The sequence below is a fragment of the Pseudomonas sp. Colony2 genome (assembly GCF_019382755.1).
Classification (GTDB): domain Bacteria; phylum Pseudomonadota; class Gammaproteobacteria; order Pseudomonadales; family Pseudomonadaceae; genus Aquipseudomonas.
In genome coordinates, this window is record NZ_CP080030.1 from 3,634,449 (window position 1) to 3,679,973 (window position 45,525).

The 45,525-nt window shown below is 61.6% G+C and carries 33 protein-coding genes; 9 read left to right on the plus strand and 24 right to left on the minus strand.

What is annotated here, in order from left to right; translation table 11 throughout:
• Both JV201_RS14425 and JV201_RS14430 read right to left on the minus strand, forming a co-directional pair.
• Window positions 1–1,160, minus strand: a 1,160-nt coding sequence (locus tag JV201_RS14425) for a multidrug effflux MFS transporter (RefSeq protein ID WP_219405563.1), incomplete at its 3' end; no start/stop codon positions are given.
• A gap of 198 nt (window positions 1,161–1,358) precedes the next feature.
• Complete coding sequence (locus JV201_RS14430; RefSeq protein ID WP_134326628.1) at window positions 1,359–1,718, minus strand: helix-turn-helix domain-containing protein; 360 nt, start codon at window positions 1,716–1,718, stop codon at window positions 1,359–1,361.
• A gap of 99 nt (window positions 1,719–1,817) precedes the next feature.
• On the opposite strand from JV201_RS14430, the gene JV201_RS14435 reads away from it, so the two are divergent.
• Window positions 1,818–2,567, plus strand: coding sequence for an SDR family NAD(P)-dependent oxidoreductase (locus tag JV201_RS14435; RefSeq protein WP_087692989.1), 750 nt, complete (start codon window positions 1,818–1,820; stop codon window positions 2,565–2,567).
• 490 nt (window positions 2,568–3,057) lie between these two features.
• Here the strand turns inward: JV201_RS14435 and JV201_RS14440 are convergent, their stop codons facing one another.
• The 10 genes from JV201_RS14440 to valS form a co-directional block, all read right to left on the minus strand.
• Window positions 3,058–4,638: an ABC transporter ATP-binding protein gene (locus tag JV201_RS14440; protein WP_008433389.1), complete on the minus strand. Its 1,581-nt coding sequence runs from the start codon at window positions 4,636–4,638 to the stop codon at window positions 3,058–3,060.
• A 15-nt stretch (window positions 4,639–4,653) separates the two neighbouring features.
• The gene (locus tag JV201_RS14445) at window positions 4,654–5,676 is read right to left on the minus strand and encodes an ABC transporter permease (protein WP_219405566.1); all 1,023 of its coding nucleotides are present in this window, start codon (window positions 5,674–5,676) and stop codon (window positions 4,654–4,656) included.
• Window positions 5,676–6,740: a microcin C ABC transporter permease YejB gene (locus JV201_RS14450; protein ID WP_003217676.1), complete on the minus strand. Its 1,065-nt coding sequence runs from the start codon at window positions 6,738–6,740 to the stop codon at window positions 5,676–5,678. Before JV201_RS14450 ends, JV201_RS14445 begins: the two co-directional genes overlap by 1 nt.
• The gene (locus JV201_RS14455) at window positions 6,727–8,565 is read right to left on the minus strand and encodes an extracellular solute-binding protein (protein ID WP_177042147.1); all 1,839 of its coding nucleotides are present in this window, start codon (window positions 8,563–8,565) and stop codon (window positions 6,727–6,729) included. Before JV201_RS14455 ends, JV201_RS14450 begins: the two co-directional genes overlap by 14 nt.
• Before the next feature lie 129 nt (window positions 8,566–8,694).
• Entirely contained in the window at window positions 8,695–11,634 is a 2,940-nt protein-coding gene (locus JV201_RS14460) for a TonB-dependent receptor (RefSeq protein WP_219405569.1), read from the minus strand.
• A gap of 191 nt (window positions 11,635–11,825) precedes the next feature.
• Window positions 11,826–12,779, minus strand: a complete 954-nt coding sequence (locus JV201_RS14465) for a FecR domain-containing protein (RefSeq protein WP_003217682.1) — start codon at window positions 12,777–12,779, stop codon at window positions 11,826–11,828.
• Window positions 12,776–13,288 carry a sigma-70 family RNA polymerase sigma factor gene (locus JV201_RS14470; protein WP_003217684.1) on the minus strand — a complete coding sequence of 171 codons (513 nt, stop codon included), beginning with the start codon at window positions 13,286–13,288 and terminating at the stop codon, window positions 12,776–12,778. The genes JV201_RS14465 and JV201_RS14470 overlap by 4 nt, the downstream gene beginning before the upstream one ends.
• A 181-nt stretch (window positions 13,289–13,469) precedes the next feature.
• On the minus strand, window positions 13,470–14,408 hold the full coding sequence (locus tag JV201_RS14475) for an AraC family transcriptional regulator (protein ID WP_003217685.1): 939 nt from the start codon (window positions 14,406–14,408) through the stop codon (window positions 13,470–13,472).
• A gap of 17 nt (window positions 14,409–14,425) precedes the next feature.
• Entirely contained in the window at window positions 14,426–15,268 is an 843-nt protein-coding gene (locus tag JV201_RS14480; protein WP_219405570.1) for an oxidoreductase, read from the minus strand.
• Window positions 15,269–15,470: 202 nt separating this feature from the next.
• Window positions 15,471–18,038, minus strand: a complete 2,568-nt coding sequence (gene valS / locus JV201_RS14485; protein WP_219405571.1) for a valine--tRNA ligase — start codon at window positions 18,036–18,038, stop codon at window positions 15,471–15,473.
• A 140-nt stretch (window positions 18,039–18,178) separates the two neighbouring features.
• Between valS and JV201_RS14490 the strand changes: the two genes are divergently transcribed.
• Window positions 18,179–19,306, plus strand: a complete 1,128-nt coding sequence (locus JV201_RS14490; protein ID WP_219405572.1) for an NAD(P)/FAD-dependent oxidoreductase — start codon at window positions 18,179–18,181, stop codon at window positions 19,304–19,306.
• A gap of 32 nt (window positions 19,307–19,338) precedes the next feature.
• On the opposite strand, the gene JV201_RS14495 is transcribed toward JV201_RS14490, so the two are convergent.
• From JV201_RS14495 to JV201_RS14510, 4 genes are all read right to left on the minus strand, one after another.
• Window positions 19,339–19,941 carry a dTMP kinase gene (locus JV201_RS14495; RefSeq protein ID WP_177042145.1) on the minus strand — a complete coding sequence of 201 codons (603 nt, stop codon included), beginning with the start codon at window positions 19,939–19,941 and terminating at the stop codon, window positions 19,339–19,341.
• 32 nt (window positions 19,942–19,973) lie between these two features.
• Complete coding sequence (locus JV201_RS14500) at window positions 19,974–21,920, minus strand: PAS domain-containing sensor histidine kinase (protein ID WP_219405574.1); 1,947 nt, start codon at window positions 21,918–21,920, stop codon at window positions 19,974–19,976.
• A 95-nt stretch (window positions 21,921–22,015) separates the two neighbouring features.
• The gene (locus JV201_RS14505; RefSeq protein ID WP_219405575.1) at window positions 22,016–23,350 is read right to left on the minus strand and encodes an LLM class flavin-dependent oxidoreductase; all 1,335 of its coding nucleotides are present in this window, start codon (window positions 23,348–23,350) and stop codon (window positions 22,016–22,018) included.
• A gap of 23 nt (window positions 23,351–23,373) precedes the next feature.
• The gene (locus JV201_RS14510; protein ID WP_219405576.1) at window positions 23,374–24,330 is read right to left on the minus strand and encodes an ABC transporter substrate-binding protein; all 957 of its coding nucleotides are present in this window, start codon (window positions 24,328–24,330) and stop codon (window positions 23,374–23,376) included.
• A gap of 409 nt (window positions 24,331–24,739) precedes the next feature.
• Here JV201_RS14510 and JV201_RS14515 point away from each other — a divergent pair, with 409 nt between their 5' ends.
• The 3 genes from JV201_RS14515 (at window position 24,740) to JV201_RS14525 (ending at window position 30,549) form a co-directional block, all read left to right on the plus strand.
• On the plus strand, window positions 24,740–26,275 hold the full coding sequence (locus JV201_RS14515) for an efflux transporter outer membrane subunit (RefSeq protein WP_257903222.1): 1,536 nt from the start codon (window positions 24,740–24,742) through the stop codon (window positions 26,273–26,275).
• Between the two features lie 104 nt (window positions 26,276–26,379).
• Complete coding sequence (locus JV201_RS14520) at window positions 26,380–27,492, plus strand: efflux RND transporter periplasmic adaptor subunit (protein WP_219407178.1); 1,113 nt, start codon at window positions 26,380–26,382, stop codon at window positions 27,490–27,492.
• A gap of 9 nt (window positions 27,493–27,501) precedes the next feature.
• Complete coding sequence (locus JV201_RS14525) at window positions 27,502–30,549, plus strand: efflux RND transporter permease subunit (RefSeq protein ID WP_219405578.1); 3,048 nt, start codon at window positions 27,502–27,504, stop codon at window positions 30,547–30,549.
• A gap of 36 nt (window positions 30,550–30,585) precedes the next feature.
• Here the strand turns inward: JV201_RS14525 and treS are convergent, their stop codons facing one another.
• Window positions 30,586–32,637, minus strand: coding sequence for a maltose alpha-D-glucosyltransferase (treS, locus tag JV201_RS14530; protein ID WP_219405579.1), 2,052 nt, complete (start codon window positions 32,635–32,637; stop codon window positions 30,586–30,588).
• Between the two features lie 122 nt (window positions 32,638–32,759).
• Window positions 32,760–33,542 (minus strand): SDR family NAD(P)-dependent oxidoreductase, encoded by a 783-nt coding sequence (locus tag JV201_RS14535; RefSeq protein ID WP_219405580.1) that lies wholly within the window; start codon window positions 33,540–33,542, stop codon window positions 32,760–32,762.
• A gap of 128 nt (window positions 33,543–33,670) precedes the next feature.
• On the opposite strand from JV201_RS14535, the gene JV201_RS14540 reads away from it, so the two are divergent.
• On the plus strand, window positions 33,671–34,819 hold the full coding sequence (locus tag JV201_RS14540) for an aldose epimerase family protein (RefSeq protein WP_219405582.1): 1,149 nt from the start codon (window positions 33,671–33,673) through the stop codon (window positions 34,817–34,819).
• Window positions 34,820–34,973: 154 nt separating this feature from the next.
• Here the strand turns inward: JV201_RS14540 and JV201_RS14545 are convergent, their stop codons facing one another.
• The 5 genes from JV201_RS14545 to JV201_RS14565 are packed head-to-tail and all read right to left on the minus strand — an operon-like array spanning window position 34,974 to window position 40,870.
• The gene (locus JV201_RS14545) at window positions 34,974–35,978 is read right to left on the minus strand and encodes a substrate-binding domain-containing protein (protein ID WP_219405584.1); all 1,005 of its coding nucleotides are present in this window, start codon (window positions 35,976–35,978) and stop codon (window positions 34,974–34,976) included.
• 48 nt (window positions 35,979–36,026) lie between these two features.
• A complete protein-coding gene (locus JV201_RS14550; protein WP_008433346.1) occupies window positions 36,027–36,902 on the minus strand; it encodes an SMP-30/gluconolactonase/LRE family protein in 876 nt (291 codons plus the stop codon).
• A 39-nt stretch (window positions 36,903–36,941) separates the two neighbouring features.
• Window positions 36,942–38,522 (minus strand): aldehyde dehydrogenase (NADP(+)), encoded by a 1,581-nt coding sequence (locus tag JV201_RS14555; RefSeq protein ID WP_177069324.1) that lies wholly within the window; start codon window positions 38,520–38,522, stop codon window positions 36,942–36,944.
• 11 nt (window positions 38,523–38,533) lie between these two features.
• The gene (gene araD1, locus JV201_RS14560) at window positions 38,534–39,526 is read right to left on the minus strand and encodes an AraD1 family protein (protein ID WP_102369088.1); all 993 of its coding nucleotides are present in this window, start codon (window positions 39,524–39,526) and stop codon (window positions 38,534–38,536) included.
• A gap of 21 nt (window positions 39,527–39,547) precedes the next feature.
• Window positions 39,548–40,870, minus strand: a complete 1,323-nt coding sequence (locus JV201_RS14565; RefSeq protein ID WP_219405585.1) for an MFS transporter — start codon at window positions 40,868–40,870, stop codon at window positions 39,548–39,550.
• 192 nt (window positions 40,871–41,062) lie between these two features.
• Here JV201_RS14565 and JV201_RS14570 point away from each other — a divergent pair, with 192 nt between their 5' ends.
• From JV201_RS14570 to JV201_RS14580, 3 genes are read left to right on the plus strand one after another with little or no spacing between them, the layout of a single operon-like run.
• The gene (locus JV201_RS14570; protein WP_008433338.1) at window positions 41,063–42,799 is read left to right on the plus strand and encodes an IlvD/Edd family dehydratase; all 1,737 of its coding nucleotides are present in this window, start codon (window positions 41,063–41,065) and stop codon (window positions 42,797–42,799) included.
• Between the two features lie 56 nt (window positions 42,800–42,855).
• Window positions 42,856–43,578, plus strand: coding sequence for a FadR/GntR family transcriptional regulator (locus tag JV201_RS14575; RefSeq protein ID WP_003217775.1), 723 nt, complete (start codon window positions 42,856–42,858; stop codon window positions 43,576–43,578).
• 34 nt (window positions 43,579–43,612) lie between these two features.
• Window positions 43,613–44,518 carry a LysR family transcriptional regulator gene (locus tag JV201_RS14580; RefSeq protein WP_219405586.1) on the plus strand — a complete coding sequence of 302 codons (906 nt, stop codon included), beginning with the start codon at window positions 43,613–43,615 and terminating at the stop codon, window positions 44,516–44,518.
• Here the strand turns inward: JV201_RS14580 and JV201_RS14585 are convergent.
• Window positions 44,511–45,452, minus strand: a complete 942-nt coding sequence (locus JV201_RS14585) for a cupin (RefSeq protein ID WP_008433330.1) — start codon at window positions 45,450–45,452, stop codon at window positions 44,511–44,513. The genes JV201_RS14580 and JV201_RS14585 overlap by 8 nt on opposite strands.
• Window positions 45,453–45,525 lie beyond the last annotated feature (73 nt).

The following is a 45,525-nucleotide window of genomic DNA, read 5'->3' on the forward strand; positions in this document are numbered from 1 at the left end:
GTCCACCACGCAGTCAGCATCGCCGCCACCGCGCTCAGGGCGATGCCGATCAACATCGGTGCCGGGGTGTGGTCGGCAAACAGGCCGGCCAGGGACATGGCTACGGCGGCGGTGATCATCTGGATCGCGCCCAGCAACGCTGATGCAGAACCGGCCACTGCGCCATGGTCTTCCAGGGACAATACCCCGGCCGCCGGCAACAGCAGCCCGAGAAAACCGAAGCCGATAAACAGCAGCGCCATCATCAACGGCAGGCTATTGACCCACAGCGTGGTGAGCGCCAGCAAGGCCATGACCGTTGCCACGCCCGCCACCGACCAGCGAATCAACGGCGCGAGGCCGAAGCGTGCACTCAAGCGCGCGGTCAACTGGCTCAGGGCAAAAAACGACGCCGCGTTGAGGGCAAAGCACAGGCTGAATTGCGTTGGCGTGAGCCCGTAGTACTCGATGTAAACGAATGGCGCGCTGCCGATGAACACGAAGAACGTCGCAAGGCCAAAACCGCCCACTACCGACAACCCGGTAAACACCGGATCACGCAGCAACGCGCCGTAGCTGCCGAACGCATTGCCCAGGGTCTTGCCCAGGCGGCGTTCGGCGGGGTGGGTTTCCGGCAATTGCACGGCGGTCATGATCAGGCACAGCACTGCGGCCACACTCAGCACCCAAAACACTTCGCGCCAGCTCCACACGGCAATGATCACGCTGCCGGCCAGCGGTGCGAGAATCGGTGAAATGCTCACCACCAGCATCAGCAACGCCATCAGGCGCGCGGCTTCATGGCCGGTGTACAAGTCACGCACAATCGCCCGCGGAATCACCATCCCGGCGCAGGCGCCAAAGGCCTGCAACGCCCGGAAGCCGATCAGCACCTCGATGGAGGGGGCGAGGGCGCAACCAATGCTGGCCACGATGAAAATCGCCAGGCCGGCATAGATCGGCGGCTTACGCCCGAACACATCGCTGATCGGGCCGTAGAACAGCTGGCACACACCGATGATCATGAAGAACACCGTCAGGCTCATCTGCACCGCGGCAGGCGAGGCATGCAGGCTGGCGCCGAGTGTCGGCAACGCCGGCAGGTAGCTGTCGATGGCAAACGGGCCGACGGCGGTGATCAACCCCAGCAGCAGGGCGAGGTGGGCGATACTTCGAGACATGGTGGTTCCGGGCGGCGGTAAAAAAGAGGGGCCAGCTTAGTGATCGCCCTCGGCGCATACAAGCCGGTGTTTACAGACTCGCTACATAGTCACCAACGGCAGGGTGTCGTGAATAGGCAATGGATACGGGAGATAGACGTAAGGTATTGATTTAACTCAACTAAATATCCATTTAGTCGAGTTGGATATTTCGCGAATTTAAGGCTGGGCGAGGGCGGTCGTTCGGCGCTCACTGATGCGTTCAACCGCCAGCATATGGTCGGTGCCCCATTGGCAAAGCGGCCCCAATGCCTGGGCCAGCGAGCGTCCGAAGGGAGTCAGGGAGTATTCGACCTTTGGCGGTATCTCCTTGTAGTCAATACGCTTGATGATCTCATCGCGTTCCAGCTCCTTCAATTGCTGGATCAGCACCTTGTCCGTCACGCCGCCAACGGCGCGCCGCAGTTCGCCATAACGGTGAACTTCATGGGCCAGGTGATACAGGACCAACGGTTTCCATTTCCCGCCAATCACCGCCAGGGCGGCGTCGAGCCCGCAGTTAAAGGTGCTGTTTGACATGTTTTTGCCCTCAGGCTGAGGTACTTACCAAAAGGTGCATACTATTCAAAACAATAGCGCAGATCTACGCTTGGGCCTCAACATTTGAGGGAAACACTCATGAACAGGCTCAACGGGAAAATCGCCGTCGTCACCGGTGGCAACAGCGGGATCGGCTTGGCCAGCGCCATACGCTTTGCGGCCGAAGGTGCACAGGTCGTTATCGTGGGACGCCGCCAGGATGAACTGGACAAAGCCTTGGTCCTGATCGGGCATGACGCGATCGCGATCCAGGGCGACATTTCAAACCTGCGTGATCTTGAGCGGGTATTCGCACAGATCAAGGCTGACAAAGGTCGTGTTGATGTGTTGTTCGCCAATGCGGGCCTTGGGGATCTGGAGCCCATTGGTGCGATCACGGAGGAATCGTTTGATCGCACCTTTGGCGTGAACGTGAAAGGCACGTTGTTCACCGTACAGAACGCGTTGCCATTGATGAGCGCCGGTGGCTCGATTGTGCTGACAGGTTCGACGACGGCCTCGATGGGCACCGCAGCGTTCAGCGTCTACAGCGCGTCGAAAGGCGCACTGCGAAACTTCGCAAGAAGCTGGGCGCTGGATCTGCAAGGCACAGGTATTCGCGTGAACGTGCTTTCACCTGGGCCGACAACGACACCGGGTTTGGACAGAGCGCTATCAGGTACCGGCCAGAAGGATGCGATTGTCGATTCGATGGTTACGCGTGTACCGCTGGGTCGTATGGGGCAGCCAGATGAAGTGGCGAATGCGGCATTGTTCCTGGCATCGGATGAGAGCAGCTTCATGACGGGCAGCGAGATGTTCGTGGATGGCGGTTTCGCTCAGGTGTGATCCAGGCTCATCGACCAAATCGAGACAGGCTGGGTTTGGTCGATGAGGAGCGTGGTGCACTGGTTGAAATCTGGCTGGCACTGACCCTGATAACGGATCATATGATTACGCATAATGTATATTATGTTAAATGACGTATAGCGACCGGGATTTGCTTGAGCAGGAAATGCGCTCGAGTGGCTAACGCACCTTGCCCTTTCAGATCAAACCGACCGGCCATGTACTTGGGGACAGTCAGTGCCAGCGCGACGACAGCCAACACCAGCGGTAAAAGCGAAACCCACAGCACTGTATTCCAGCCATAAGCCGACAGCAGCCCACCCGACGAAAAAGACCCGACCGCCATTACGCCGAACACTCGGAGCTGGCCTACTACGTCATTTATCGGCCTGAGAGCGCCAGCCTGCCCAAACTGACGACGTTCCGGGACTGGTTGTTGGCAGAAGCACAGCAGACGGTAAAGCGTGAGATCAGCGCCCACTAGGCTGTACTACTCGCGATTCCTCAACGACGACGCTACCAGCAAATCCCGCGTATAGGCATGCTCCGGTGCGTCGAACAATTGCTCGGTACTCCCCGCCTCCACGACCACGCCATCCTTCACCACGATCAAGTCGTGAGCCAACGCCCTTACCACCGCCAGGTCGTGGCTGATAAACAAGTAGGTCAGCCCGTGCTCCTCCTGCAACCTGCGCAGCAAGCTCACCACCTGCTTTTGCACGGTGCGGTCGAGGGCTGAGGTGGGTTCGTCGAGCAATATCAAATCCGGCTTGATCACCAGTGCGCGGGCGATCGCGATGCGTTGGCGCTGGCCGCCGGAGAATTCGTGGGGGAAGCGATGGCGCGTATCGGGGTCGAGTCCGACGTCGCGCAACACGGCAATCACTTGAGCTTCGCGCGCGCAAGCATTGAGGTCCGTGTGTACGCGCAGGCCTTCTTCGATGATTTGCTGCACGCTCATGCGCGGACTGAGGCTGCCGAACGGGTCTTGAAACACCACCTGTAGTTTGCGCCGCCACGGACGCAGGGCCTTGCCTTTGAGTGCGTCGAGGGCCTGGCCCTGGAAGCGAATGCTGCCTTGGGCGTCGATCAACCGCAGGATCGCCTGGCCTAGGGTGGATTTGCCCGAGCCGGACTCGCCGACGATGCCCAACGTTTTGCCACGTTGCAGGCGCAGGTCGATGCCGTCCACCGCCTTGATCGGAGGTTTGCGCCGCAGCAGGCCGCCTTGCGGGAACCAGACCTTGAGGTTGTCTACTTCCAGCAGGTTGTCCGCCGTCTCACGCACCACCGCCCTGCCCTCTGGCTCGGCTTCGAGCAACTGCCGGCTGTAGGCGTGCTGCGGCGCGGCAAACAGTGCCTGGCAGTCGGCCTGTTCGACGATCTGGCCGGCGCGCATCACCGCCACGCGCTGGGCGATGCTGCGCACCACGTTGAGGTCGTGGCTGATCAACAGCAGCGCCATGCCCAGGCGTTGCTGCAGGTCTTTTAGCAGCGCAAGAATGCGTCGCTGCACGGTCACGTCCAGGGCCGTGGTGGGCTCGTCGGCGATCAACAGCAGCGGTTCGCAAGCCAGGGCCATGGCGATCATCACCCGCTGGCGCTGCCCCCCGGAGAGCTGATGCGGGTACGCCGCAAGGCGCTGGCGCGGCTGCTGGATGCCCACCAGTTCGAGCAACTCCAACACGCGCTCACGCGCCGCCGCACCGCCCAGGCCTTTGTGCAGCAGCAGGGTTTCGGACAGCTGCCGTTCGACGCTGTACAGCGGGTTGAGCGAGGTCATCGGCTCCTGAAAGATCATCGCGATGCGATCGCCGCGAATCTGCCTTAAACGCTCCGGCCGCGCGCCGAGCAGCTCTTCGCCCTGGTAGCGAATACTGCCCTGGGTACGCGTGGTGTGGGGCGGCAGCAATTGCAGGATCGAGTGGGCGGTCACCGATTTGCCGGAGCCCGACTCGCCCACCAGCGCCAGGCACTCGCCCGGGTGAATATCCAGGTCGATGCCACGCACCGCTTTGTGCCCGTCGAACGCCACTTTCAGGTTACGAATTTCAATCAACGCGTCAGTCACGGCACAGCTCGCTTATCAGGATCGGGGGTCGAAGGCGTCGCGGCAGGCTTCGCCGATAAACACCAACAGGGACAGGATCAACGCCAACGCAAAAAACGCGGTCAGCGCCAGCCACGGGGCTTGCAGGTTGTTTTTTCCCTGGCCGATCAACTCACCCAGGGACGCACTGCCCGTGGGCATGCCGAAGCCAAGAAAATCCAGGGCGGTGAGGGTCGAAATGGCCCCGGTCAAAATGAACGGCAAGTAGGTCAAGGTGGCAGTCAGCGCGTTGGGCAGAATGTGCCGCAACATCACCTGAACATCGCCCACACCCAGGGCTCGCGCGGCCTTCACGTACTCCAGGTTGCGCCCGCGCAGGAACTCGGCGCGCACCACATCCACCAGGGTCAGCCAGGAAAACAGCGCCATGATCCCCAGCAGCCACCAGAAACCCGGTTCGACAAACCCGGACAAGATGATCAGCAAGTACAGGACCGGTAGCCCCGACCAGATCTCGATCAGGCGCTGCCCCAACAGGTCGACCCAACCGGCGTAATAGCCTTGCAGCGCGCCGGCGGCGACCCCGATCAAAGTGCTCACCACGGTCAGCGCCAAGGCAAATAACAGCGATACCCGGGTGCCGAAAATCACCCGCGCCAATACATCCCGGGCTTGATCATCGGTGCCCAGCCAGTTGCTCGCGCTGGGCGCCGCCGGCGAAGGGGTCGTGAGGTCGTAGTTGACCGTGTCGTAGCTGAACGGAATGGGCGCAAACAGCATCCAGCCGCCCTGCCCTTCAATCAGTTCATGCACGTAAGGGTCACGGTAATCCGGCTGAAACGGCAACGTGCCGCCGAAATCCTGCTCGGTGTAGCGCTCGAAGGCCGGGAAATACAGTGAGCCCTGGTACGCCATCACCAGTGGCTTGTCGTTGGCCAGCAGTTCGGCACCCAGGCAAACGGCGAACAGCGCCAGGAACATCCACAGCGACCACCAGCCGCGGCGATTGCGCTTGAAGTGCAGCCAGCGGCGACGAGTAATCGGAGTAAAAACCGGCATCAATGCGACCTCGCGGAAAAATCCAGCCGGGGGTCCAGCAGGCGGTAGCACAGGTCGCCCAGCAACTTGATGACCAACCCGACCAGGGTAAAGATAAACAGCGTGCCGAAGACCACGGGATAGTCCCGTGCCACTGCCGCTTCGTAGCTCAGGCGACCGAGGCCGTCGAGGGAGAAAATCACTTCAATCAGCAACGAGCCGCCGAACAACATCGCGGTGAGCGCCTGGGGCAGGCCAACCACGATCAGCAGCATGGCGTTGCGAAACACGTGTTTGTACAGCACCTGTTTCTCGCTGAAACCCTTGGCCCGCGCGGTCACTACGTACTGGCGGCTGATCTCGTCGAGGAAGCTGTTTTTGGTGAGGATGGTCAGTGTGGCAAAGCCGCCAATCACCAGCGCCGATACCGGCAAGACAAGGTGCCAGAAGTAGTCCACGACCTTGCCCGCCCATGACAGGCTGGCAAAGTTCTCCGAGACCAGGCCGCGCACCGGAAACCAGTTCAACAGGCTACCGCCGCCGAATACCACGATCAGCAGCAAGGCGAACAGGAACGCCGGCATGGCGTGGCCGATAATGACCGCCGCACTGCTCCACACATCGAAGCGGCTGCCATGGCGCACGGCCTTGCGGATGCCCAGCGGGATCGACACCAGGTAACTGATCAGCGTGGCCCAGAAGCCCAGGGACAAAGTCACCGGCAGTTTTTGCAGGATCAGGTCGGTGACCTTGGCACCGCGAAAGAAGCTATCGCCAAAATCCAGCCGCGCGTAGCTGCTGAGCATTAACCACAGGCGCGCGCCAAGGGGCTTGTCGAAGCCGTATTGGCGCTCGATATCGGCCACCAGCGCGGGGTCCAGGCCACGAGTTGTGCGCGATTCAGTGCTGCCGGTTTCCACCCGTGTGCCGGCCACCGACGCTTGGCTGCCGATGCCTTGCAAGCGCGCGATGGCTTGCTCAACCGGGCCACCCGGGGCGGCTTGCACGATAAAAAAGTTGACCAGCAGGATGCACACCAGCGTTGGTACGATCAGCAATAAACGGCGCGCGCTATAGGCCAGCATGCTGGGAAGCCTCAGTCAGTTGACGCATCTGTGCGGTGGTCAGCGGTGTCGGGCTCACTTCCCACCAGGTGTCGATGCCCACGTCATTGAGCGGCGCTGTGCGGGGCCGACCAAAACGGTTCCACCACAGCGAGGACGAGCCCGGCGGGTAATAGTTGGGAATCCAGTAGAAGCCCCACTGCAACACGCGGTCGAGGGCATGGGCGTAGCGCACCATGGTCGGGCGGTCGTTGGCGCGGACAAGGCCATCGATCAAGGCGTCCACCGCCGGGTTGCGCAGTGCCATGTAATTGTTGGAGCCAGGGTCATCGGCACTCTCGGAACCGAAGTAGTTGGTCAGCTCGCGGCCCGGCGATGGGCTGACCGGGTACCCGTTGACGATCATGTCGTAGTCCCGTGCGCGCACGCGGTTGGCGTATTGGGCCGAGTCGATCATGCGGATCGTGAAGCCGATGCCGATCTGCGCCAGGTTGCGTTTGTAGGGCAGCAGCAAACGCTCGAAGCCTTTCTGGGCATTCAGGAAGGTGAACTGCAATGGCGTGCCCTCGGCGTTAACCAACTGGTCGCCGCGCGGGGTCCAGCCCGCCTCGGCCAGTAACTTCAGCGCTTGCGCCTGCTGCGGCCGAATGCGCCCGCTGCCATCGGTGCGCGGCGGCTGGTAGACCTGGGTGAACACCTCCTCCGGCACTTGCCCGCGCCAGGGTTCCAGAATGGCCAGCTCCTGGGCATCCGGCAGCTGGGTGGCCGCCAATGCGCTGCGGGAAAAGAAGCTGCGCTGGCGCAGGTACAGGCTGTGCATCATCTGCCGGTTGCTCCAGTCGAAATCCCACAACAGGCTCAGCGCCTCGCGCACGCGGCGGTCCTGGAACTGCGGTTTTTGCAGGTTGAACACAAAACCCTGGGTGCCCTGCACGGCATTCGGTGCCAGTTGTTCACGTTGCAGACGACCGTCGCGCAAAGCCTCGCCGTCGTAGCCCACCGAATAACTGGTGGCGGAAAATTCGCGATTGAAGTCGTAACCCTGGGCTTGCAGGATCTGGCGCGACACGTCGCCGTCGGCAAAAAACTCAAGCCGCAGGGTGTCGAAGTTGTACTGCCCCTGCGTCACCGGCAGGTCTCGCCCCCACCAATCCTTGACCCGTTCGAAGGTGACACTGCGGCCGTTGTCCACGCTGCTGATACGGTACGGGCCGCTGCCCACCGGCGGTTCAAAGCCGCCGCCGCTGGCGAAATTGCGCCCCTGCCACCAATGTTCCGGCAGCACCGGCAGTGAAGCGAGGTCCAGGGGCAAGGTGCGATTGTCGGCGCTTTTGAAGGTGAACCGCACTTGGGTCGGCGATTCCACCAGCACCTGGTCCACATCGGCAAAGCTTTGGCGATACGCCAGGCTGCCTTCGGTGGTGAACAGCTTGAAGGTGTAGGCCACGTCCTGCGCGGTGATGGGCGTGCCATCGGCAAAACGCGCCTTGGGATTGAGGTAGAAACGCAGCCATGAATGGTCATCTGCCAGCTCCATGCCTTGCGCGACCAACCCGTACACGGTGTACGGCTCATCCTGCGAACGGTACGCCAACGGGCTGTAGAGCCAACCCTGGATCTGGGTGATGCCGGTGCCTTTGTCGACATACGGGATCAGGTGATCAAACGCCCCGCCTTCCATCGACGAGCGACGAAAACTGCCGCCCTTGGGCGCGTTCGGGTTGACGTAATCCAGGTGTTTGAAGTTGGCCGGGTACTTGGGCGCTTCGCCGTATACCGTCAAAGCGTGCGTCGGTTGAGCGAGCAGTGACGGGGCCCACAGCCCCGCCAGCAGCGCCCACACCATGAAGCGAAACAGGCTCACAAACTCAACTCCTTTTCCAAAAACACTGAAGGCTCACTTATGCAGGGTTGTGCGTCGACGCCAGGGTTTTTATAGAGCACCGGTTAGACCGTTAGCGCATGTGCTTATGCGCTACTTGCCGAAGTGGTAACTCACGTCCAGCCAGACCTGGCGGCCATAGGGGTCGTAGTTGCCGCTGGGGTAATACGGCCAGCCGGCGGAGTCATCGTGCTTGACCTGATTGAGCAGGTTGTTGACGGTCAGGCCGACACTCGCCTGCTCGTTCACCTGGTAACGGGCGCTGGCGTTGAAGGTGGTCCAGGGCGACAGGCGCCCATCGCCGGCGCCATTGGTCACGCTGCCGTAGCGAATGCCGGTCAGCGTGGTGGTGAGGTGCTGGTAGTCCCAGGTCAGGCTCGCGTTGACCTTGCTGCGCCAGTCGTGGTTGTCGGTGCTGGAGCGCAGGTTCTGGGTTTGCGCATCGTCCGATTCCTTGAGGTAGTGGGACAGCACCAGGCTGTAGCCAATCGCCGAACTGAACGCGCCGTACTGGCCTGCGCCCCAGCGAATATTACTCTTGAGGTCCAGGCCACTGACCCGCTCGCTGGCGGCGTTGATCGCATTGACCTGCACCCGTTGCAGCACGTTCGGGTCCACTGCCGCCTTGCTGGCATTGCGCTGGATGCGTGCCAGGACGTCGGCGCAAGTGGTCGCATCAAGCTGGCCGTTGCGGCACTGGTTTTCCTGTTGCAGCAAGCGGTTGATGTCGACGGTGGTCAACAGGTCCTTGATTTCGACGCGCCAGAAGTCGGCGGAGAAATCAAACTGATGCGAGGGCGACCAGACAAAGCCGTACGTCCAGGACTTGCCACGCTCGGAGGCGAGGTCCGAATTACCGGTCTGGGTGTAATCCACGCGGCCTCGGTCACACGCCCCTTCTACGCCCTTGCTGCAACCGTAATAGTCGATCTGGTCAGGCGTGTAGCCATTGGTCGCGGCCTGGTAGAGGTAGTTGAGGTCGGGGGCGCGAAAGCTGGTGCCGTAGCTACCACGAAACAACAGGCTGGTCACCGGGCGCCATTCCAGGCCCAGGTTGTAGGTTTTTTGTTGCTCGGTGCGGCCACTGAATTTGTATTGGTCCCAGCGCCCGGCCGCCGAGGCGAGCAAGGTGTCGGTGACGGGAATGCTCAACTCGCCACCCGCGGCGTAGCGGTCACGCGAACCGCCTGAATTGGAGGCCGGCGTGGTGTTGTAAAACGTGCCGTCATTGAGTTGGTCGTCGACATCGACGCTGTAGGATTGCCGCCCTACTTCGGTCACACCGGCAAAGCCCACCGGCCCGGCGGGCAGCTCGAACAGGTCGCCGTTAATGTTGGCGCTGAAGGTTTGGGAAACCGATTTACTCTTCTGCACCAGGTTGCCGCGAAACTGATCCCACTGCTCCGGAGTCAGCGGCTGGTCCAGCCGCGAAGGGTCTGGCGCGAAGACCGGGTGCCCGTCCTGTGTGCCCAGTTGCGGCCCGAGGTAGTAATCGCGGATGCCGCTCAAAGGCGTGTAGCGGGTGGTGCGGTCGCTGGTGTACTCGGAGCGGTTCGCCGCAATCTGATAACCCCAATCACTGTTGGTGAACTTGTCTTCCAGGCCCAGGGTGCCGGTCCAGGACACTTCGCGCCATTTGCTGTTGTTGCTGGTCTTGCCACCGATTTCCTCGCTGGAAAAGTTGCGTGACCAGCGCTCCAGGTTACCGGTGTTGCGGTTGATAAAGTCCGGCGAGGTGAAGCTTGGGCCGCGCGTGTTGTTCTGCGTGTGATCAAAGCCAAACATCAAGTCGGCGAACACTTTGCCGGTGTCGCTGAAGTGCCAGGTGCCGCGCGTGTAGCCGTCATAGTTTTCCTTTTGCGCCTGCAAGGTCCAGTAGTCGTTGTAGTACTGGTTGGTGGTGCAGCGGGTGCTGCTGCCACCGAGCTTGCCGTTGTAGATACCGCCATAGGCGCCGCAGCCGGGGCCGAGGTAGGCGCCGCTGTCGAGGTTACGGCGGTAGCCCACGTCCTTGGCCGGGCCGTCGCTCATAAAGCCGCGCTGGTTGGCCCAGATCGGTTGGCGCTGGGTCAGCTCCAGGCCGAATACCCCGTCAAAATCGCCCCAGGTCTCGCCGCCGCTGATCTGCAGGCGCTGGTTGTCGCCGCCGCCACGCTCGGCGGCGCCACCACGCAGATTGACGTCCACGCCGCTGATCTTGTCTTTGAGGATGATGTTCACCACCCCGGCAATCGCGTCGGAGCCATACACCGCCGAGGCGCCGCTGCTGAGGATCTCGATACGCTCGATCATCACCGCCGGGATGTTCGCAAGGTTGGTGAAGTTGACCGCGCCGTCGTACGCCGTGGGGTAGTCGGCCACGCGCCTGCCGTTGATCAGCACCAGTGTGTGGTTCGGCCCCAGCCCTCGCAGGTTGAGGGCACTGGCGGCCGGCTGGAAGGTGTTGCCGTAGTCTTCGCCCTGGGTCATGCCGGTGTTCTGGGTTTGCGAAGCGATGGCGTCGTAGACGTTTTTGTAGCCCCTGCGGGTGACTTCGTCAGCGGTGATGACCGTGACCGGCGACGGCCCTTCAACCTGGGCACGGGCAATGCGTGACCCCGTGACCACGACCTTTTCCAACGCTACATCGCCCGGGACTTTCGCCGCCGTGGGCGCCGCCTTGACCGCCGCTGCAGGTGGCTTGGCCGCCCGGCGCAGGGTCCAACCGCCGTCGCCACTGGGCACGGCGTCGAGGGCTGCACCGTGTAGTGCCTGTCGCAGCGCTTGCTCGGTGGTGAAGGTGCCCCGCACCGGCGCGCTGGTCAGGCCTTGCACAAGGTCTTGCTGGAAGGAAATGATCTGCCCGCTGCTGCGCGACAGGGTCAACAGCGCTTGGTCGAGGGGGCCGCTGGCAATATCAAAATCAAAAGTCTGGGCGGTCGATATCGCAGACAGCGGCTGTGCCAGCACCGCCGTGCCATGTCCCGCCAAAGTCAGGCCAATCGCCAGAGACAGTGCCGCCAGAGATGCGCGACTGAGAGGTTTGAGTTGCATGGTTGAGGTTCCCATCATTGATATGCCGTTGATGGGTTGAACAACAGATCGGGGTTTTTTATAGGCGGCCGTTAGGCTAAAAAAGCATGGGTTTATAACGGCCCGAAACAACACTCCCAGGCAGATACACCCTGGCCTGTATTGGGTTGTGCAACAGTGGCGGGGGTTTTATAGGGCTGGGAAAATTATTTTTATCGGCGCTCGATACTGACCCAATAAGGGCTGTGATAATCGATCTGCACCGGCAGGGATTTGGCCAGCAATTGCAGGGCGCCCTGGCTGTCGTCCAGCGGGAAAATCCCGCTCAGCCTCAGGCTCGCCGCCTCGGGGCTGACGCGGATGATGCCGCGCCGGTAGTCACGCAGGGCTTGCACCACTTCACCCAATGAGCGGTCACGCACTTCCAGCAAGCCTTGGGTCCACGAGGCCTCGCCGCCGCTGGCGGTTTCCAGGTCGAGGATGCCGTGGGCATTGAACGTGGCTTTCTGGCCGGCACTGATCACCTGCACAGCGCCGTCGCGCGTGGTGATTTCCACTTGGGAATGCAGCATCGTGATTTGGGTTCGATCCTCGCCCTGCTGTACCAGAAACCGCGTACCCAACGCGCGCATGCGGCCGTGTTCGGTCTCGACGATAAACGGTCTGAGACTGTCCTTGAAAACGTCGACCAGCAGCTTGCCGTCGAGCAACTGCAACAGCCGTTGCCGAGCATCGAAATGCGTCAGCACCTTGCTGCGCGCATCCAGGGTCAATGCACTGCCATCCTCCAGCGTGAGGTTCAGGCGCTCGCCCGTACCGGTGCGCAAAGCGCCCAACGGCAACCAGCTGTCGGACAGCCGCGTGATCAGACTTCCAAACGACACAACGCCAACCAGCGCCAGGGTATTGCGCAAGAAGCGCCGGCGGCCCGACGGTGCGTTGAGGGTGTGCAACAGGCTGTCGCGAGGCATGCGGCGCAGTTCGTCATTGTTCAGCACGGCCGGAACGCCGCCCATCATGTTGAAGATTTCGGCACGCCGTGGGTCGCCCTCACTCCAGCGACGGAACGCCTGGTGCTCCTGAGCGCTGGCGTGCCCGGATTGCAGCAACGCCATCCACTGTGCTGCCTCGTCGATGATCGCCTCATCCGGCGCGCTGTGGCTCATGGCTGTGTCATCGCCAGGTAGCAGCGCTTGAACGCATCGGCCATGTACTGCTGAACCCGGCTGACCGAGACCTGCAGGCGCTCGGCGATCTGCGCATAGGTCAAACCGTCCAGTTGGTGATACAAAAACGCCGCCTTGGCCTTGGCCGACAAACCGTCGAGCAAGCGGTCGACTTCCAGCAGCGTCTCGATCAACAGCAAACGCTCCTCGGGCGACGGGTGCACCATCATCGGCGCCTGGGCCAATGCTTCCAGGTAGGCACGTTCCAGGTCCTGGCGACGCCAGCCCTCATACATCAGGCGCCGCGCGATGGTGGTCAGCAACGCCCGCGGCTCGCGGATTTGCGAAGGGTCGGGCAATGCCAGTACCCGCAGGAAGGTCTCCGATGCAATGTCCTGAGCCCCATGGGCGCAACCCATCGCCCGGCTTACCCGCGTGCAAAGCCAACTGTAGTCACTTTTGAACATCTGCCCAATCAGACCGAAATGTGGGTTCTGATTCACACCCATTGCATGCTCCATGCGAATAAAGGCCATTCAGCCTGGCGGTTGATGAGCAATGGAAAGCCATCGCTGGAGGCGGACTTTGCATGAGGGGAGCATAGGTTAGGAAAGAATAAAAAATAACAATAGCCTGTCAAATTGGCATATGCAGAAAAATCAGATACGGGGCAGCGCCCTGGCTGTCAGGTCAGTGCGAAGACACATAGACAGAAGGCTGCGCCGGCGCTGGCAGCGAATAGGTTGCTTTCATCCATTCGACTTCAGCATGGGGTGTGCGGCCGAAGTAGCGCTTGAACTCTCGGCTGAACTGCGATGCGCTTTCATAGCCCACGTTAAAAGCCGCAGATGAGGCCGACATGTCGTCGCGGAGCATCAACAACCTTGCCTGGTGCAGACGAGTCGATTTCAGGTACTGCATGGGTGAGGAGTCGGTGACTGTTCGAAAGTGCAGATGAAAGCTGGGTACGCTCATACTCGCCTCCTGGGCCAGGCACTCGACGTCCAGCCGCTCCTGGTAACAGCTGTGTATCTTGCGAATGGCGCGGGTCACCTTTGCGAAATGGCCTTGCTTGCCAAGGGCTGCCCGCATGGACCCTCCTTGTTCACCTGCGATGATCCGGTAGTAAATCTCGCGCACCAGCGAGGGGCCGAGGATCGGGCCATCGACCGGATGGCTCATCGCTTCGAGAAAGCGCAGTGTGGACTCGCGCAACATCTCGTCCATCGGCGAGGAATACATGCCTTTGGGACGTTCGTGGGTCGGACCGGATTTTTCGTCAATTTCCAGGATCAGTTCGCCAGCGAGTTTGAAATCCAGGCGCATGTATACCGCCAGCATCGGTTCCTCTTCGCTGGCGTCGGTTTCCATGGTGAAAGGCACTGGCACAGACACCACCAGGTAGTGCTGGGCGTCGTAAAGGTAGACCTCATCGCCCAGATAGCCGAGCTTGCGCCCCTGGCACAGGATGACGATGCCAGGCTCGTAGAGCACTGGCGTGCGGGTCAGCGGGCGATTGGAGCGCAGAAAGCGTATGTCTTCCAGTGCGCTCAGGTTGTAGCCCTCCAGGGGGGCCAACTGCTCCATCAGTTGGACCATGCGCCGGGTTCGCGCTGCAAAATGATTCATAGGCCCCTCTTGCGGTTTCACGAAGCGTGACCATCCGTAGAGCGTGTCAGTGCTTCCCATTGGTCGATTTCACGCAGGGATTGCGTCAGCTTTTCGCGCACAAAGCCTATCGCATCGCTGCCGAGCAGCAGGTGGGCCGGTGGGTTGTCGCTGGCGATCAACTGCAGCATGGCTTGCGCRGCTTTTTGYGGGTCCCCCAAYTGGTGGCCGCTTTTCKCTTCSCGYGCCTGGCGYACYGGATCAAAGCTSKCATCGTAGTCGGCRATRCTGCGGGGCGTRCGCTGCATCGAGCGGCCGGCCCARTCGGTGCGAAAYGARCCYGGMGCCACGGCSGTGACAAARATGTTGAATGGCTTGAGTTCTTTGCTCAGGGTGTCGGAGATGCCTTCCAGCGCGAAYTTGCTSSCGCAGTAGTAGGCGATRCCCGGCATSGTGATSGTGCCGCCCATGGASGTGATGTTGATGATGTGCCCRCKGCGGCGCTGGCGGAAGTACGGCACGAASGCCTTGGTCACSGCAACGGCGCCGAACACRTTGACGTCGAACTGRCGRCGCATKTCYTCCAGSGGCGACTCTTCGAAAATSCCCTCATGRCCGTAACCYGCRTTGTTCACCAGGACRTCCACCGGGCCGWAGCGGGTCTCSAYCTCGGCRACGACGCTGTCGATCCGCTCAAARTCSGTGACRTCCAGGATCACSCCATGAGCACGCTCCGCTGATAATGCCTCGAACGTTTGCAGCGCGGCTTCGTTGCGAACGGTACCAATGACACGGTGGCCTGCAGCCAGTGCCTCGGTCGCGAGGGCCTTGCCAAAGCCGCTGCTGATGCCGGTGATGAACAGKGTTTTGCGAGTGCTCATGGAGATTCCTCTCGGTTACTGAGTGCTAATGGTAGCCAAGCCACCGCTGGCGACCTATGCCGGATCATCTATGAGGCTTGCCTATTCCTATTTGCTTCTGCTCATACGCTCATTTGTCCCGATGTGGCTCGATTGGCGCAGGCTGATGCGTGGTCCGGCCCGCCCCAGTGGGTGTCACTGAGGCGGTCGGCACCACTCCACGTTACGTCAGCCAGACATCCACCTGCCGCTCCGCGCCCTCTATAAACACCAAGGCCTCGACCTGCCCCGCCTCTATCAGGTCTTGGCTGACGCCTTTTATCAATTCAAGCTGCGCGGCGCTGTCGACCAGCTCAACACGTGCTACCGGAGCCTTCATGGATTGGCTGGCGTCAGACTTTGCTTTGCGAATCGCAGACAGCACGCTGCTCAGGCTCATCAATAACTGTTCAACAGCCGCGTCAGGGCAAGCGTCCCCTTGCGGCCAGGGCGCCTTGTGCACTGAGCCGCAATTCCAGGATTGCCAGACCTCCTCACACACAAAGGGCAGAAATGGCGCAAACAGTCGCTGCTGCACGCTCAGCGCATGTGCCAATGCATTACGCGCCGAGTAGCCGTCGGGTCGATAGGCACGACGCTTGACCAATTCGACGTAGTCATCGCAAAACCACCAGAAGAATCCTTCGATACGCGACAACGCCCCGCTGTAGTCATAGGCCTCCAGCGCGACGGTAGCGTCCTGGACTACGCCACCCAAGCGTTCAAGCATGGCTTGATCCAGCGGTTGGTCGATATCCCCGGTGTCATCCTTCGCAAAGCCTTGAACCAACCTCGAAAGATTGAACAGCTTGACGGCCAGGCGGCGGCCGATTTTCATCTGCTGCTCTTCAAAGGCTGTGTCACTGCCGAGCCGCGCCGAGGCAGCCCAATAGCGCACGCCGTCACTTCCATACTGGTCGAGCAAGGCTTGAGGGGTGACCACATTCCCCTTGGACTTGGACATTTTCTTGCGATCGGGATCAAGGATCCACCCGGAAAGCGCGACGTTGCGCCATGGCGCGCAACCGTGTTCAAAATGGCTGCGTACCAGTGTCGAGAACAGCCAGGTTCGGATTATGTCGTGACCTTGGGGCCTGAGGTCCATCGGGTATATTTTGGCAAACAACCCATCGTCCTCTCCCCAGCCGCCGGCAATCTGAGGCGTCAGGGAACTGGTGGCCCAGGTGTCCATGATGTCTTGTTCACCGATAAACCCGTTGGGTTGACCACGCTGCTCGGGTCGATACCCAGGCGGTGTATCCAGGCCCGGATCAACAGGCAGGCTTGCCTCACTGGCGATAATCGGAGCGCCATGCTCGGCTTCGCCTTGTGCGTCCAGGCGATACCAGAACGGAATCGGCACGCCGAACGTACGTTGGCGACTGATTAGCCAGTCTCCATTCAACCCCCCTACCCAATGCTCGTAACGCCTGAGCATGTGCGGCGGATGCCAGTCCAACGCCTGGCCAGCGTCGAGCAACACGTCCCTCAGGTTCGCGTCGCGTCCGCCATTGCGCAAGTACCATTGCCGCGTCGCGAGAATTTCCAAAGGCCGGTCGCCTTTCTCGAAGAACTTTACCGCGTGTTTAATCGGTCGTGGTTCATCTCGCATGGCGCCGCAGTCACGCAACATCGAAACGAGCTGCGTACGAACCTGGGACAGGGTACGGCCGGCCAGGCCTGCGTAGGCCTGTTGGCTGCGCGGAGTCGTCAACCAGGAGGGCGTCTCAAGTAACAGGCGCCCGTCCTTTCCCAGGACTGACCGTGTGGGCAGCTGCAACTCCCGCCACCAAATCACATCGGTTAGATCGCCAAAGGTGCAGACCATCGCCAACCCGGTGCCCTTGCCGGGGTCACCCAAAGGGTGGGCCAGCAGCGGAACGTCCAGGTCAAAAATCGGCGCGCGCACGGTCTGCCCGAACCTCGCCTGATAACGAGCGTCGTCCGGGTGAGCCACCAGCGCCACGCATGCCATCAGCAACTCAGGTCGCGTCGTAGCAATCTTCAGTTCGGCACCATCAGCCGCGTCGAAGCCGAGTTCGTGATACGCACCCGCAACCTCGCGCTCCTCAAGCTCTGCCTGGGCTACGGCCGTCTGGAACGTCACATCCCAGAGACACGGAGCCTCCTGGCTATACAGTTCGCCACGCTGGTAGTTACGCAGTAACGCGCGCTGACTGGCTCGTTGGGAGCGTTCATCAATGGTGGCGTATGAAAGACTCCAATCAACGGACAAGCCCAGTTGCACGAACAGTGCACGGAACGCTTGCTCATCGATGGCCGTCAGCTCATGGCACAACTCGATAAAGTTGCGCCGACTGATGACTGCAAAGTCAGCCCGTTTTAATGGAATTGACTCGGAGGGTTTGAAGCCAGGCTGGTAAGCGGCCAACGAGTCGCAACGTACGCCGTAGAAATTCTCGACCCTGCGTTCGGTCGGCAAGCCATTGTCGTCCCAACCCATGGGGTAGAACACAGCCTTGCCGCGCATCCGCTGGAACCGGGCGATGATATCGGTGTGGGTGTAGCTGAAGACATGGCCAACATGCAACGAACCTGAGGCTGTCGGTGGCGGCGTGTCGATGGAGAATACAGCGTCGCGTTGGGCGCTGTGGTCAAAGGCATACGTGCCTTCGAGCTGCCAATGCTGAGACCAGCGTGTTTCGAGGTTTTCAAGCGAGGGGGTGACGGTTTGATCGTTTAGAACTTCATCACGTTTAACGGTGACATAGCTTCCTCCTGTCAACATCATGGGGCGCAACAACGGTTGTGCGCCGAAGCAAACTTTATATTCAATCGCCTGCGGAAAGTAAAGCCCTTGAACCAGGCCATTTTTTCCACAAAATAGCGTAAAAACAGTCCGGAAGATTTCTCACATTCAACAGGTACCCTATGCACACCCCCGTCACAATCATCGGTGCTGGCCTGGGCGGTCTCATCCTGGCCCGCGTGCTGTACGTCCACGGTATTGCCGCCACCGTCTATGAAGCAGAGCCGTCGGCAACCGCACGCGCCCAAGGCGGGATGCTCGATATCCACGACTACAACGGCCAACTGGCCTTGCAGGCAGCGGGCCTGACGGACGAGTTCCGCGCGCTTATCCTGAAAGGTCGCGAGGCGACTCGGGTGCTTGATTGGCAGGGTGCCACTCTGTTGGATCAACCCGACGACGGCACAGGCGGCCGTCCCGAGGTCATGCGTGGCGAACTGCGCAAGATGCTCCTCGATTCACTGCCCGCCGGTACTGTGCGCTGGGGCCACAAGGTCAAGAGCGTGCGCGCCCTCGGCGAGGGTCGCCACGAAGTGACCTTCGCCGACGGCACTTGCGTTGCCACCCACCTGCTGGTTGGCGCGGACGGAGCCTGGTCAAAGGTCCGGCCGCTGCTCAGCGACGCTGCCCCCGAGTACATGGGCCGCTCGTTGATCGAAACCTACCTGTATGACAGCGACGCCCGGCACCCGGCCACCTCCAGGGCGGTAGGTGGCGGTGCGATGTTCGCACTTCAACCGGGAAAAGGGATCCAGGCGCACCGTGAGACGGGCGCCACGCTGCACACCTACGTAGTGCTCACCGAATCCCAAAGCTGGTTTGCCGCCATCGATTTCACCGACACGCCAACGGCGGCGGCACGGATCGCGCAGGAATTCGCAGGCTGGTCCCCTGCCCTCACGGCATTGATCACCGACAGCGACACCGAACTGGTATGGCGCCCGCTCTTTATGCTGCCGGTTGAGCACCGCTGGGAGCGGGTGCCGGGCGTAACGCTGATCGGTGATGCCGCACACCTTGCGGCCCCGAATGGCGAAGGTGCCAACCTGGCCATGTACGATGGTGCCGAACTCGGCAAGGCCATCGCCTCACACCCTGATGACGTCGAAGCCGCCCTGGGCGAATACGAACAGGCCATGTTCCCGCGCAGCGCGCAAATGGCTGCCGAGGGGAATGAACTGCATGAGTTGCTGTTTGGTGACGATGCACCCTATAGCCTGGTCAGCATGTTCAACGGGGCAAGTGCCTGAACAGGGCTCGATAGCCGACCGTATCGGCGGGGTCAATCACACTGGAAGGACTCAAGGACGTTATAAATTTCGGCAACCACCTGCCGTGTTGCGCCCTCAATGGTTCCTTCATTCCGGCATAACACCCAGCCGTGATCCGCAACCGCTCGCTCGAACGCCTGGGTACAGGCGACATGTTCTGCCAGCGTGTGGATCACGGTACTGCTCAGCCCACGCCGGCGTGCCGCGGCCCGTGCCCATGAAATATCAGGGTCAGTGACGACCCCGATATGCAGGTCCGGCACTTGCACGTTTCGATCAATGTTCAACTGCAGGATTTCTGCCAGCGGGACTTCCCGGCGAAACGCGGCATCAGACGGGTACCAGCGGTCGATCAGGACGATGCTGCCTGGAGGCTGTCTAGCCAGCACGTGCCGGGAAATCCACGCGCGGCTATCAGCGAAGCGTTCACAAACCTCCCACTCCAGATCCAGGCCGGGATGCCTGGCGAGTCTGTTAACGAGGGTCATTGTTTCACTTCTGAAGGGATCGCTTTTTCTCTCGCAAAGCCGGATCACCATTCTGTTGTCAGCCCTCAGTGCTTTTGTAACGGCCTCCAGCAATGTGGTTTTGCCGGTGCCCTTGGGCCCATCCATGGAAACAAACAACGGACGGCCAGCCGCCTGGCTCAACACGGCTTGTCGATCCGGCTGCGCATGGTTTCGGCGATCACCCTGGCCAGTGCAGATTGATCAAATGGCTTGGGTAAGCGCGTCAATGTGGTCTTGAGGTCCAGGGAGATTTCCGCAAAGCCTGAGGAAAGAATGATGGGAAGGTTGGGATACAACGACTCGATGTTGCCGGCAAGCTCGATCCCGGTCATGTCCGGCATTGCCATGTCTGTCACGACCAGGTCAAAGCACGCGCCTTGCGCCAGGAACGCCAACGCAGCATGCCCGTCTCCTGCCGACACAACATGATGGCCCAGGTCTTCAAGCATCGCCCCGGTGCTGATCAGCACCAGCGGGTCGTCATCTACCAGCAGAATCTCGAGGCATTGCTGATGGGCTGCATCGGGTGTATCTGCAGTTGATGCCAGCGCCGCAGACTGTGTGGTGTCGGTCACCGCCACCGGTAACCAGAGCTCAGCGGTTGTGCCCTCTCCTACCCGGCTCTTCAGCACAAAGTGGCCCTGTGACTGTGCCGCCAGGCCATGCACCATCGAAAGCCCAAGCCCGGTGCCTTTTCCCGCTCCCTTGGTGGTGAAGAACGGCTCCATGGCCCGTTGCAAGGTCGCGTCATTCATCCCGGGGCCGGTGTCGATGACAGAGATGCAAATCAGCCTTTGCGAGTCATTCGTCCCGCCGGGAAACGCATCCTCCCGCGCTGAAATCAGGATCCTGCCCCGACCTTCCATTGCGTCCCGGGCGTTGATCACCAGGTTCATCACAGCCATTTCCAGTTGGCTCATGTCGACCAATACCGGCCGCAGGATCAAGGGGAACTGTGTGTCGACGTTGATGCCTGCGCCCAACATGCGGGACAGCAGGTCTGACATGTTGCGGATCAGATCGCCCACATCCACAGGCTGAGGATCAAGCTCCTGGCGACGGGCAAAGGCCAGCATGCGCTGAGTCAGCGTTGCGCCCCGCTGGGCGCCCGCGATGGCATTATTCAGTAAGGCGCAGGTTCTCGAGTCCTGCGGGACACGCTTCTTGGCGAGTTCAAGACTCCCCAGAATCACCATCAGGAGGTTGTTGAAGTCATGGGCGATGCCGCCGGTGAGCTGGCCCAGGGACTCCATTTTCTGGGATTGGAATAACGCCTCTCGGGTTTCCTTGATCTCCTGTTGAGCCTGCACGCTTTCGGTAACGTCCCGGGTGATCTTCGCAAACCCCACCAGCTCACCCAGTTCATTCTTGATCGGGTCGATAACCACATGGGCGAGGAATCCCGTACCGTCCTTGCGCAGGCGCCAGCCCTGCCCTTCGTAACGACCTTCCCTGAGCACCGTTTCAAGGGCGCGCTGCGGGACGTTGTGGTCTACGTCCTCACGCTGGAAGAACATGGAGTAATGCCTGCCGATGACTTCTGCCGGCTGATAACCCTTGATGCGCTGGGCGCCGGCGTTCCAGGTGGTGATCACGCCGTTGGGGTCCAGCATATACAGCGCGTAGTCGGTGACGCCTTGCACCAGCAGGCTGAATTGCTGCTCGCTCTGGCGCAGCGCCTGCTCCGCGGCCTTACGCTCGGTCAGGTCCCGTGTGACCTTGGCGAAGCCAATCAACGTGCCGTCGTCGGCGCGTATCGGGTCGATGATCACCAGTGCCCAGAGACGAGTCCCATCCTTGCGGATGCGCCAACCTTCGCCCTCGAAGCGCCCTGACTGCTCGGCGCTCTTGAGTGCCCGGCCCGGCAAGTCCGAGGCCAGGTCTTCCGGGGTGTAGAACAGCGAAAAATGCCTGCCCAGCACTTCACTCTGTTCGTACTGCTTGATCTTTCTCGCCCCGGAGTTCCAACTGCGAATCAAGCCGTTCGTATCAAGCATATAGATGGCATAGTCGACCACTGCGTCGACGAGCAGTCGATACCGGTCGTCCTGATTGAAAGGCCCTTGTGCAGGATGGGATGGCATCAGGAAAGTCTCGGGACAAATGAGTGGCTTGAGCCCTCAGTATGTCTAAAAAAATCCCCGGCCCACCAATTTATTCATCTGAACAGTTTTTTGAGTCAACCGCCGCCGTTGCGCGCAAACCGTGGAATCTTCAATCCCAGGCTTTCCCGCAAGGTCGTACCTTCATAAGCCGTGCGATACACGCCGCGCTCCTGCAACAACGGGATGACCTCGTGCGTGAAGCGCTTGAACTGCTCCGGATGGCCGATGTAGATATTGAAACCATCCACCGCGCGGGCTTCAAGCCAGTCAGCCATTTTCCGGGCGACGGTATCCGCCGATCCGACAAACGCTCCCGGGCGCAGTTGCCGCCCGAACTCCACCGCCTGGCGCAATGTAAAACCTTTCTCCCGTGCCTGATCGGCAATGCGTTTGGCCGCGGTAAAAAAGCTGCTGCGTGCCGCCTCCAGGCTCTCCTGCGGGAACGGCGCATCAAGGTCGTACTGGCTGAAATCATGCCAGCCGAAATTGCGTCCGAACTCCTTCAGCGCCAGCTCGAAACTGTGGTCGGCCTGATGGTAGTGCCGCTCGATTTCACGCGCCTGTTCATCGGTATCGCCTACATAAATCTCGGCGCCGGGCATCACCAGCAATTGCTTCGGGTCACGGCCATGTTGCAGCGCCCTGCCCTTGATATCCCGATAAAAAGCCTGGCCCTGCTCGATGCTGGCCGCATGGGTAAAGATCACATCGGCCGTGGCCGCGCCGAGGTCGCGGCCTTGTTCCGAATCGCCAGCCTGGAAGATCACCGGTTGGCCCTGGGGTGAGCGCTGGATATTCAGCGGCCCGACCACGGAAAAGTGCTCGCCCTTGTGATTCAGGCTGTGGAGTTTGGCGGGGTCGAGAAACCGGCCGGTGGCGCGGTCACGCACGAAGGCATCTTCCTCATAGGAGTTCCACAGGCCCTGCACGACCTGGACGTGTTCGGCCGCCCGGCCATAGCGGGTGTCGTAGTCATAATGTTCGTCGCGGCTGTAGTTGCCGGCGGTACCGGCGTCGCCGCTGGTGACCACGTTCCAGCCGGCGCGGCCTTTACTGATCAGGTCGAGTGAGGCCAGGCGCCGCGCGACGTTATAGGGCGAGTTGTAAGAGGTCGTCAGCGTACCGACCAGGCCCAGGTGCCGGGTGCTTACGGCAAGTGCCGATAACAGCGTCAGCGGCTCCAGCCGGTTCAGGTAGTGGGATGGCGAACCCGGTGTGATGAATTGGCTGTCGACGATGAACATCAAGTCGAACAATGCCGCCTCGGCCTGGCGTGCAATGTCGATGTACCAGTCGACGTTGACGCTGGCATCGGCCGGCAATTGCGGGTCGAGCCACAGATTGTGGCGGCCGRGCCCGCCGCAGCCCATGGTCAGGGCGCCGAGTTTGAGCTGTCTTTTTTGGGTCATGTCCAACGTATTCCTTGAAGCGTTCAGGGCTGGGTTCTGGCGACGGCTGGCTGCAAGGACGCCGCGAAGGAGTCGTCGAACAGCTTGTCTGCCGGGTAAGACTTGACCAGTCCCTGGCTTGCGAAAAAGTCCACGGTCTTTTGTGCTTCTACAGGCGACTGGGCTGTCACCGGTTCGACCGTCGTGCGTGCCCGGGCAAACCAGGCGCGGGCAATGTCGGCATCTGCGCGGGTGCGTTTGGCCCACGCATCTGCATACGCGTCGGCGTTGGCCGGGCTTTGGCGCGTCCAGTCACGGGCTTTCTTCAGGCGTTGGAGAAAATCGCTGATTTGCGCACGCTTGTTATCGACGGCCCTCGTGCTGGCGGCGACGAAACTCTGGGCCGGGATCAGCCCGTCTGCGGTCGCCAATACCCGTGCGCCCTGGCGTTCCTGTTGGGTGACGTAGGGTTCCCAGGTGGCGATGACATCAACCGAACCGCCTTCCAGTGCGTGGGAAGCATCCAGTGCACTGAGGTAGCGCAACTCCAGGGCCTCTTTCGGCACGCCCGCCTTATCCAGTGCGGTCAGCAGCAATTGCTGGCTCCAGGAGCCTTTCCAGATGGCGGCGCGCTTGCCTTTGAGGTCCGCAAGGCTGTGGATCGAGGAATCCTTTTTCACCAGGATGGCCACGCCCTCGAGGTTTTGCCGGCTGATGGCAATCACCTTGATTGGCGCGCCGAGTGCACCGAGGAACAGCACGGGCGCATCGCCGAGCAGGCCGATGTCGAGGCTGTTGGTATTGAGGGCTTCCGCCACGGGAGACCCGGCGGTGAATTGCTTCCATTCAAGGGTATAGGGCAGATCATCCAGCACCCCCGCCGCTTCCATCACGGCCTGGGCGTTGTAGCTTTGGTCTCCGACCACCAGCGTTTGCGCGTTCGCGGTCAGGCACAGCAGCGTGGCGGCCAACCCGGCCGCCAGTTTTGTCAGGTAACGCACGTTCGTCTCCAGATGCTTTCTCAAGCATTGAAAGTCGATCCGCGCGTGCGGTCTCGGCAGTGTTCGTAGGGAGGGCTACGATGAGGGGCTGACGGCTGCATGTAAAATACCTATAACGCATAACCTAATTCGATATTAATGCGTTAAATGCATTTTTGTGGGTGGTCGGCGCGCACGGACATTGCGTACCCGCCTGCACCACCTACACTGATTTGAATTCGGCGACTCTCGCGCCATTTTTTCTGCCGTATGGCCCGATGCCCGCGCACTCATTGCTCAACAAATAAAGCAGTTAACCAACTGATTAATCAGAGTAAATATGAAAGAGCAGCCTCGGCAGCTTGTATCGGCACCGCAACCAGTGGCGCATAGCCGCGCCCTTTTTCGACCACCACACCTTCTGGCTCCCTTGAGCCTGCTGTGCATCGCCATCGCCGGATGCACCGTCGGGCCCGATTTCGCGCGCCCTGAGGTGCCGGCGAACGCCGATTATTCACGAGAAAAACTCACCTCCACCGCCAAGGCCGATATCGACACCGGCGGTGCGGCGCAGCGGTTGATCGCCGGGATGGATATTCCCGGGCAATGGTGGACGCTGTTCCGCTCACCGGAACTGAACGCGCTGGTGGAGGAAGCCTTGCGCGCCAACCCGGATGTCACCGCCGCGCAGGCGGCATTGCGCCAGGCCAACGAGCTGGTCTATGCCGACCAGGCGTCGCTGTTTCCCTCGGTGAGCGGCAACGTGCAGAAAGCCCGCGAGAAAGTATCGGGCGTCACCTCGGGCCTGCCGGAGTCGCCGATTCTCACGGTGAGTTCGGCGTCGCTGAGCGTGTCCTACGCCCCGGATGTGTTCGGCGGCACGCGCCGGCAAATTGAATCCACCTCGGCGCAGGCCGAGTACGAACGCTTCCAGTTGGAGGCGACCTACCTCACCTTGACCTCCAATGTGGTGAACACCGCAGTCAGCCTGGCCTCTATACGCGACCAGATCGCCGCCACCGAAACCATCATTCGGCTACAGAGTGATCAGCTCGACGTCCTGCAGGCGCAGCGCCGGCTGGGTGCGATCGGCGACTCCGACGTGCTCACACAGCAGACCGCGCTGGCGCAAACCCGTGCCACCTTGCCGCCCCTGCAAAAGCAGTTCGCCCAGACCCGCAACCAGTTGATGGCCTACCTCGGCCGGTTTCCCAACCAGGACCGGGACGAGCGCTTCAACCTCGCCTCCCTGCACCTGCCCGAAGAACTGCCGCTCAGCCTGCCTTCGGCCATCGTTGGCCAGCGGCCCGATGTGCGTTCCGCGCAGGCGCAACTGCATCAGGCCAGTGCCAATATCGGCGTGGCCGTCGCCAATCAGTTGCCCCAGTTCAGCATTACCGGGTCGGTGGGCTCCACGGTGGCCAGCGGGACCAAATTGTTTTCGGCGGGCAGTGGGGTCTGGAGCCTAGCCGGGTCGATCACCCAACCGATCTTCGATGCCGGCGCACTCGAACATCGCAAACGCGCTGCCGTGGCCGCCTATGACGAGTCGGCAGCCCGCTACCGTGGCACGGTGATCGGCGCGTTCCAGGACGTGGCCAATGCGCTGCGGGCGCTGGAGGCGGATGCCGATGCGCTCAACCAGCAGGTGGTGGCCGAGCGCTCTGCCCAAGCCAACCTGGACCTGGTGCAGGCGCAGTTCAAACTCGGTGCCGTGGCGTACATCAACCTGCTCACGGCCCAGCAAACCTACCAGAACACCGTGCTGGCCCGGGTCAGGGCGCAGGCCTCCCGCTACAGCGACACCACCGCGCTCTTCCAGGCATTGGGTGGCGGATGGTGGAACCGTGCCGATGTGGACCCTGCCACCAAGGGCCGGCCTGATCGGTTCGGCCTGCCGTCGTGGAACGAGATCATGCCGGCCAGGAACGAGGCAGCGCCTGCCGATTCGGCACGGTTCAACTGAACTGAACTCTTGAAACAGCGAGAACATCCATGGCTGACGTCATAACCGCCTCTCCCCTGCCCACCGAGCCCGGCGCACCGCGCAAGCGCCGACTGTGGCGGCCGATGATCATCATGATCGTGGTGGTGCTGGTGATTGTGGCGATCATTGCCGGGGTGAAGTTCGTGCAGATTTCGGCGCTGATCGCCCAGTCGAAAATGCCCCTGCCCGCCTCCGTGGTCACGGCCATGAAGGTGCCGTTCAGCGACTGGCAACCGAATGTCAGCGCCGTGGGCTCAATGAAAGCGGTCAGGGGGGTGGATGTGACCACTGAAGTGGGCGGCATCGTCCGCACCATCGGCTTCACGCCCGGGCAAGAGGTGGCGGCCCAGGCGCTGCTCGTCCAGCTGAATGCCGACTCGGACATCGCGCAACTGCATTCCCTTGAGGCCACGGCCGACCTGGCGGTGATCGTCCTCAAGCGTGACAAGGCGCAACTGGCGGTTAACGCCATCTCCCAGGCACAAGTGGACACTGACACCGCCGACCTCAAATCCAAGGTCGCCGCCGCTGAACAACAGCGCGCGCTGGTGGCGAAAAAAACCATCCGCGCACCGTTTGCCGGGCGCATCGGCATCACCAGCGTCAACCCTGGCCAATACCTCAACCCCGGCGACAAGATCGCCACGCTGCAAACCTTCGATCCGATCTACATCGACTTCACGGTGCCCCAGACTCAAATGGAGGCCATCGCCATCGGCCAAGGGGTTTCGGTAACGGCCGACGGCCTGTCCAATCAAATATTCACCGGCAAGATCAGCACCATCGACACCCAGTTCGACGCCACCACGCGCAATGTCACCGTGGAAGCCACCGTCGACAACCCCAAACAGAACCTGGTGCCCGGGATGTTTGCCCGCGCCGTGGTCAACTCCGGTGCGACACAGCGCTACCTCACCGTTCCGCAGACATCGGTGACCTACAACCCTTACGGCACCACGGTATTCATTGCCACATCGAGCAAGAACGACAAGGGTGAGGAAGTCCTCACCGCGCAACAGACCTTTATCAAGACCGGACCGACCCGGGGCGATCAGGTGGCGATCCTGTCGGGCGTGAAGGAAGGCGACCTGCTGATCACCAGCGGCCAGATGAAGCTCAAGAATGGCTCGCCGGTGAAGGTCGATAACAGCGCCGCGCCGCTGAACGATCCTGCGCCGACTCCCCAAGAACACTAAAGGTGTCCCATGAAGCTTACCGATACCTTTATCCAGCGGCCGGTCTGGGCGATTGTCGTCTCGCTGTTCATCCTGATCCTGGGGCTGCGCTCGATCTTCGAATTGCCGGTGAACCAATGGCCACGCACCGAAAATACCGTGGTCACCATCACTACCGCCTACTACGGCGCGGACGCCTCCACCGTTGCCGGCTTTATCACCCAGCCGCTTGAATCGGCCATCGCCCAGGCCCAGGGCATTGACTACCTGTCTTCAACGAGCATCACCGGTGTCTCGACGATTACCGCCACGCTGCGGCTGAATTACGACGCGAGCAAGGCCCTCACCGAGATCAACACCCAGGTCAACTCGGTCAAGAACCAACTGCCGGCGCAGTCCCAGGAACCGGTGCTGACGGTGGCGGTCGGGCAGACCACAGACGCCATGTACCTGGGTTTCTACAGCGACACCCTGCCCACCAACAACATCACCGACTACCTGGTGCGGGTGGTCAAGCCCAAGCTGGACTCAATCCAGGGCGTGCAAACCGCAGAAATCCTCGGCGGGCGCCAGTTCGCCCTGCGCGCCTGGATGGACCCGAACAAACTGGCGGCGCATAACGTGACCGCCCAGGACGTGTCCACCGCCCTGGCCAACAACAACTACCTGTCTGCCGTCGGTTCCACCCGCGGGCAAACGGTGACGGTCGACCTGACGGCCGGGACCGACTTGCACACGGTGGATGAATTCAAGCGGCTGGTGGTCAAGCAGAAAGGCGATGCCCTGGTGTACCTGGAGGACGTGGCCACCGTCACCCTCGGCGCCGAAAGCTACGACAGCAGCGTGGCGTTTTCCGGCAAGCGTTCGGTGTTCATCGGCATCAAGACGGCGCCGACTGCCAATATCCTGACGGTGGCCGACAGCGTGCGCGAGGCCTTCCCCGAGCTGCAATCCCAGTTGCCCACCGGGGTACGCGGCGAGATCGTGTATGACTCCACGGAGTTCATCAACACCTCGATCTATGAGGTGGTGAAGACCCTGGTCGAGGCGATGATCATTGTGTCGGTGGTGATCTACCTGTTCCTCGGCTCGTTCCGCGCGGTGATCGTGCCGCTGGTGGCGATCCCGCTGTCGCTGGTCGGGACCTTCTTCATCATGTACCTGCTGGGGTACTCGATAAACCTGCTGACCCTGCTTGCCCTGGTATTGGCGATCGGCCTGGTGGTGGACGACGCGATTATCGTGGTGGAAAACGTCGACCGGCATATCAAGGAAGAAGGCAAAGGCGTGCTGGAGGCTGCGCTGGTTGCCGCGCGGGAACTGGGTGGGCCGATCATCGCGATGACCGTGGTGCTGATCGCGGCCTACGTGCCCATCGGGCTGCGCAGCGGCCTTACCGGTGCGCTGTTCAAGGAGTTCTGTTTCTCGCTGGCGGGTGCCGTGACTGTGTCGGCCGTGGTGGCGTTGACGCTTTCGCCGATGATGACCTCCCGGCTGTTCAAGTCCGGGCACGAAGAAGGCCGGTTTGCCCGCAAGCTCGATCAGTACTTCGACTGGTTGCGGGGCCGTTACCACCGCGTACTCTCGGGCGGCCTGAACGTATGGCCGGTGCTGGTGACGTTTGGTTTTGTGCTGTTCCTGCTGGTGGCCGCCAGCGGCATGACCGCCAAAAGCGAACTGTCGCCCACCGAGGACCAGGGGCTGGTGTTCATGCAGATCAAGGGCCCGCCCACTGCCTCGCCGCAGCAGATGGAGCGCATCGCCGACCAGGCCTTCCAGATCGCCAACAAAGAGCCGGAATACGCGCAGATGTTCCAGCTGACCGGGTTGCCTATCCTCAACCAGGGCCTGGGCGGTGTGCTGCTGAAAAACTGGGGCGACCGCTCGCGCTCCCAGGCCCAACTGATATTGGAACTCCAGCAGAAATGGAACCAGGTGCCGGGCGCCACCATTGCGGCCTTCCCGCTGCCATCGCTGCCGGGCGCCCAGGGCTTGCCGGTGCAGTTCGTGATCACCACCACCGACTCGGTGGAAAACCTCAACGAAGTCGCCCAGGCCGTGGTGGCCGAGGCCCAGAAACAACAGCTGTTCTATTTCTCCGACATGGACCTGAAACTCGACAAGCCACAAGCCAAGCTGGTGGTGGACCGGGAAAAAATCGCCGCACTGGGCATGACCCAGGCCGACGTCGGTGCGGCGCTGTCCGCGGCACTGGGCGGCAACTACGTGAACTACTTCTCCACTGCCGGGCGCTCGTACAAAGTGATTCCCCAGGTGTTGCAGGTTGATCGCCTCAACCCGGACCAGATTCTCGATTATTACATTCGCACGCCATCCGGCAGCATGATCCAGGCGCGCACCGTGGCGCATATCGAAACCTCGACCCAGCCGGAATCCATCAACCACTTCCAGCAACTCAACTCGGCGACCCTGTCGGGCGTCAGCGGCGTGGCCCAGGGCGAACTGCTGGCGAAACTGAACACCATTCTGACCAATATTGCGCCGTCGGGTTACACCTCCGACTTCTCCGGCGAATCACGCCAGTTCATGCAGGAATCCGGCGGGTTCTTCGGCCTGCTGATGTTTTCGATCCTGATCGTGTACCTGGCCCTGGCGTTTCAGTTCGAGAGTTTCCGCGACCCGGTGGTGATCCTGTTCTCGGTGCCCCCTGCACTCTTCGGCGCGTTGGCGTTTATCACCATGGGGTTTGCCTCGATCAACGTGTACACCCAGGTGGGGCTGGTGACGTTGCTGGGGTTGATCACCAAGCACGGGATCCTGATCGTGCAGTTTGCCAACGAGTTGCAGCGCGCCGGTCACAGCAAGCGCGAGGCCATAGAAGAAGCCGCCGGCGTGCGTCTGCGGCCGATCCTGATGACCACCGCCGCCATGGTGCTGGGCGTGGTGCCGCTGGTGTGGGCCTCCGGTGCCGGGGCTGCGGGACGGCATGACATGGGCCTGGTGATCTTTGCCGGGTTGTCGATCGGTACCGTGCTGACGCTGTTCATGGTGCCGGCGATGTATATGTTTATTGGCTCCACGCACCATCAGGAGGCGGAACAGCCGGTCCCCGTGTAGGAGCGAGCTTGCTCGCTCCTGCAGTGGATCAGTGGGTCAGATCACTACCCGCAGCGCCAAGCCTTCATACGCATCCAGGGTGATGGTGAAATCACCCTCGGGTGTCAGATCGCCCTCCACCCGCTCATTGATGATGTCCACCACCGGCCCGGGCGCAATATCGGGCAGGTGCAGGGTTTCAGTAATCGGCGTCGAGCCGAAGTTCAGCGCCGTGATCTGGGTACCTTTGCCCGCCGGCAGCTCGTGCACCATGATCAACAGCCCCGGGTGCTGCACATCCGGCACCAGGATCTGGCGGCTGGCGGCGATGTCGTAGGCTCGGCGCACCGCGAGGATTCTTTGCAGTTGCGAGGCAAACGAATCCGGGTCGGCCAACTGGCTGATCAGGCTGCCATACAAGGTTTTCGGACGCGGCATCTGCCCGGCGGATTGCTCCGCATCCGGATTCAGGTCCACCAGGTCATAGGCGCCGCGATGGATCCAGCGTGTGTCGCCATCCAGCATCAAGTGGGCCACCTCCTCCGCCGGTAACGGCAATGCGCCCACCAGGTCCCAGCCGGACAGTGCAAACACCCCCGGTTGCATCGCGTTGTACATCACCAGCAGCAGGTGAATCTGGCGGATCTGCTGGATATCCGCCGGGGTAATCGCCTCAAGGTCGCGAATGCCCAGCGCCGCCGTGATGATGCTGGCGGTGGTGCAGGACACGCCGTTGGTCACGAACTTCAGGTTATACGGCGCGTGTTCGCCAGCCAGGCGTTCGTACATCTGCTCACGGATATGCTCGCGCAGGATGCCGCCGGGAAAGGTCTGCCCCTGATAGAGGTAGGTGTCATGGGCGTGCAACGTCCAGAAGTGCACCAGTTCCAGGGTCAGCTCGTCATGGTTCTGCAAGGCGTGGATCAGCGAGCCGGGGTCGATGCCCAGGGTGTGCATCTCCCGCAGCATCAGGCGCAGGAATTCGGTGTCGCCCATCAATAACGCGTGCTGGTAAGCCGGGCGCGTGATGAAGTCGTAGGACAGGTCTGCGCCGCCGTGGGACATGGCGGCGATGTCGTCCACCGTCAGGTTCAATTCCTGGAAGCTGAAACCGCCCGCCTTGCGAATCGCGCCGCCCAGGATCTGGTTGCCGGTGATGGACAGTGGATGGCTTTCAGACCAGGCGTTACCTTCCAGTTTTCGTTCCACGCCGAGGAAACCGTTGGCATCCAGGCGCAGGATCTTTGCGCCCATCACGTCGATGGCGTGCAAGGCGTCGCCAATGATCATCTGCTGCGCGGCGAAGGTCGGGTCCAGCCAGTTCAGCGACGGCTGCCCTTCCTTGAAGTAATGCAGGTACACCCAGCGCCGGGGCTTGCCGTCCACGCCGATGACCACATCAGTCGCGCTCCAGTCGGTTTCCTTGACCCCGGGTTCGAAGAAGATCACCCGTTGCAACTGGCCGACGATGTAGTGCTTGTCCCTGAGCACGTCGACCTGCTGCGGGCTGAGGTTCTGCGCATCGCGGCCCTCGCTGATGTCGGGCAGCAGCGGCCAGTCTTCTTCGCGGATCTCCACCATGTGGTAGAGCCCGGGATAGTCTTCGTAGGCCATCTCGGCCAGGCGGAAGTCCGCGCCCTTGCCGGTGTGGGACGGGATCACATCGTCGATGATCACCGCGTTGTGCGCGGCGGCCATGCGGGCCAGCGCCTGAAGCTGGGCTTCGGTGCCCAGTTGCGGGTCGATGTCGAAGCTGATGCGGTCAAAATTGCCGTCAATGGTGGGGGTGTGCTCGGTGCCGGATAGACCGCCCGAGCGTTTCAATGGACCGTTGTGAATGCCCTGGATGCCGATTTTCGACAGCGCGTGCCACAAGGTTTCATCGCCCAGGGCCTCCAGTACGCTGCCGTTCTCGCGGGTGACGATGGACGCCGGATAGGCCGTGAACCACACCGATGCCAGGGCCGAAGCATCACGGGGCCGGGTATGGGCATACGGCTGTTGCCACAACCGGCCTTGCCCCGAGTACAGCCTGGCGCGCTGCTTGGCGGCATGCAGCATCGATTGTTCCACCAGCCAGGCCACATGTTTCTTATCGGCGTCCGTCATAAATCAATCACCTGCACCCATGAAGTAGTCGGTTGCGGTGGCTGCATATGAGCCACCGTTCGTTACTGTATGAGGCCCCGGGCGGCGATTCGTTGCATTCGGGATGGCGACCCTTCCCCGGCCTAGACCCACCCACCGTCCACAATGAAGTTCTGTGCGGTACACATCGCCGATACATCAGAGGCCAGGAACAGCGCCATATTGGCGATATGTTCCGGCTCCACACTGCCCGGCAGGCACTGGCTGCGGGCGATCAACTCCCGGGCCGCGTCATCCACCCACATCGCCAGTTGTTTCTCGGTCATCACCCAGCCCGGCACCAGCGTATTGACCCTGATACGGCTGGGCCCAAGCTCCCGCGCCAGGGCCCGGGTCATGCCGTGGGCGGCGGCTTTGCTGGCGGCGTATACCGGGTAGCCGCTGGAAGCCATCATCCAGCCGATGGAACCCAGGTTGATGATCGACCCACCGCCTGCGGCCTTCATCATCGGCACCACGGCCCGGGCCGCGAAAAACCCGTGCTTCAGGTTGACCGAAATCAGTTGGTCGAACCGCTCCGAGTCGATTTCATCCAGGCTGTGCCGAACGTCATTGGCGGCATTGTTCACCAGCACGTCGATCGGTCCAAGGCTCTGCGCCAGGCACGCTATCGCGGCCTTGTACGCGATCTCGTCGGTGATATCGCAATGGGCGAATTCGACGGCATGGCCCTCGGCCGACAATATCGCCGCCAATCGGTCGCCCTGCCCTTGCGCCCGGTCCACGAAGGCTACCTTGGCACCCTGGCGTGCGAAGGCACGCACCATGGCCTCGCCTATCCCGGAAGCACCGCCGGAGATCAGCACGGTTTTATCCCGCAGGTCCGGGTACATCGCCTGCGCGCCGGGCTGTTTTTCAGTGTTCATGGGGCAGTCACTCCGCTGTATTTAGTCTTATTTTATATTGCATGTTTTGCGATATTGGCTATAAATCAGCCCTGCAGCCGAATAAATAGTAGAACTATTTAATTAACAACAATAAAGGTAGCTCAGTCATGCGGCAATCCCGATTCCTGCTTACCGGCCTTGGCCTCTCCCTGGCGGTGGCCAGCCTGGGCGCTCAGGCGGCTGGCTTGTCCAGCGAACACAAACCCTTCGGCAAAACCAATGACGGCACCGCCGTCGAGCAGTATGTGTTGCGTAACAGTCATGGCGTACAAGCCACGGTCATCACCTATGGCGCGGTCTTGCAGTCGCTGAAAGTACCCGACAAACACGGCCAGTTCGCCGACGTGGTGCTGGGGTTCGATGACGTCCAGGGCTACCAGGCCGGTACCGCGTTCTTCGGCGCGACCATCGGCCGTTTTGGCAACCGCCTGGACAAGGGCAGCTTTGAACTGGACGGCAAACGCTATCAAGTGCCCCTCAACGACGGGCCGAACTCGCTGCACGGCGGCCCGCAAGGTTTCGACAAGCATGTGTGGAAAGCCCAGCCGGTCAAGCAGGACGATTCGGTGGGCGTGACCCTGAGCTACCTGTCCAAGGACGGCGAGATGGGTTTCCCCGGCAACCTGAAAGTCGATGTCACCTATAGCCTCAACGACAAGAACGAACTGCACATCGACTACAAGGCCACCACCGACAAACCCACGGTGCTGAACCTCACCAACCACAGTTACTTCAACCTCGCCAGCGCCGGCAGCGGTGATGTGCTCAAGCAAGTCGCCACCCTGCATGCCAGCCATTACACCCCGGTCAACAGCACCCTGATTCCCACCGGCGAACTGGCCCCGGTCGCCGGCACGCCGATGGACTTTCTCAAGCCCACTGCCATCGGCCAGCACATCAAGGACGATCATCCCCAGCTGAAATTCGCCGAACCTAAACAAGGTGGTTTTGACTTCAACTGGGTGCTGGATGCCAAGGGTGATATCGGCAAACTGGCCGCCGACGTTCGTGACCCGCAGTCCGGCCGCCGCTTGCAGCTGTATACCAGCGAGCCTGGCGTGCAGTTCTATACCGGCAACTTCCTCGACGGGACGATCAAGGGCAAGGGTGGCAAGCCTTACGCCCACTGGAGTGCGTTCACCCTGGAAACCCAGCATTTTCCCGACGGCCCCAACCAGCCGAGCTTCCCCTCTACCCGTCTCGATCCTGGCCAGACCTACACGCAGAATACCGTGCTGAAATTCTCTGCTGACTAAACCTGTGGGAGCTGTCGAGCTTTGGCGAGGCTGCAATGACATCGGCACTATCAATATCCAAGGTGCCTGACCTACCGCTATCGCAGCCTCGCTGAAGCTCGACAGCTCCCACAGTACCGCCGTTAGCAGGGCTGCCGGGAAACGTCAGCGGTCTTCAGTTCCACAGACCGATCTTTTGCAGCTCCTGCTTGAAGTTCTCGCGGGTGATCAGCGTCACCTCATCCATCGCGGTGTACTTCGGCGGCTCCTTACCCGTAGTGATCCACTCGAACATCATGCTCGCGGTGTTGTAGCCCTCGATGTGCGGGCTGGGCAGCATCGAGCCGAAAAAGCCGCTGTTGGCTTTCTTCAATTCGCCGATGGCATCGGTGCCGTTGATGCCGATGCCGATGACATTCGCCGCCGCAAACCCGGCGCTTTCGGTGGCGCGCACGCCGCCAAGCACGGTGTTGTCATTCATGCCGCCGATGATCAGGTTTTTCGCGCCGCCGGGCAGCTTGACCAGCGCCGAGTTGGTGGCGTCCATGCTGCCGGGGACGTCGAGGGTCTTGAGGGCTGCGTACAGGATGTGGTCATCCGGAATACCCGCAGCCTTCAGTGATTTGACCGAGCCATCAGTGCGCTTTTTACCGGTATCGAGTTCGTTGTAGGTGTTGATCACCGCATAGGTGTCCTTCCAATCCCAGCCACGTTTTTTCGCTTCAGTGGCCATGGCACTGCCCTGCTTCTCGCCCACTTCAAACGCGGCCATGCCCAGGTAAGGCACGTCTTCCATGAAGTTGCCCTTGGCATCCACAAAACGGTCATCCACGGCGATCACTTTCAAGCCGTTGGCTTTGGCCTTGGCCATGATCGCCGGGCCGAGGGACACGTCCGGCGGGCAAATCACAAAACCCTTGGCACCGTTGGCCGCCAGGCTGTCGATGGCCGAGAGGGTTTTCTCGCCGTCGGGCACGGCGATCTTGATCACCTCGAAGCCCTTGTCCTTGCCGGCCTTTTCGGCGAAGGCCCATTCGGTCTGGAACCAGGGCTCTTCCGCCTGCTTGACCAGAAAGCCGATCTTTACCGGCTCGGCCGCCAGCAACAGGCTGCTCAGGCCGACGGCGGACACCGCCACAGCGGCGCAGCACAGGGAACGGATACCACGACGACGATTCATAGGGTGACTCCTTGTTGTTGTTTTTGAGTGCGTTAAACAGCCTGTTGGTTATCCTGCAAAGCGGTGGCAGATTTTCCCCGGCACATCGACCTCAATGGCCAGCACCGCACCGTCCAGCGGGTGATCCAGCGGGCTGGCGGCACTGGTGATGTACAAGGTCTTGAGGTCGGGGCCTGCGAACACGCAACTGGTGGGACGGCTGACCGGCAATTCGATGACCCGGTCAACTTCACCGTCCGGCGTCAGCCGCAGCAGGCAGCTGCCGTCCCAGCGCGCGTTCCAGATATAGCCTTCGGCGTCCATGGCGGAGCCGTCCGGGCCACCCCGGGAGTGAGGCCCGAACCAGACTTGCGCAGGTGCGAGCTGGCCCTGTTCAGTCATCGGGTATCGATAGAGCGTGCCGTCCAGGCTGTCGCCGAAATGCACGTGGGTGGCGGTGTCGTTCCACAGCAAGGTGTTGGGAATCCCCAGGCCTTGCAGCAACGGCGTGACCTGCCCGTCGGTATCGACCCGGAACAGGCCGCCGGAACGTCGCAGCACCGGCAAGTCTTCACCGTGCTCGCCGATGTTGTTCTGCATGGTGCCCAGCCACAGCCGGCCCTGGGCGTCGCAGCGGGCTTCGTTGGCACGGTTGCCCGGTTGCGGATCGGCGACGCAAAGCAAGGTCAGGCGTGGATCGCTCGGCGTCGAATCGAGGTCGAGGCGATACACGCCGCTGCTCAGGGTCACCAGTGCATCGCCGCTGGCGCACGGGATAAACGCCGAGACCGGCTCAGGCAATTGCCAGGTGTGCAATTGCCCGCCCTGCAGGCGCAAGGCCTGCTGGCCGATGATGTCCACCCAATACAAGGCCTGGCCCGGTACATCCCAGAACGGCCCTTCGCCCAGCCGAGCCCGGTGCGGTGTGACTGCGGTCCACGACATGAAACCTCCTGCTTTCTTGTTGTTTTCAGGTGGTACCGGTTACAGCGCGTCGCGCGACGGCTGCCCATCTACCAGACGCTGAATGCGCAACGGGTTGGCATTCTTCAGCGCGTCGGGGAGCAGGCTATCAGGGTAATTCTGAAAGCACACAGGTCGCAGGAAACGCTCGATCGCCAGGGTGCCCACGGAAGTGCCACGGGCATCCGAAGTCGCCGGATACGGCCCGCCATGGACCATCGCGTCACACACCTCGACGCCCGTGGGGTAGCCGTTGAGCAGGATGCGGCCAACCTTTTGCTCCAGCAGCGGCGTCAACTCGCCGAACTGGGTGAAATCCGCCGGCTCGCCGATGATCGTCGCGGTCAATTGGCCGTGCAGGCCGTGCAACGCCGCAGCGAGTTGGGCCTGGTCGGCGACTTCCACGAACACCGTGGTGGGGCCGAACACTTCCTCCTGCAGCACTTCATCGCCGTTGATCAGCAGGCTGGCGTCCGCTTTGAATAGCTGTGGCTGCGCCTGATTGCCGGTTTGCGTCTGGCCCGCCAGGTGCTCGATGCCAGGATGGGCCAGCAGCGTGTGCAGGCCTTTGCCGTAGCTGTTCAAGGTGCCGGCATTGAGCATGGTTTGCGCGGGCTGGCCGCCGATCAGTTGGGCGACCTGTTGGGTGAAGCCTGTGAACGCTGGCGAGGCAATCCCGATCACCAGCCCCGGGTTCGTGCAGAACTGGCCGCACCCCTGCACCACCGAGGCGACCAGGTCGCGGGCGATGGTGTCTGCCCGGGTTTGCAGGGCCTGGGGCAAGACGATCACCGGGTTGATGCTGGACATCTCGGCGAACACCGGGATCGGTTGCGGGCGTGCCGCCGCCATATCGCACAACGCCCGGCCGCCTTTGAGCGAGCCGGTGAAACCCACGGCCTGGATCGCCGGGTGCTTGACCAGCGCTTCCCCCACACCGCCGCCGAAGATCATGTTGAACACGCCGCCGGGCATACCTGTGCGCTCGGCCGCCCGCATGATCGCATCGGCGACCCGCTCGGCGGTGGCCATGTGGCCGCTGTGGGCCTTGAACACCACCGGGCAACCGGCCGCCAGCGCGGCGGCGGTGTCGCCACCGGCAGTGGAAAAGGCCAGGGGGAAATTGCTCGCCCCAAACACCGCGACCGGCCCCAGGCCGATGCGGTATTGGCGCAGATCCGGGCGCGGCAAGGGCTGGCGATCCGGCAGCGCCTGGTCGATCCGCGCGCCGTAGAAATCACCGCGCCGCAGTACCTTGGCGAACAACCGCATCTGGCCGCTGGTACGACCGCGCTCACCCTGGATACGCCCGGCGGGCAACGCCGTTTCGCGGCAGACCAGGGCGACAAAGTCATCGCCCAGGGCGTCCAGTTCATCGGCTATCGCCTCCAGGAACGACGCACGATGCTGCGCGCTCAGGCTGCGATAAGCCGGGTAAGCCTGAGCGGCGGCGTTGGCCGCGGCGTCGACCTCCTGCGCGGTCGCCTGGTAGAAATCAAAGGGCAATGCCTCGCCACTGGTGGCGTCGATGCTCTGCAGGGTGATGCTGCCGGCAGCGCTGCGCTGGCCGCCGATGTAGTTGTGGCCACAAATCCGGGTCATGCCTGTCTCCTTCAAAGGGTGCCTATGCCGCCAGGTGCCACGCCGCTGTTGGCCACGGCAATGCCGTTGATCAATGGCGCGCCGAATTCGGCCTGGCTGATTTCAAACACATCGCCTGGCTGGGTACGAATGCCGTCGGCAAACGACAAGGTGGCGGTGCCGAAGAAATGGATATGCACGTCACCTGGGCGCAGGAACTGGGTGTATTTGAAATGGTGGTATTCAAGGTTTTCGAGGCTGTGGCACATGTTGGCTTCGCCACTGAGGAATTCGTGCTGCCACAACACCTCGCCATTGCGCACGATACGGCTGGTGCCCGCCAGGTGCCGGGGCAGTTCACCCAGGCGCAACTCGGGACCGTAGCTGCAACTGCGCAGCTTGGAGTGGGCCAGGTACAGGTAATTCTTGCGCTCCATCACGTGGTCGGAAAACTCGTTGCCCACCGCGTAGCCCAGGCGATACGGCTTGCCGTCGTGACCAATCACATACAGCCCGGCGATTTCCGGCTCTTCGCCGGCGTCTTCGGCAAACGCTGGCCACGGGAATGGCTGGCCCGGACGCACCACGATGCTGCCGTCGCCCTTGTAGAACCATTCCGGCTGCACACCGGCCTGGCCAGCAGCCGGTTTGCCGCCCTCCACGCCCCATTTGAAGATGCGCATGCTGTCGGTCATCGCGCTTTCGTCACTGGCGTTCTGGTGCATCTTGTCCCGCGCCGACGCACTGCCCAGGTGGGTCAGGCCGGTACCGCTGACCAGCGTGTGGGCCGGGTCCGGGTGATCCAGCGGTGGCAAGATCTTCTGCGCGGCCAGCAGTTTGGCGTAGTCGTGGCTCTCGGCCAGGCCGAGGTGGTCTATGTGCTGTTGCAAGGTGACGCCAGCCTCGATGGCGGCGAGTGCCAGGTCGCGTACCGTGCGGGCGGCCCGCACCTCGCGTACCTGATCGCCGTCGACCACGCCCACTCGGCGTTCGCCGTTGTTCAATTCAAACTGCACTAACCCCATGAGTGTTCTCCTGATTGCCAATTAAGTACGCGTGGCGCCACGGGCGCTGGCGGCGAACTGATCGGGCGGCAGCACGTGCCTGCGCTCCAGCAACCGATAGACCACCGCGGTCAACACCACCCCGAACAGCATCACGCACGCCAGGAAGTACAAGCCCGACGCAAGGTTGCCGGTGTACTCCTTGAGGGCGCCGATCACGAACGGCCCGATGTAGCCGCCGAGGTTGCCCACCGAGTTGATCAAGGCGATGCCCGCCGCTGCACTCGCGCCGGCAAAGAAACGTCCCGGCAAGGTCCAGAACACCGCCGTGCAAGAAAACAGCGCAAACGCCACCAGGCACAGCGCTGCCAGTTGCCACAGCGGCACTGTCAGCCAGGCGCTGAGGAACAGGCCGATGGCGCCCAACACGTAGAGCACGGCAAGATGACCGTAGCGATCATTCAGGCGATCGGAACTGCGCGGGACGATCAGCAAACCGATGATCCCGAAGATGTAGGGCACTGCCGACACAAACCCGGTGGTCAGGTCGCTGCCGCCAAACTGCTTGATCAAGGTCGGCAGCCACAGGCCCAGCCCATAAATGCTCAAGGTCACCGGCAAGTAGAACAGCGCCAGCAGCAACACGCGTTTGTCCTTCAGCGCATGCAGCGGGTTGCCGTGCCGGGTCTGGCCGTAGGCTTGCAGGTCTTTGGCCAGCTCGCCGGTGAGCCAGGCCTTCTCCGCCTGGTCCATCCATTTCACCTGTTGCGGCCCATCCGGCAGGTAGCGCAGCACCGGCCAGGTCAGCAGGATCGCCGGGGTGCCGATGACGATGAACAACCACTGCCAGCCGTGCAGGCCGAGTATCCCGTCCATGCCGAGCAAGCCGCCCGCCACGGGGCCGTTGATCATCATGGCGATGGGTTGGGACAGGATGAACAGCCCGAGGATCTTGCCGCGGTGCCTCACCGGGAACCATTGGGTGATGTAGTAGAGGACACCCGGGAAGAACCCGGCTTCGGCGGCGCCCAGCAGAAAGCGCATCACATAGAAACTGTGGGGGCCCTGGACGAATGCCATGCCGATGGTAATCGCGCCCCAGGTCACCATGATTCGTGCGAACCAGCGCCGCGCGCCGAAACGGTCGAGCATCAGGTTGCTGGGGATTTCCAGCAGGAAGTAGCCAATAAAGAACAGCCCTGCTCCCAGCCCATACGCCGCATCGCCGATGCCGACATCCGCGCCCATGTGCAATTTGGCGAAGCCCACGGCCGAGCGATCCACGTAGGCAATCAGGTACAGCAAGATCAGGAAGGGAATCAGTTTCAGCGTGATGCGACGTATCAGCCGCTGTTCCTGGCTCATGTGAGCGGTCTCCGATTGTTATTTTTATAGAGCGTTTCGGGTCGCCTCTCGCGGAAAACCGCCAGGGCCAGGCCTCGTTGAATCTGACTATATAGTAATACTATTTAATCAACAACACTTCCAAACGCCCGAATTTACGCCTATGTTAAGCCGAGAATGGATCAATATAGTCTTACAATAAGAGAGTCAGCCATGTCCGAGAAAAAGCCCGTCCTGCGCTCCGCAAGCTGGTTTGGTACCGCCGATAAAAACGGCTTCATGTACCGCAGCTGGATGAAAAACCAGGGGATTGCCGATCATCAGTTCCACGGCAAACCGATCATCGGGATCTGCAATACCTGGTCGGAGCTGACGCCCTGCAACGCGCACTTCCGCCAGATTGCCGAGCATGTGAAACGCGGCGTGATCGAAGCCGGTGGCTTTCCGGTGGAATTTCCGGTGTTCTCCAACGGCGAATCGAACCTGCGCCCCACCGCGATGCTCACCCGTAACCTGGCCAGCATGGACGTGGAGGAAGCCATTCGCGGCAACCCCATCGACGGCGTGGTGCTGCTGACCGGCTGTGACAAGACCACCCCGGCGCTGCTGATGGGCGCCGCCAGTTGCGACGTGCCGGCGATCGTCGTCACCGGCGGGCCGATGCTCAACGGCAAGCACAAGGGCCAGGACATCGGCTCGGGCACCGTGGTGTGGCAGCTCAGCGAACAGGTCAAGGCGGGCACCATTACCCTCGACGATTTCCTCGCGGCCGAAGGCGGCATGTCCCGCTCGGCAGGCACCTGCAACACCATGGGCACCGCCTCGACCATGGCCTGCATGGCCGAAGCACTCGGCACTTCTCTGCCCCACAACGCGGCGATTCCCGCGGTGGATGCGCGGCGTTATGTACTGGCGCACATGTCCGGCATGCGTGCGGTGGAGATGGTGCGCGAAGACCTGAAGCTGTCGAAGATCCTGACCAAGGAGGCTTTCGAAAACGCGATTCGTGTGAACGCAGCCATCGGCGGCTCGACCAACGCGGTGATTCACCTGAAAGCCATCGCCGGACGCATCGGCGTCGAGCTCGACCTGGACGACTGGACCCGCATGGGCCGTGGCATGCCGACTATCGTCGACCTGCAGCCGTCCGGGCGCTTCCTGATGGAGGAGTTCTACTACGCTGGCGGCCTGCCGGCGGTGCTGCGACGCCTCGGTGAGGCCAACCTGATCCCGCACCCGAATGCCTTGACCGTCAACGGCAAGTCCCTCGGCGAAAACACACGGGAAGCGCCGATCTACGGCCAGGACGAAGTGATCCGCACCCTCGACAACCCGATCCGCGCCGACGGCGGCATTTGTGTGCTGCGGGGCAACCTCGCACCACTGGGTGCAGTCCTCAAGCCCTCGGCTGCCAGTGCCGAACTGATGCAGCATCGCGGGCGTGCCGTGGTGTTCGAGAACTTCGACATGTACAAGGCACGGATCAACGACCCGGAACTGGACGTGGATGCCAACTCGATCCTGGTGATGAAAAACTGCGGGCCCAAGGGTTATCCGGGCATGGCGGAAGTCGGCAACATGGGCTTGCCGGCCAAACTGCTGGCCCAGGGCGTGACCGACATGGTGCGGATTTCCGATGCGCGCATGAGCGGCACGGCCTACGGCACCGTGGTGTTGCACGTGGCGCCGGAAGCGGCGGCCGGCGGCCCGTTGGCCACGGTCAAGGAAGGCGACTGGATCGAACTCGATTGCGCCAATGGCCGCCTGCACCTGGACATCCCGGACGCCGAACTGGCGGCCCGCATGGCCGACCTTGCGCCGCCCGAGCAGCTGATTGTCGGAGGCTACCGGCAGCTGTACATCGACCACGTATTACAGGCAGACCAGGGCTGCGACTTCGACTTCCTGGTGGGCTGCCGTGGCGCCGAAGTGCCGCGTCATTCCCACTAATTGGGACGGGAGCAATGCTATGATGCCGCGTATTTCGCCAGAGTAGCCTCCCTGTTATGGATCAGCAGCCGACCAAGCCGCGCAAGAGCATGCACGCCCAAATCGTTCAGGACTTGGGCATGCACATCGTTTCCGGACGCTTCAAGCCGGAAGAACGATTGCCCATGGAGGCCACCTTGTGCGAGGAGTACAAGGTCAGCCGCTCGGTATTGCGTGAGGCGACTCGGGTGCTCAGCGCCAAGGGCCTGGTGATTTCCAAGCCCAAGGTTGGCGCCGTGGTGCGCCCACGGGTGCAGTGGCACCTGCTGGACCCGGACGTGCTGACCTGGCTGATGCAGTCGACACCCCACAGCGAGTTTTTCAACACCCTGGCCGGTGTGCGCCGGATCCTCGAGCCGGAAATCGCCGCGATGGCCGCGACCACCGCCACCGACGCCGACATCGCCACCATCGAAAAAGCCTACCTCGGCATGGAAACCGCCAATACCCACGAAACGTTGCTGCAGGCCGACCTGGACTTCCACCGGGCGATTGCCGATGCGACCCGCAACGACTTGCTGGCCTACATGTGCAATATGCTGTCGCTGCCACTTCGCGAGTCCATCAACATCACCAACCGTCGCCCCGACATCCAGGGCCTCAGCCTGCCCCGGCACAAAGCGATCCTCACCGCGATCAAGAACCGTGACGCCCTCGGCGCGCGGCATGCCTCCCTGGTGCAACTGGACGATACCCGGGTCGCGCTGGACACCGTGATGAACGTGCTGACGCCGCTGTAGCGCCAGGCAACCCACCGTCAAGTCGAGGCCGCCCTTGGATTACTTCGCTGCGTTAACCGCCTTTGTCGAAGCCGCCGAGGGCAATAACTTCTCCCGCGCCGCCGACCGGCTTGGCATCAAGGCCTCCACGGTTTCCCGCTACGTGAAGGACCTTGAACAGGACCTCGGCATCGCCTTGTTCAACCGCTCTACCCGTACGCTGCACCTGACCGAGGGTGGCCAGACATTCCTGACGCACGCACGCCGGGTGCTGGACGAGCTGGAACAAGCCAAGGCCGCCACCTCCGCGCTGAACGAACAACCACGGGGCGTGCTCAAGCTCAACCTGCCGCCCGCCTTTGCCCGTCACCATATCCTTCCCACCTTGAATGCCTTCCTGGCCCGCTACCCGCAGATCAAGCTGGAACTGGTGCTGGACGACAGCTACGTCAACCTGATTCATGCCGGCGCGGACCTGGCGATCCGCATTGGCACCCTGGCGGATTCCACGTTGAAGGCACGCAAGATTTGCGATGAGCGCTACCGGCTGGTGGCCAGCCCGGGGTTTTGCCGGGAGTATCCGGCGCCGGTCAACGCTGCCGACCTGGCTGCCATGCCGGCGATTCTGGGGGCGGCTGACAGCGCATTTGCCAACGGGCATGAGGTGTCACCGCTGGTGCATAAAGACAGCATCCGGATCAACGACCTGGACGCACAATTGATCGCCGCACAACAGGGCCTGGGATTTGCCTTGCTCCCCGACTGGCTGGTAGCCAAACCCATTGAAACCGGCGAGTTGCTGGTGTGGTTGCCTGAGTGGGATATCCGCATCGCAGGCCGTGAATCGGCGGTGTGGTTCGTGTATCCACCCAAGCGCATCGTGTCTTCCAAAGTGCGGTGCTTCATCGACTTTATCGTCGAGCAACTGGGCGAAACACCGCACTGGAAACGTCTCAGCTGAAGCGGATATCCAGCGACCGCAGATAGGTTTGCAGCCCCGCATCCTGGATCGGAATCAGGAAGGCTTCCGTGTCGGACTCATTGAAGTGGGCATGCCAGTAACCTGGCGGCGTCACGAACGCCAGGCCCGGCGACCAGTCGACCCGCACCGGGTTGCGGATCTGCCCATCGGCGTCCAGTTCGGTGCCCACCAGCGAATAGCAGCCCTTGGGGCAATCAATGATGAAATCCAGCGCAATCGACTGGTGTCGGTGGGGTTTCTGAATCGACCCCGGCGGCAGGATGCCGTACATCGCCCACAGCACATGGGTCACGGTGCGAGTCTGCGGGAAGTTGCGATTGCCCAGCAGGATGCTGATACGGCTACGGTCCTGGGCGCGGGGATCATCGGCCGCTTCGCGCAGTTTTGCGTTGGCCAGCTCCGCGGGATACAGCGTCGGCACGAAGCGATCGGCACTGCGGATCACGCCCAGGTAACGCAACAGCGGCTCATCGTGGACGTAATACAGGCGCGCATCCTCTGATGCGCTGAACCGCGCTTGCTGCAGACCTGGCAGCGCAATGAAGCAGCCTTTGGTCCAGTCGATGCGGTGCGCGCCCTGAACCACACTGCCCTGCCCGGCGATGACATAAAACACCTGTGAGGTGGCGTTGGGGTGCAGTTCCAGCGTATCGCCGGCGTTCAGGCGAATGAAGTTCGCACACAGCCCCGGACCGGTGGCCGGACCTTCGCAACCCAAGGCATCGCTGAGGTCCAGCGGCACTACCCGAGAGGGCCCACTGTCGTACAGCGAGGCCGGGAAGCTGTGATAGGGAATGCGCGTGATCAGGTTCGCGCTGATGGGATTGGCGGCCTTGCTGTATTCAAAGTATTCGGCATCGAGCAGGTGCTGCGGTTGGGTATCGGCCACGTCAGGCTTGAATTCGCTATTCATTATGATCACCTCAATCTACGACTGGATTTCGCAACGGCCCGTGGGGCGCTGCGGCGGTGAAAGAACTATAGGC

Excerpts from the sequence above, each read along its gene's own strand:
- JV201_RS14470 (WP_003217684.1), bottom strand. The coding sequence starts at position 13,288 with ATGGGTGTGAATCAGAACCCACATTTCGGTCTGATTGGGCAGATGTTC.
- JV201_RS14430 (WP_134326628.1), bottom strand. The coding sequence starts at position 1,718 with ATGTCAAACAGCACCTTTAACTGCGGGCTCGACGCCGCCCTGGCGGTG.
- JV201_RS14475 (WP_003217685.1), bottom strand. The coding sequence starts at position 14,408 with ATGAATCATTTTGCAGCGCGAACCCGGCGCATGGTCCAACTGATGGAG.
- JV201_RS14455 (WP_177042147.1), bottom strand. The coding sequence starts at position 8,565 with ATGGTGTGGGCGCTGCTGGCGGGGCTGTGGGCCCCGTCACTGCTCGCT.
- JV201_RS14555 (WP_177069324.1), bottom strand. The coding sequence starts at position 38,522 with ATGACCCGGATTTGTGGCCACAACTACATCGGCGGCCAGCGCAGCGCT.
- JV201_RS14550 (WP_008433346.1), bottom strand. The coding sequence starts at position 36,902 with ATGTCGTGGACCGCAGTCACACCGCACCGGGCTCGGCTGGGCGAAGGG.
- JV201_RS14445 (WP_219405566.1), bottom strand. The coding sequence starts at position 5,676 with ATGCCGGTTTTTACTCCGATTACTCGTCGCCGCTGGCTGCACTTCAAG.
- JV201_RS14525 (WP_219405578.1), top strand. The coding sequence starts at position 27,502 with ATGAAGCTTACCGATACCTTTATCCAGCGGCCGGTCTGGGCGATTGTC.
- JV201_RS14575 (WP_003217775.1), top strand. The coding sequence starts at position 42,856 with ATGGATCAGCAGCCGACCAAGCCGCGCAAGAGCATGCACGCCCAAATC.
- JV201_RS14535 (WP_219405580.1), bottom strand. The coding sequence starts at position 33,542 with ATGAACACTGAAAAACAGCCCGGCGCGCAGGCGATGTACCCGGACCTG.
- JV201_RS14545 (WP_219405584.1), bottom strand. The coding sequence starts at position 35,978 with ATGAATCGTCGTCGTGGTATCCGTTCCCTGTGCTGCGCCGCTGTGGCG.
- valS (WP_219405571.1), bottom strand. The coding sequence starts at position 18,038 with ATGATGTTGACAGGAGGAAGCTATGTCACCGTTAAACGTGATGAAGTT.
- JV201_RS14460 (WP_219405569.1), bottom strand. The coding sequence starts at position 11,634 with ATGCAACTCAAACCTCTCAGTCGCGCATCTCTGGCGGCACTGTCTCTG.
- JV201_RS14565 (WP_219405585.1), bottom strand. The coding sequence starts at position 40,870 with ATGAGCCAGGAACAGCGGCTGATACGTCGCATCACGCTGAAACTGATT.
- JV201_RS14570 (WP_008433338.1), top strand. The coding sequence starts at position 41,063 with ATGTCCGAGAAAAAGCCCGTCCTGCGCTCCGCAAGCTGGTTTGGTACC.
- araD1 (WP_102369088.1), bottom strand. The coding sequence starts at position 39,526 with ATGGGGTTAGTGCAGTTTGAATTGAACAACGGCGAACGCCGAGTGGGC.
- treS (WP_219405579.1), bottom strand. The coding sequence starts at position 32,637 with ATGACGGACGCCGATAAGAAACATGTGGCCTGGCTGGTGGAACAATCG.
- JV201_RS14450 (WP_003217676.1), bottom strand. The coding sequence starts at position 6,740 with ATGCTGGCCTATAGCGCGCGCCGTTTATTGCTGATCGTACCAACGCTG.
- JV201_RS14500 (WP_219405574.1), bottom strand. The coding sequence starts at position 21,920 with ATGCCATCCCATCCTGCACAAGGGCCTTTCAATCAGGACGACCGGTAT.
- JV201_RS14585 (WP_008433330.1), bottom strand. The coding sequence starts at position 45,452 with ATGAATAGCGAATTCAAGCCTGACGTGGCCGATACCCAACCGCAGCAC.
- JV201_RS14520 (WP_219407178.1), top strand. The coding sequence starts at position 26,380 with ATGATCATCATGATCGTGGTGGTGCTGGTGATTGTGGCGATCATTGCC.
- JV201_RS14540 (WP_219405582.1), top strand. The coding sequence starts at position 33,671 with ATGCGGCAATCCCGATTCCTGCTTACCGGCCTTGGCCTCTCCCTGGCG.
- JV201_RS14495 (WP_177042145.1), bottom strand. The coding sequence starts at position 19,941 with ATGGATGGGCCCAAGGGCACCGGCAAAACCACATTGCTGGAGGCCGTT.
- JV201_RS14465 (WP_003217682.1), bottom strand. The coding sequence starts at position 12,779 with ATGAGCCACAGCGCGCCGGATGAGGCGATCATCGACGAGGCAGCACAG.
- JV201_RS14490 (WP_219405572.1), top strand. The coding sequence starts at position 18,179 with ATGCACACCCCCGTCACAATCATCGGTGCTGGCCTGGGCGGTCTCATC.
- JV201_RS14435 (WP_087692989.1), top strand. The coding sequence starts at position 1,818 with ATGAACAGGCTCAACGGGAAAATCGCCGTCGTCACCGGTGGCAACAGC.